The organism is Pedococcus sp. P2_D7 (assembly GCF_056404295.1).
In genome coordinates, this window is sequence record NZ_JBFUEH010000004.1 from 507,280 (window position 1) to 563,988 (window position 56,709).

The following is a 56,709-nucleotide window of genomic DNA, read 5'->3' on the forward strand; positions in this document are numbered from 1 at the left end:
CGACGCCTGCCGGGGCCCGCAAGTGGTGGACCGGTGAGCTGGCCCGCCGCGCGAACGTCGAGGGCAAGGGCGTCGAGGACTTCGGCGTCACGCCGGCCCACATCGCCGAGCTCGACGGTCTGGTCCGGGACGGTCGGCTCAACGACTCGATGGCCCGTCAGGTGCTCGACGGCGTGATCGCCGGCGAAGGTACACCGACCGAGGTGGCGGACGCCCGCGGCCTGGAGCTGGTCCAGGACGACGGCGCGCTCGAGGCCGCCGTCGACAAGATCATCGAGGCCAATGCCGAGGTCGCCCAGAAGGTGCGGGACGGCAAGGTCCAGGCAGCTGGTGCGCTCATCGGACAGGTGATGAAGGAGATGAAGGGTCAGGCCGATGCCGGCAAGGCCCGCGAGCTGATCCTCGCCAAGCTGGCCTGAGCGAGTCAGCGGCGGCCTGCGCCCAGCAGGCCGCCGAGCACGTCGGTGATGATCGACCCGGTGTCGACCCCGCCTGACTGGGTGCCCTTGGTCGCCCCGCCGAGGACCTGGCCGAGGATGTCGCCGAGCCCGCCGCCGCCGGCGCTCGCGGAGGGCGACCGGGAGGCGTCAGCCGCGCCCCCGAGGACCTTCTTCGCCAGCCAGGACAGCACGATGGGCGCCAGGATCGGGATCAGCTTGGCGATGATCCCCTTGCCTGCTGACCCGCCGACGCCCCCGAGCTGGCTCACCACCTGGTCGCGGTTGGCACCGAAGATGTGCTGCGCGATCTTGTCGCCCTCGGCCGCGTCGACCTGGTTGAGGTCGACGCCGCCCTCGACCAGCGCCGGGTCGTGCTGGCCCAGGGCCTCCGCGAGCGAGGCCGCGCCTGCGGGGTCGGCGGCGTTGGCGTCGAGTCCACCGAGCAGGGCCGGTAGTGCGGTCCTGGCAGCCTGCTCGACCTCCGCGGGGTCGGCCCCCACCTGTTGCGCGAGCTGCTCGAGGTCGACCTGCGACAGGATCTCGTCCACTGCTGACATGGGTGCCCCCTTCGGGTGGTGGTCGGCCGCCGTGGCCGCGCCTGGCGTCAACGTACCGCCCAGCCGCCCGCGGGGCAGGCCTAGAAGTCGTCGAGCGACAACGCGACGACGCGGTCGTCGTCCGCGGCGGGGGTGCCGCGGAAGGTGTTGCTCGTCAGCACCCACAGCCGACCGTCGGGTGCGGCCACCGCATCGCGCAGCCGGCCGTACTCGCCCTGGAGCAGCCGCTGGGGTGCGCCGACACCGTTGGTGGTCAACGGGATCCGCCACAGCGACTCGCCCCTCAGTGCCGCCATCCAGACGGCTCCGTCGGCCACGGCGATCCCGCTCGGCGAGGCGTCGGAGGTCGCCCACTGGACGAGGGGGTCGGTGAAACCCGAGCGTCCGGCCTTGCCCTCGACGACGGGCCAGCCGTAGTTGCGCCCAGGCTGGATGAGGTTGAGCTCGTCCCACCGGTTCTGGCCGAACTCGCTGGCGAACATCCGCCCGTCGGGTGCCCACGCGATGCCCTGCACGTTGCGGTGGCCGTAGCTCCAGACCGGCGAGCCACCGAACGGGTTGCCGGGCGCGGGCTTCCCGTCCTGGGTGATCCTGAGGATCTTGCCCCCGAGGGCCCGCTTGTCCTGCGACCGGTCTGACTTCCCTGCGTCACCGGTCGTGACGTAGAGATAGCCGTCGGGACCGAACGCGAGTCGCCCGCCGTTGTGGTTCCCCGCCTTGGGTATGCCGCGCAGCACCACGGTGGACCGGGTCGCCGCCCCGTCCGCAAAGGTCAGTCGCACCACCCGGTTGTCGTCTGCCGCGGTGAAGTACACGAAGATGCTCTGGTCGCTGGCGACGTCGGGCGAGACCGCGACTCCGAGCAACCCGCCCTCACCGTCCGGACTGACCCCGGGGATCGCGCCGAGTGCCGTCGGGGCCTGGCCCGCACGGACCTGGAGGAGCCGTCCCTCGTCGCGCAACGTCACCAGGGCCGAGCCGTCGGGCAGGAACGCCAGGCCCCACGGGACGTCGAGGTCCTTCGCGATGGTCGCGGTGGCGGGAGCGCTCCTCGGGGCCGTGGTCGTCGTCGGACTCGTGCTCGTCGAGGTGCTCGTCGAGGTGCTGATGACCGGCGCGGAGACCGTGCCGGTCGTCCCGGGGCCGTCACCGGAGCACCCGCTGACGAGCAGCGCACCGACCAGCACGGAGGTGGCCGCGGCCCCTGCGCAGGTGCGCCCTGGACCCTTGGGCCGTGGATGGACTGGTGCGCGCGGCATACCCCATTGTGGGTGATGGGCTCCCTGCGAACGCCGATCGCGACGGCGCTACCGTGCTGGACATGACTCTCGTGACCCTGCCCGGACAGGAGTGGGTCGCGGCCGTGGGCCCCGTCTCCGGCATCGAGCTGGCGGTCTGGGACCTCGACGGGGTGCCCGACCGTGCCGACGAGATCCGGATCGTGGTGCCGCCCTACATCGGCGGCGGCGAACGGCTCGCGGCCCTGACCCGACTGCCGCACCTCGAGCTGGTGCAGCTGCTCACCGCCGGCTACGACAACGTCCTCGCCGTGCTGCCCGACGGCGTGCGCCTGGCCAACGCCACCGGCGTCCACGACGCTTCGACCGCCGAGCTCGCGGTCGCTCTGACTCTGGCGAGCCTGCGGGACTTTCCGGACTTCGTTGCGGCGCAACGTGATCGGACCTGGCTTCCGTCGGTGTTCCACGAGTCCTTGGCTGACAAGCGGGTGCTCGTGCTGGGGTACGGCTCGATCGGGCGCGCGGTCGCGGCCCGGCTCACGCCGTTCGAGGTGCAGGTGACCGCGGTCGCCAGCCGGGCCAGGGCGGGCGACGAGCTGGTGCGATCGGTGCACGGGGTCGACGAGCTCCCGGCGCTGCTGCCGCACCACGACGTCGTCATCATCATCGTGCCCCTGAGCGAGCAGACGGCCGGGCTGGTCGACGACGAGTTCCTCGCGGCGATGCCCGACGGCTCGTTGCTCGTCAACGTCGCGCGCGGTGGGGTCGTGGACACCGACGCGCTCGTGCGGCATGCCGCGGCCGGCCGGATCCGGGCAGCCCTCGATGTGACCGACCCCGAGCCGCTGCCGGCCGACCACCCGTTGTGGGGGCTGCCGGGGGTGCTCATCACGCCCCACGTGGGAGGTGCGTCGACGGCGTTCATGCCGCGGGCCGCCCGCCTGCTCCAGGAGCAGCTCGGCGCCTTTGCGGCAGGGCGACCACTGCGCAACCTCGTGGCGCGCGACTGACGTCAGCGTGAGCGGGTCTGGTCCTGCACGGCTCCGATGCGGTCGACGACCAGGGTGGGCACGTGAGAGGCCTGCGCCGCATCGCTCGGGTCGGCGCGGTCGGGGAAGTCGAAGACCGCGACCATCGACTGCATCGGGTAGTCGGGGACGAGGTCGACCGTCCGGATGACCGTGCCGTCGACCGCGAACCGCGCACCGTCGGGCATCCAGTCGACGCTGTAGGTGTGGAAGTCGCTGACGTCGATGGGCACGCGTGGAGCAGCGAAGTCGTCGACGAGCCGCGGGTCGCGGAAGGGGTGCACCCCCGCGCCCACCGCGGCTCCCTCCGCGGTGCTCGCGTCGCCGAAGACCTCCACGACACAGAGCTCACCACACCGGTCGGGCTGGTCCTCGAGGCCGACCAGCCACCAGGCGGCCATCGACCGCGACGTGAGGTCCATCCGGGCCCGCATCTCGAGGCGGCCGTAGCGTGGCGTCCAGCCCCACATCGTCGGCTGGGCCTCACGGACCAGGGCGCCCTCCCGCACCGGCTGCTGGCCGATGGTGCTCCCGACCGGGCCCGAGAAGACGCCGGACTGCACGCCGGACACGCGGAGCGGACCGTGGTCGTCGGGGCACCAGAGGCCGTGCTCGGCCGGGATGGTGAGGTGCAGGCACGAGTCGCGGACGGCATAGGTCGCAGCGCTGGCGGCACGCGAGCTCCACTGGGGGAGGTAGGACGGGACCCACACCGCGGGGTCGAGGTCGGCGCCCGCGAAGTCGTCGACGAAGCCCTGGTGGTGGGGGTCGTCCTGGGCGCGCTCGGCGGTCATGAACCCATCGTGACGGGTGCCACTGTCAGTCGTCAGTGCCATATTGGGAGCCATGGGACAGACGGCTGAGACCACTGCTGGTGAGAGCACTGCTGGTGAGACGACTGCTGGTGAGACGATCGTCGGGATCGGGACGCGCAAGGGGCTGTGGCTGGCCCGCAGCACGGACCGACGCACCTGGACGGTCGAGGGGCCGCACTTCCTGATGAGTGAGGTGCTGTCCCTGCTGTTCGACACGAGGCGAGACACCCCGAGGCTGCTGGTGGGCTTCCGGTCGTCGCACTGGGGGCCCTCGCTCCAGCACTCCGACGACGTCGGCGCCACCTGGGTGGAGCATCCCGAGGGCTCGATCCGCTTCCCGGAGGACACCGACACCGCGCTCAAGGCCACCTGGCAGCTGGTCGCCGACCCGCACGACCCCGAGGTGGTCTGGGCGGGCACGGAGCCCCAGGGCCTGTGGCGCAGCGGCGACGGTGGCGAGACCTTCGAGCTCAACCGGGGGCTGTGGGAGCACCCGCACCGGCCGGAGTGGGGCGAGGGGTTCGGTGGCGGTGCGATCCACACCGTCCTGCCGAGCCCGGCCAGCCCTGACCACATGCTCGTCGCGATGAGCACCGGGGGTGTCTACAACACCCGCGACGGCGGACGGTCCTGGACGCCGGGCAACACCGGTATCCACGCCTACTTCCAGCCCCACGACGAGTGGCCCGAGTTCGGTCAGTGCGTGCACAAGGTGGTCCGCGACGGCGCCACTCCGACCCGCCTCTATGCGCAGAACCACCGCGGCGTCTACCGCTCGGACGACGACGGGGTCACCTGGACCTCGATCGAGGCGGGGCTTCCCACCAACTTCGGCATGACCGCACTGGCCCACCCGACCCAGGGCGACACGGTGTGGCTCGTGCCGATCGCGTCGGACGGCGAGCGGATCCCGCCTGCGGCCGAGCTGCAGGTGCAGCGCAGTGACGACGCCGGGTCGACCTGGCGCACCCAGCACGCGGGCCTGCCGTCGCCGTCCTACACGAACGTCCTGCGCGACGCGGCTGGTCTCGACACCCACGACGAGCCCGGGCTCTACCTGGGCACCCGCAACGGCGAGGTCTACGCCTCGGTCGACGGCGGCGAGTCCTTCGACCGGATCGTCGAGCAGCTCCCCGACGTCCTCTGCGTCCGGGCGGTCACGCTCCGATGACCGCGCGAGTCGTCCTGCCGGGTCTGTTGCGCGACCTGGCCGAGGGGGCAGCCGAGCTCCCCGTCGAGCTGGCGTCCGCCGCCCCGCTGGCGGAGGTGCTCGACCGCGCCTTCGAGCCGTGGCCGATCCTCGCCTCCCGCGTCCGCGACGAGCGCGGCCAGATCCGACGCCACGTCAACGTGTTCATCGACGGCGAGGACGCCAAGCGGGCCGACGGCGTCCAGACGCCCGTGTCGCCGACCTCGACGGTCCACGTGATCAACGCCGTCTCCGGCGGCTGACCGGCCTGTCCGTCAGGAGGCAAGCGGTCAGGAGGCAGGCGGTCAGGAGGCAGGCGCTCAGGCGGTCCAGGTCCCGCGGTCCCACGCCGCCTCCAGCACGCCACGGTGCGGGCTGAGGTCCCACCCACGCTCGGTGAGCCAGTCGTCGTTGCGGTAGGTGCCGGCATACCGCTCCGACCCGTCGCACAATAGCGACACGATGCTCCCCGCCTGTCCGCGCTCGGCCATCTCGCAGGCCAGCCGCAGTGCCCCGAAGAGGTTGGTGCCGGTCGAGGCGCCGGCGCGCAGGCCGGTGCGCTCGGTGAGGAACCGCATCGCCGCGACCGACGCGGCGTCGGGCACCAGCAGCATGCGGTCGACGACGCTCGGGATGAAGCTGGGCTCCACTCGCGGTCGACCGATGCCCTCGATCCGCGACCCGCACGCTGCGGTGACGCCCTCGTCGTCACCGCAGAAGCCGGGGAAGAAGGCCGAACGCTCCGGGTCGACGACACAGACCTCGCTGGCCAGTCCCCGGTAGCGCACGAACCGTCCGATCGTGGCGCTCGTGCCGCCGGTCCCGGCCCCGACGACGACCCACCGCGGCACGGGGTGCCGCTCCCGCGCCATCTGCTCGAAGATCGACTCCGCGATGTTGTTGTTGCCCCGCCAGTCCGTCGCGCGCTCGGCATAGGTGAACTGGTCGAGGTAGTGGCCGCCCCGCTCGTCGGCCAGCCGGCGCGCCTCGTCGTAGACCTCCGAGGCGTCCTCGACGAGGTGGCACTGGCCGCCCTCACGCTCGATGAGGGCGATCTTCTCTGGGCTCGTCGTGCTGACCATGACAGCGATGAACGGCAGCCCGAGCATGCGCGCGAAGTACGCCTCGGACACGGCGGTCGAGCCGCTCGAGGCCTCGATGACGGTGGTGCCTTCGTGCAGCTCGCCGTTGCAGAGCGCGTAGAGGAACAGCGACCGGGCGAGCCGGTGCTTGAGGCTGCCCGTCGGGTGCGTCGACTCGTCCTTGAGGTAGAGGTCGACGTCGGGCAGGCCGGGGACGGGCACGTGCACGAGGTGGGTGTCGGCGCTGCGGTTGGCGTCGGCCTGGATGCGCCGGACGGCCTCGTCGAGCCAGGCCCGGTCGGTCGGGTTGGACGTCGCGGCGTCGATCAGGGTGGGCGCCTGTTCCATCGGTCATTCCTCACTGCGCAGCGAGGTATGCCGTGGCCGCTCGTGCGCTGCCCCGGGTCACCTCGTCGTGTGGGACGAGGCTAGCGGCCGGGCTGGGCTGCCGGACCCGCAGGGCTGGCTGTCTGCGGCCATCAGGGCCATGCTCGGGGTATGACCCTCGCCAGTGATGACAAGGTGCTCATCCTCTTCCGCCACGCCAAGGCGGAACAGGTCTTCGGCAAGCCCGACCACGAGCGCGAGCTGACCGGTCGCGGCGTGCGGGACGCCCGCGCGGCGGGGGCTTGGCTGCACGAGCACGAGCTCGGTCCCGAGCTCGTGCTGTGCTCGTCGGCGACCCGCACCCGCCAGACCTGGGCCGCCGCCGAGGAGGGCGGGGCGTGCGGCGAGACGGTCGAGTTCTCCGACAGCATCTACACCGGGGGTGCCGGGACGGTGCTGGGGTCGCTGCGTGACGCACCGGGGGAGGTCCAGGTCGTGATGGTGGTCGGCCACAACCCGACGATGGCGATGCTGGCCAGCGGGCTGTCCGAGGGCGACGGCTCGAGCGCCGCCCACGAGTGCCTCGCTGATGGCTTCCCGACATCCGCGATCGCGGTGCTGCGCTACGCGGGACCGTGGTCGGGCCTCGAGTTCGGCACTGCGGCGCTCGAACGCTGCCACGTGTCGCGCGGGTGACCACGCGGCATACCCGGGCAGCCTGGTCCGGGCGCTCGTCTGGGCGCTGGTCGGCCTGTGAGACCCGCGTCCCACTCTGTGGACCTGAGTTCTAGACTGCGGACATGACGACCACCGAGCCCACTTCGGGGGCAACCCCTTCCGGCGTCGACATCAAGCCGCGCAGCCGCGACGTCACCGATGGCATCGAGAAGACCGCGGCCCGCGGGATGCTCCGCGCGGTGGGCATGGGCGACGACGACTGGGTCAAGCCGCAGATCGGGGTGGCCAGCTCGTGGAACGAGATCACGCCCTGCAACCTCTCGCTCGACCGGCTCGCGAAGGCGGTCAAGGACGGCGTGCACTCGGCCGGTGGCTACCCCCTCGAGTTCGGCACGATCTCCGTCAGTGACGGCATCTCGATGGGCCACGAGGGCATGCACTTCTCGCTGGTGAGTCGCGAGATCATCGCCGACTCCGTCGAGACCGTGATGAACGCCGAGCGGCTCGACGGCTCGGTGCTCCTCGCCGGGTGCGACAAGTCGCTGCCGGGCATGTTGATGGCCGCCGCGCGCCTCGACCTCAGCTCGGTCTTCCTCTACGCAGGGTCGATCCTGCCGGGCATCGCCAAGCTGTCCGACGGCTCGGAGCGGACGGTGACGATCATCGACGCGTTCGAGGCCGTGGGGGCGTGCGCCGCCGGGCTGATGTCGCGCGCCGACGTCGACGCGATCGAGCGCGCGATCTGTCCGGGGGAGGGCGCGTGCGGCGGGATGTACACCGCCAACACCATGGCCTCCGTGGCCGAGGCGATGGGGATGTCGCTGCCCGGCTCGGCTGCCCCGCCCGCGACCGACCGTCGACGTGACGGGTTCGCGCGCAAGTCCGGTGAGGCCGTCGTCGAGCTGCTGCGTCGCGGCATCACCGCGCGCGACATCATGACGAAGGAGGCGTTCGAGAACGCCATCGCCGTCGTGATGGCCTTCGGTGGCTCCACCAACGCCGTCCTGCACCTGCTCGCCATCGCCAACGAGGCGGAGGTCGACCTGACCCTCGACGACTTCGTCCGCGTCGGAGCCAAGGTCCCGCACCTGGCCGACGTGAAGCCGTTCGGTCAGTACGTCATGACCGACATCGACCGCGTCGGGGGAGTGCCGGTCGTCATGCGGGCGCTGCTCGATGCCGGGTTGCTGCACGGCGACTGCCTGACCGTCACCGGTCGGACCATGGCCGAGAACCTCGCCGACATCGCCCCGCCCGACGTCGACGGCAAGGTCGTCCGCGCGATGACCCAGCCGATCCACAAGACGGGTGGCATCACCATCCTCAAGGGCACGCTGGCCCCGGAGGGAGCTGTCGTGAAGTCGGCCGGCTTCGACTCCGACGTCTTCGAGGGCACGGCCCGGGTGTTCGACGGCGAGCGCGCCGCGATGGACGCCGTCGAGGACGGCTCGCTCAAGGCCGGCGACGTCGTCGTCATCCGCTACGAGGGCCCCAAGGGTGGTCCGGGCATGCGCGAGATGCTGGCCGTCACCGGTGCCATCAAGGGAGCGGGCCTCGGCAAGGAGGTGCTGCTCCTGACCGACGGACGGTTCTCCGGGGGGACGACCGGCCTGTGTGTCGGGCACGTCGCCCCCGAGGCCGTCGACGGTGGGCCGATCGCGTTCGTGCAGGACGGCGACCGGATCACGCTCGACGTCGCGAACGGCCTGCTCGACGTCCACGTCGACGAGGCCGAGCTGGCCCGACGGGCGGAGGGCTTCGAGCCGCCGGCGTCGAAGTACCCGCGCGGCGTCCTGGCCAAGTACCGCAAGCTGGTCGGCAGCGCGAGCGGCGGAGCCGTCTGCGGCTGAAGGTCGCCCTTCGCGCGCGGGTCGAGGTATTCGGCGACCGGAATCCGGTCGCCGAATACCTCGAACCGGGGTTGTGACTGAGACGATTGGTCCGGATCGTGGGACCGGTTGTCTCGTACGTTGACACCACCAGTGGACGGCGGGAGAGTTCTCGTGTGGCACGAATTCTCGTACTTCATTAGCGCGCAGGCTCCTCGAGCCAGCGCGCTGCCCTCCGTCGTCCTCACCTGAGGACTGGAGGGCTTTTTCATGAGCACATCCAGCCTGAGCAGTTCGAGCGAGAACCGAAAGCGGTAGTGACGTGAGCGACGCGAAACCGGCACCGAGCCCCACCTCGAGCCCGGCCTTCAGTCCGGCCGGCAGTCCAGCCCCCAGCCCGTCCCGGCTGGCCGAGCAGGCGAAGGCGAAGGTGCCCGCTACGGTGACCGGCGCCCAGAGCCTGGTGCTCTCGCTCGAGGCGATGGAGGTCGACACCGTCTTCGGCATCCCCGGTGGGGCGATCCTCCCCGCCTACGACCCCCTGCTCGACTCGGTCAAGGTCCGCCACATCCTGGTCCGCCACGAGCAGGGTGCGGGGCACGCGGCCGAGGGCTACGCCAGCGCCACCGGCAAGGTCGGGGTCTGCATGGCGACCTCCGGGCCGGGCGCGACCAACCTGGTCACCGCGATCGCCGACGCCTACATGGACTCGGTGCCGATCGTCGCCATCACCGGCCAGGTCGCGTCGGCCGCCATCGGCACGGATGCCTTCCAGGAGGCCGACATCCGCGGCATCACGATGCCGATCACCAAGCACAACTACCTCGTGACCGATGCCGACCAGATCCCGCGCGTCATCGCCGAGGCGTTCCACATCGCCTCCACCGGACGTCCCGGCCCGGTGCTCGTCGACATCTCCAAGGACGCACTGCAGGCCAAGACGACCTTCGCCTGGCCGCCGAAGTACGACCTGCCCGGCTACCGGCCCGTCGCGCGTCCGCACAACAAGCAGATCCGGGAGGCCGCCCGCCTCATCGCGGCGGCCAAGCGCCCGGTCTTCTACGTCGGTGGTGGCGTCGTCCGCGGTCGCGCCTCGGACGCCCTGCGGGAGTTCGTCGAGCTGACCCAGATCCCCGTCGTGACCACCCTGATGGCGCGCGGTGCGGTGCCGGACAGCCACCCGCTCCACCTGGGCATGCCGGGCATGCACGGGTCGGTCGCGGCGGTCACCGCCCTGCAGAAGTCCGACCTGCTCATCACCCTCGGTGCACGGTTCGACGACCGGGTGACCGGCCAGCTGTCGACGTTCGCCCCCGAGGCCAAGGTCATCCACGCCGACATCGACCCGGCCGAGATCTCCAAGAACCGCACTGCTGACGTCCCGATCGTCGGTGACGTGCTCGAGGTGATCGGCGAGCTGGTCAAGGCCGTCGCCGCCGACCACGCGGCCGGGACCAAGGGCGACTACTCCGCCTGGCGAGACCAGACCGCCGGCTGGAAGGCGACCTTCCCCCTCGGCTACACCACGCCCGAGGGCGAGGAGAACGCCGTGTCGCCGCAGCAGGTCATCGAGCGGATCGGAGCCATCAGCGGTCCCGAGTCGATCTACGTCGCAGGCGTCGGCCAGCACCAGATGTGGGCCGCCCAGTTCGTCCAGTACGAGCGCCCCAACGCCTGGCTGAACTCCGGTGGCCTCGGCACGATGGGGTATGCCGTGCCGGCCGCCATGGGTGCCAAGGTCGCCGAGCCGGACCGCGTGGTCTGGGCGATCGACGGCGACGGCTGTTTCCAGATGACCAACCAGGAGCTCGCGACCTGCGTCATCAACAACATCCCGATCAAGGTCGCGATCATCAACAACAGCAGCCTCGGCATGGTGCGCCAGTGGCAGTCGCTCTTCTATGACAAGCGCTACTCCAACACCGACCTGCACACGTCGGTCGGCAACCGCATCCCCGACTTCGTCAAGCTCGCGGAGGCGTACGGGTGCGTGGGCCTGCGCTGTGAGCGGCCGGAGGACATCGACGCGACGATCAAGAAGGCCATGGAGATCAACGACGTCCCGGTCATCGTCGACTTCGTGGTCCACCGCGACGCGATGGTCTGGCCGATGGTGCCGGCCGGCGTGAGCAACGACGCCATCCAGGTCGCCAAGGACACGGCTCCCCAGTGGGACCGCGAAGAGGACGAGGCCACCGAGCAGCCCGAGGACGCGGACAAGGACGGGAAGTGATGGCGATGAGCAAGCACACCCTGTCGGTCCTCGTCGAGAACAAGCCCGGCGTCCTGGCCCGCATCGCGGCGCTCTTCTCGCGGCGCGGCTTCAACATCGACTCGCTCGCGGTGGGTCCGACCGAGCACCCCGAGATCTCCCGGATGACGGTCGTGGTCGACGTCGACGCGCTCCCTTTGGAGCAGGTGACCAAGCAGCTCAACAAGCTCATCGAGGTGCTCAAGGTCGTCGAGCTCGAGCCCACGGCGTCGGTGCAGCGGGAGATCCTCCTGGTCAAGGTCCGCACCGACATCCACAGCCGGAGCCACGTGCTGGAGACGGTGCAGCTCTTCCGTGCCAAGGTGGTCGACGTCGCCAGCGACACCCTGACCATCGAGGTCACCGGCAACCGCGACAAGCTCGCCGCCTTCCTCGAGGTCATCGAGCCGTTCGGGGTCAAGGAGCTCGTCCAGTCCGGGATGGTCGCCATCGGACGCGGCACCCGCTCCATCACCGACCGCGCCATGCGGTCCGCCTGATTTCCAATGCACCCCCCTGAGTGACCAAACACCCGACGACAGACAACCTAAGGAGTGGCCACCGTGGCCGAGATGTTCTACGACGACGATGCTGACCTGAGCGTGATCCAGGGCAAGAAGGTGGCCGTGATCGGCTACGGCAGCCAGGGCCACGCGCACGCGCTCAACCTGCGCGACTCGGGGGTCGACGTCCGCGTCGGTCTCGCCGAGGGGAGCAAGAGCCGCGCCAAGGCGGAGGCCGAGGGATTGACCGTGAAGTCGGTCGCGGAGGCCGTCAAGGAGGCCGACCTGGTCGTCATCCTCACGCCCGACCAGGTGCAGCGGACCGTCTACGCCAACGACATCGCGCCCAACCTCAAGGAGGGTGCCGGCCTGCTGTTCGGCCACGGCTTCAACATCCGCTTCGACTACATCAAGCCCGAGGCCGGGTCCGACGTGGTCATGGTCGCCCCCAAGGGCCCCGGTCACCTCGTCCGTCGCGAGTACGTCGACGGTCGCGGTGTGCCGGTGCTGCTGGCGGTCGAGCAGGACGCCTCCGGTGACGCCTGGGCGCTGACCCAGTCCTACGCCAAGGCCATCGGCGGACTGCGCGCCGGCGGCATCAGGACGACCTTCACCGAGGAGTGCGAGACCGACCTCTTCGGCGAGCAGGCCGTGCTCTGCGGCGGCGCCTCCCAGCTGGTTCAGTACGGCTTCGAGACCCTGGTCGAGGCCGGCTACCAGCCCGAGGTGGCGTACTTCGAGTGCCTCCACGAGCTCAAGCTCATCGTCGACCTCATGGTCGAGGGCGGCATCGCCAAGCAGCGCTGGTCGGTTTCCGACACGGCCGAGTACGGCGACTACGTCTCGGGGCCGCGCGTCATCGACCCGAGCGTCAAGGAGAACATGCAGGCCGTCCTCGCCGACATCAAGAACGGCGTCTTCGCGAAGCGGTTCATCGACGACCAGGACGCCGGTGCGCCGGAGTTCAAGGCATTGCGCGAGAAGGGTGCCCAGCACCCGATCGAGGGCACCGGCAAGGAGCTGCGCAAGCTGATGAGCTGGATCAAGGAGACGGACTCCGACTACGTCGAGGGGTCCGCCGCGCGCTGACGCGAAAGACCGCAGCGCCGCCCAGGCGTCCACGACCCGTATGCCGGTCGGTCCCCACGAGGGGGCCGGCCGGCTTCGTCGTCCAGCTAGCCGGTGTCGACACGGGTGGTGCACGACGAGCTCGGTGGTCGGGGGCAGGTGTGATCTCTGTGTCACATGTCGAGCCACGGCATCCACATGCTGAGCCGGGTCGTATGCTGTGCGCCGGGCACAGCGTGGTGCCGGAACCCCCATTGACCATCGTGACCCACCGAAGGACTGACACGTGAGCAAGCCGATCGTGCTGATCGCCGAGGAACTCTCGCCCGCCACCATCGACGCCCTCGGGCCGGACTTCGAGGTGCGTCACGTCGACGGTGCCTCCCGCGAGGCGCTGCTGCCGGCGCTGGCCGAGGTGGACGCCGTCCTCATCCGGTCCGCGACCAAGATGGACACCGAGGCCATCGCCGCCGCGAAGAACCTCAAGGTCATCGCCCGCGCGGGGGTCGGCCTCGACAACGTCGACGTCGCCGCGGCCACCCGCGCGGGGGTCATGGTCGTCAATGCCCCGACCTCCAACATCACCTCCGCGGCCGAGCTGGCCGTCGGCCTCCTGCTGGCGACCGCGCGCAACATCGCCCCCGCCAACCAGGCCCTCAAGGCCGGGGCGTGGAAGCGCAGCAAGTACGGCGGGGTCGAGCTGCTCGACAAGAAGGTCGGCGTCGTCGGTTTCGGCCGGATCGGCCAGCTGGTCGCCGAGCGACTCAAGGGCTTCGGCATGGAGATCCTCGCCTACGACCCCTACGTCTCGGCGCAGCGTGCAGGCCAGCTCGGGGCGCAGCTCGTCACCCTCGACGAGCTGCTCGAGCAGAGCGACTTCATCACGGTGCACCTGCCGAAGAACCCCGAGACGGTGGGGCTCATCGGCAAGGAGGCGCTGACCAAGGTCAAGCCGACCGTCCGCATCATCAACGCCGCCCGGGGCGGGATCGTCGACGAGGAGGCCCTGGCCGAGGCGTTGCGCGAGGGTCGTGTGGCCGGCGCGGGCATCGACGTCTTCGCCACCGAGCCCACGACGGAGAGCCCCCTGTTCGAGCACGAGTCGGTCGTCGTGACGCCCCACCTCGGCGCGTCCACGGACGAGGCCCAGGAGAAGGCCGGCGTCTCGGTCGCCAGGTCGGTGCGGCTCGCCCTGGGCGGCGACCTCGTCCCCGACGCGGTCAACGTCTCCAGCGGTGTCGTGCCCGAGGAGGTCCGTCCGGGGATCGCCCTGGTCGAGAAGCTCGGACGCATCTTCACCTCGCTCGCCGGCTCGGTGCCGGTGCAGCTCGACGTCGACGTGAAGGGTGAGATCACCGCGCACGACGTGTCGATCTGGAAGCTCGCCGCGCTCAAGGGCCTGTTCACCGACGTGACCGAGGACCCGGTGACCTACGTCAACGCGCCGCTGCTCGCCGAGCAGCGTGGCTGCGAGGTGCGTCTGCTCACCGACCCGACCATGCAGGACTTCCGCAACGTCACCACCCTGCGCGGCACGCTCGCCGACGGTGCGACCATCAGCGTCGCTGGCACGCTGACCGGACCGCGGCTGATCGAGAAGATCGTCGGGGTGAACGGGTTCGACATCGAGGTGCCGCTCACCGAGCACCTCGCCTTCTTCACGTACGTCGACCGGCCCGGCGTCATCGGCACGGTCGGGCGGCTGCTCGGCGACGCCGACATCAACATCGCGGGCATGCAGGTGGCGCGCAACGAGAAGGGCGGCCAGGCACTGGTGGCCCTCACCGTCGACAGCCGCATCCCGGCCGACGTCCTCGCTGCGATCGTCACCGAGGTCGGGGCCGACGTGAGCGTCGTCGACCTCGCCGACTGACCCGGAGGTATCCCATGCAAAAGGCGAGTTAGCGCCGCCCGCCCGGCGCTAACTCGCCTTTTGCATGAGTGAGCGGCGCTTCGTGGTGGGGGGTGGGACGTGGCCGACGGCTCAGCTGCGGGGCGGGCCGTCGTGGAGGACCAGGTTGAACAGGATGCTCTCGCGCCAGTCACCGTCGAGGTAGAGGAACGACGGGATCCGCCCGATCTCCTCGAACCCGCAGCGGTGCAGCACCGACTGCGACGGCAGGTTCGCCACCATGGTGCTCGCACCGAGGCGGTGCAGGCCGAGGTCGTGCCCACGATGGACGAGGTGCTGGAGCAAGGTCACGGCCAGGCCGCGTCGCAGGTGGGCATGGTCGACCCAGTAGCCCACGTCGGCCCCGAGCATCGCGCCGCGGACGATGTTCTGGAGGTTGGCGGCCCCGACGACCTGGGTGCCATGCCACAGCACCCAGGAGTCGAAGAGCCCGAGGTCGACCTGGCGCAGCCGGCCCTCGACGACCTCGCGCTGGCCGTCCTCGGTGAAGAACGACTCGGGCCGCGCGGGCTCCCATGGACGGAGGTGCGCACGGTTGCGCTCAGCCGCATCGGCCAACGGGCCGGCATCGTCGGTCGAGAGGGGACGCAGGGCGTAGCCGTCGGGGAGCACCTCGCCACCCTAGACACTGACGCCGCGACCCCTGCCAGAGCGGTCCAGGGGGACCGGTGCACCATGAGAGGCGGGTCACGTCCAGCCATGTCTCACTGCGTGGGAAACGGGTGTCAATTAGTTGGACGTCCACGTAACCTCGAAGACATGACGCGGCAGGTCGTAATTCTTATTTGCCGCGGCGAGTTCCGGTAGTCAGCCCACTCGCCGCGGAGATCCCGCGTGCGTGGCTGGCAGTGGCACCCCGTTAACCGGCGAGTGCCCAGTGCGATCACCGAGAACCACCCGAAACCCAACCCTGTTGCGACACAGGGAGATGCGAAGAGGAATTGATCATCATGAGCGAAGAGGCCGAGAAGGCACGTCAGGCACTGCAGGAGTCGATGGACCTGCGCGAGCAGGGTCACTCCGACGACTGACCAGCGCGACGCACACCTGGGCACCTGCGTGGTGCGACGACGAACGGCTCCGGGCACCTGCTCGGGGCCGTTCGTCATGTGAGACGCCGGTATCAGATCGCAAGACCGTCCTTAGGCTGGTCACATGGCTTCCGAGAGCACCGGCAACGACACCGTCAACCTCGCCGTCATCGGCGGCGACGGGATCGGCCCGGAGGTCGTCGCCGAGGGCCTGAAGGTCCTCGAGACGGTCACCGCCGGCACCGGCACGAAGTTCCACGCCACCGAGTACGACCTCGGGGCGCGGCGCTGGCACGCCACCGGCGAGACCCTCCCCGACTCCGTCCTGGAGGAGCTGCGCGGCCACGACGCCATCCTGCTCGGCGCGATCGGTGACCCCACGGTGCCGAGCGGCGTCCTCGAGCGCGGGGTGCTCCTGCCCCTGCGGTTCGCCCTCGAGCAGTACGTCAACCTGCGCCCGGCCAAGCTCTATCCCGGGGTGCTGAGCCCCCTCGCGGTCGAGCGCGTCGCCCCGGACGGCATCGACTTCGTCGTCGTCCGCGAGGGCACCGAGGGGCCGTACGTCGGGAACGGCGGCGCGCTCCGGATCGGCACCCCGAACGAGATCGCCACCGAGGTCAGTGTCAACACGAGGTTCGGCGTCGAGCGGGTCGTCCGCGACGCCTTCGCCCGCGCCCAGGCCCGTCCCCGCAAGCACCTCACGCTGGTCCACAAGCACAACGTGCTCACCCACGCCGGGCACCTGTGGCGCCGCACCGTCGACGAGGTGGGTGCCGAGTTCCCCGAGGTCACGACGGCATACCAGCACGTCGACGCGGCCACGATCTTCCTGGCCACCGACCCCGGACGCTTCGACGTCATCGTCACCGACAACCTGTTCGGCGACATCATCACCGACATCGCGGCGGCGATCGTCGGCGGCATCGGGCTGGCCGCCAGCGCCAACATCAACCCCGAGCGCACTGCTCCCAGCATGTTCGAGCCGGTGCACGGCTCCGCCCCCGACATCGCCGGCCAGTCCAAGGCCGACCCGACCGCGACCATCCTCTCGGTCGGCATGCTCCTCGAGCACCTGGGTCGCACCGACGAGGCCGCCCGCGTCGAGCGTGCGGTTGAGGCCGACCTGGCCGCCCGGGGGAGTGCGGTACGCAGCACCTCCGAGGTGGGCGACGCCATCGCGTCCCTCCTCTAGACGACTGGCTACATCCGACGTCTCCTGCCCGGGTGGTTCGCCGGGCAGGTAATCTCGGCAGGAGGAACCCCGCCCCCACCGGGGGTGACCCACCAGGAGGACTCCATGAGCCAGACCACCGCCCCGCTGACCTTCGAGGTCGCCCGCCGCAGCGACCCGCGGCCGGACGCGGAGCGTGAGGCCGTACTGGCCAACCCGGGGTTCGGCACCACCTTCACCGACCACATGGTCACGGCGACGTGGCGCAAGGGACAGGGGTGGAGCGAGGGCAAGGTCGTCCCCTACGGGCCGATCACCCTGATGCCGTCGGCAGCGGTGCTGCACTACGCCCAGGAGATCTTCGAGGGCATGAAGGCCTATCGCCACGAGGACGGGTCGATCTGGACGTTCCGCCCCGAGGCCAACGCCCAGCGGCTGATCCGCAGCGCCCGCCGGATGACTCTCCCCGAGCTGCCCGAGGAGGACTTCATCGCCTCGCTGCGCGCGCTGGTGGAGGTCGACCAGGCCTGGGTGCCGTCCGGCGCCAGCGGTGAGTCGAGCCTCTACCTCCGCCCGTTCATGTACGCCTCCGAGGCGTTCCTCGGGGTGCGTCCGGCGTCGGAGGTCACCTACTCGGTCATCGCCTCGCCCGCGGGTGCCTACTTCAGCGGCGGCATCAAGCCGGTGACCCTGTGGCTGTCCACCGACTACGCACGGGCCGGCGAGGGTGGCACCGGCGCCGCAAAGTGTGGCGGCAACTACGCCTCCAGCCTCGCGGGCCAGCTCGAGGGCATCGAGAACGGCTGCGACCAGGCCGTCTTCCTCGACGCGTCGACGCACACCTACGTCGAGGAGCTCGGTGGCATGAACCTGTTCTTCGTCACGAAGGACAACAAGCTGGTCACGCCCGAGCTCACCGGGTCGATCCTCGAGGGCGTCACCCGCTCGTCGGTGCTGGCCCTCGCCAAGGAGATGGGCCTGGAGCCGGAGGAGCGGCGGGTCCCCATCCAGGAGTGGAAGGACGGCGCGGCCAGCGGCGACATCGTCGAGATCTTCGCGTGCGGCACCGCCGCGGTCATCACGCCCGTGGGCGAGCTGCGCTGGGCCGGCGGCTCGTGCGACCACCGCAACGGCGTCGACTACGGCGAGGTCACCCGATCGATCCGCGAGCGACTGCTCGACATCCAGTACGGCCGCACCGAGGACACGCACGGCTGGCTGACCCGTCTGGTCTGACCAGCACCGCTGCCCGAACGCCCGGCCGCGCCGCCCGCTCCCAGGAGCAGGCGGCGCGGCCTTTTGGTTTGTGTTCGGACCATTGACAGGCCCGGCCCGCTGGGTGAAGCATTCGCTCACCTTCGTTGCGTGGACTAGGAGCTTGCTGTGTCCGATGTGCGATCACTGTCCGACGACGAGCAACGGCTCGCCGAGCTCGGCTACAAGCAGGAGCTCAACCGCTCCTGGTCCGGGTTCTCGAACTTCGCGATCTCGTTCTCGATCATCTCGATCCTGGCCGGGTGCTTCACCACCTTCGGCCAGGGCTTCAACAACGGTGGACCCGTCGCGATCTCGTGGGGCTGGCCCATCGTGTCGGCGTTCATCCTCCTCATCGGCTTCACCATGTCCGAGCTGGTCTCGGCCTACCCGACCTCGGGTGGCATCTACTGGTGGGCGAGCAAGATGGGCGGGGCGCGCGCCGGCTTCTTCACCGGCTGGCTCAACCTGATCGGCCTCATCGCCGTGACGGCGTCGGTCGCCTACGGCTGCGCGACCTTCCTCGACCTGACGCTCAGCACGTTCTCGTCGGGCTACGCCGACGGCTACTCGCTCACCCGGGTGTTCTGGTTGTTCGTGGGCCTGCTCGCGCTGGCGTCGGTGCTCAACATCTTCAGCGGCCACCTCATGGCGATCATGAACAACGTGTCGGTGTGGTGGCACGTCGCGGGCGCGACGATCGTGGTCCTGATGCTCATCTTCATCCCCGACCACCACCAGAGCCTGTCCTACGTCTTCACCGAGCGGTTCAACAACTCCGGCTACAGCGGTGGCAGCAACAGCTCGCTCAAGTACTGGTTCCTCGTCCTCCCCTTCGGCCTGCTGCTCACGCAGTACACGATCACCGGCTTCGACGCCTCGGCCCACCTCTCCGAGGAGACGGCCTCCGCGTCGAAGGCCGCGGCCAAGGGCATCTGGCAGTCGATCTTCTACTCCGCCATCGGCGGCTGGATCCTGTTGCTGTGCTTCCTCTTCGCGGTCCCCGACAACGACAAGGGGCTGCCTGACAATGCCGGGGTCGGTGGCGGCGGCGTCGCGTACATCTTCACCCACGCCATGGACAGCAAGTGGGCTGGCACGATCTTGCTGATCTCGGCGGTGGGCCAGTTCTTCTGCACCACCTCGTGCATGACCAGCGCCTCCCGGATGACGTTCGCGTTCAGTCGTGACGGCGCGATCCCGGGCTCGCGGCTGTGGTCGTCGCTGTCCGGCGCCAAGGTGCCGGCCAACGCAGTGATGCTCGTGGCCGTGGTGGCCGCGCTGATCACCCTCCCCGCCCTGAAGGAGGTCAACATCGGCACGGAGGAGTCGCCGCTCGTCGTGCCGGTCGCCTTCTACGCGGTCGTCTCCGTAGCCGTGATCGGCCTCTATCTGGCGTTCCTCATCCCCATCTGGCTGCGCTGGCGGATGGGCGACGCCTTCCAGCCCGGCAGCTGGAACAACGGCGCGAAGTACAAGTGGATGAACATCATCGCCGTCATCGAGATCGCGATCATCTCGATCTACTTCATCCTGCCCTTCGTCCCGGCCGGCGTGCCGTTCAGCGACGGCTTCGACTGGAAGTTCGTCAACTACGCGCCCATCCTCACCATCGGCTCGCTGATCATCCTGTGGATCTGGTGGCAGGTCTCGGCGCGCAAGTGGTTCAAGGGACCGAAGCACACCATCGACCCGGCCGTGGTGGAGGCCTTCGGGGAGTGACCCCGGGCCTGACGCTCGACGAGGCTCTCCAGAGGCTGCCCCGGTTGGGGCAGCTTCTGGAAGTCACGGAGCTGCCCGGTGGGCTGACCAACCACAACTACCGGGTCCGGACGGCGACGCACGACGTCGTCGTCCGGATCTCACCGCCGGGCACCGAGCTGTTGGCGATCGACCGCGAGCACGAGTGGCACAACAGCGCCGTGGCTGCCTCGGTCGGGGTCGGCGCCCCGGTCGTCGACTACCTGCCCGGCGAGGGGGTGCTCGTGGTCGGCTTCCTCCCGGGACGCACCTACGGCGCGGACGACGTTGCTGTCAACCTCCCGCGCGTCGCCGCGGCCGCGCGCCGGCTCCACGGCGGGCCCGAGTTCGCCTCGCGTTTCGACATGTTCGAGGTGCAGCGCGGCTACCTGCGGATCGTCCGCGAGCGTGGGTATGCCGTGCCCGAGGGTTACGACGCGCTGGCGCCGGCCGCCGCACGCGTCGCGGCTGCGCTCGCCGCCCAGCCCGAGCCCCTCGTGCCGTGTCACAACGACCTGCTTGCTGCCAACGTCATCGACGACGGGGGAGACCTGCGGTTCATCGACTACGAGTACTCGGGGATGAACGAGGCGTCCTTCGAGCTCGGCAACCTGGTCAACGAGTCGCAGCTCGACCACGACCACCTCGTCGCCTTGGTGGAGGCGTACCACGGCACCGTCACCCCGCGGCTGCTCGCCCGCGCCGAGCTGTGGGGCCTGGCCGGGCGGTGGGCGTGGACGCTGTGGGGGGCGATCCAGCACGGGGTGTCCGACGTCGACCACGACTTCTGGGACTTCGCGATGGAGCGCCACGAACTCGCCCTGCCGCTGATGACGAGCGCCCGCCTGGATGACCTGCTCGACGCCGCCGGTGGTCCCGCATGAGCGGGATCCCCGAGCGTGCCCGCGTCGTCGTGGTCGGTGGTGGGGTGATCGGCTGCAGCGTGGCCTACCACCTGACCAAGCTCGGGTGGACCGACGTCGTGGTCCTCGAGCAGGGCACGCTGTCCTGCGGGACGACCTGGCACGCAGCGGGACTCGTCGGACAGCTCAGGGCCAGCGAGGCCGGCACGCGGCTCGTGCAGTACTCGACCGACCTCTACGCGAGACTCGAGGACGAGACCGGGCTGACCACCGGCTACCGCGTCTGCGGTGGCCTCACCGTCGCGCGGACGCCCGAGCGCATGGTGCAGCTGCGGCGCACCGTCGCCAGCGCCGCGGCATACGACCTCGACTGTGAGCTGCTCACCCCCGACCAGGCGCTCGACCGCTTTCCCCTCATCCAGGTCGATGACGTGCTGGGGGCCATCTGGCTCCCGGGTGACGGTCGCGCCAACCCCACCGACCTCACCCAGTCGCTGGCCAAGGGCGCCCGGATGGGGGGCGCCACGATCGTCGAGCGGGTCCGCGTCACCGGTGTCACCACCCGCGGTGGGCGGGTCGCGGGGGTGTCGACCGACCACGGCGACGTCGAGGCGGAGTTCGTCGTGAACTGCGCCGGCCAGTGGGCCAAGGCGGTCGGCGCGCTCGCCGGCGTGACGGTGCCCTTGCACTCCGCGGAGCACTTCTACGTCGTGACCGACCAGATCGCCGGGGTCCACCGCGACCTGCCGATCCTGCGTGACCCGGACGGCTACACCTACGTGAAGGAGGAGGTCGGGGGCCTGTTGGTCGGTGGCTTCGAGCCGGTGGCCAAGCCCTGGGTGTCGCCGGACGCGATTCCCTACCCCTTCGAGTTCGCGCTGCTCGACGAGGACTGGGAGCACTTCGAGGTGCTCATGGACAGTGCGGTGCACCGGATCCCGGCGCTCGCCGACACGGGGATCCGCAAGTTCTACAACGGTCCCGAGAGCTTCACGCCCGACAACCAGTTCCTCTTGGGCGAGGCGCCCGAGCTGCCCGGCTTCTTCGTGGGTGCCGGTTTCAACTCGGTCGGGATCGCGTCGGCCGGCGGTGCGGGTCGGGCTCTCGCCGAATGGATCGTCGAGGGCGAGCCCACCTCCGACCTGATCGGCGTGGACCTGCGCCGCTTCTCGCCGCTCGCGGGGAGCAACGCGTGGCTGCGGGCCCGGGTCGGTGAGGTGCTGGGGCTGCACTACGCCGTGCCCTGGCCGAACCGCGAGCTCGAGTCCGCGCGGCCGCAGCGGATCTCGCCGGTGCACGACCTCCTGGTCGCCCAAGGTGCCTGCCTCGGCAGCCGGAACGCCTGGGAGCGGGCCAACGTCTTCGCGCCACCGGGCGTGGCGCCCGTCCTCGACTACGCCTGGGAGCGACCGCGGTGGGTGGACTGGTCGGTGGCTGAGCAGCGGGCCACCCGCGAGGCCGTGGCGGTCTTCGACCAGACGTCCTTCTCCAAGTACGTCGTCACCGGGGCGGACGCCGTGCGGGCGCTGCAGTGGCTCTGCTCGGCCGACGTCGACGTCCCCGTCGGCAGGGCGGTCTACACGGCGATGCTCAACCAGCGTGGCACCTACGAGGCTGACCTCACCGTGACGCGCACCTCCGCGACCGACTTCTTCCTCGTCAGCAGCGCGGCGACGACGGTGCGCGACCTCGACTGGATCCGCCGACACGTGCCCGCCGACGCCCGCGTCGGCGTGGTCGACGTGACCGGCTCGTATGCCGTGTTCGGCGTCATGGGGCCACGCTCGCGTGAGCTGCTCGAGGCCTTGAGCGCCGACCCCTTCGACGACACGTCGTTCCCGTTCGGCACGAGTCGGGAGGTCGTGGTGGGGACGACTCTCGTGCGGGCCACCCGGATCACCTACGTGGGCGAGCTCGGGTGGGAGCTCTACGTCCCGACCGAGCTCGCGCGGTCGGTCTACGAGGACCTGTTCCGCGTCGGCGCCGACCTCGGCGTCGTCCCGGCCGGCTACTCCGCGATCGAGTCCATGCGGCTGGAGAAGGGCTACCGCGCCTTCGCCCGTGAGCTCACCACTGACACCGGTCCGGTCGCGGCCGGCCTCGCCTTCGCGTGCAAGCTGCGTGGCGACGTCGACTTCCTCGGCCGGTCGGCCGTGGAGGAGTCCCGCCTCGTCCCGCCGACCCGCCGGGTGGTGTCACTCGTGGTGGGTGACCCCGCGGCATACCTCTGGGGCGGCGAGCTGCTGCTGCGCGACGGTGAGCCCGCGGGCCAGGTCACCAGCGCGGCGTGGGGCGCGACGGTGGGGGCGTCGGTCGGCCTGGCCCTGGTGGGCGACCGGGCCTCCGGCACCGCGACGAAGGACTGGCTCGAGGGTGGGACGTGGACCGTCGACCTCGCAGGGGAGCGGTGGCCGGTGCAGGTGTCGCTGCGCGCCCCGTTCGACCCGGAGGGCCGCAAGCTCGGGCGCCAGGGGAGCGGCGCCACTCCATGAACCACACCACCACCTGAACAGCTAATGGTCCTATCCCAGACCATTGACGTGATCCGGCCGGGGGTATTGGATCGGACGGTGAGCGCCGCCCAGCCGAGGATGTCGCTGCCCCACGTCGTCCTCCGGCCGGCGTCTGGCAACGCCTTCGAGTCGACCGTCGAGCAGCTCGCGACGGCCATCCGGCTCGGCGTCTTCACCGACGGTGAGCAGCTCCCCCCGGAGCGCGAGCTCGCCGAGCGGCTGGGGGTCAGCCGCAGCACGCTGCGCGAGGCGATCGCGGCGCTGCGCGACTCGGGACTGGTCACGACGCGCCGTGGGCGAGGGGGCGGCAGCGTCGTGACCTACGCAGGGCTGGAGCCCGGCAGCCGCGCCGGGGCCGTGCCCGTGCGGACCGGCGCGGCACTCGCGGACGCCATCGACTTCCGCCGGGTCGTCGAGCCCGGCGCCGCCGCGCTCACCGCGACGCGGGCCCTCGCTGCCGACCAGCGGGCCTGGCTGGTCGAGAGCGCCAAGGCGGCTCGCGAGGCGCCGGACAACGCGGCCCACCGGCTCGCCGACAGCCGCTTCCACCTCGCCGTGGCCACGCTGTCGGGCTCGCCGATGCTCATCGAGGCCGTCACCCGCGCCCAGGCGGCCCTCAACGAGCTGCTGTCCGCGATCCCCGTGCTCCCCACCAACATCGCGCACTCCAACGACCAGCACGACGCCGTCGTGCGCGCCATCCTCGACGGCGACGACGCCCGCGCCCGCGCGGCGATGGAGGAGCACTGTGACGCCACGGCCGCCCTGCTGAGGGGCCTGATCGGATGACCAGGCGCACGCTGACCACCCGCACCGTGACTACCCGCACGCTGACCACACGAGACACGACGACCACGCGACAGACCAGGAGACCCGCATGACCGCTCCACCACAGCTCACCGTCGAGCAGCTCCGTGCCGACATCGCCGCCGGGGTGGTCGACACGGTCATCGTCGCGTTCACCGACATGCAGGGACGCTTGCAGGGCAAGCGGATCCACGCCCAGTTCTTCCTCGACTCCGTGCTGGGTCACGGCACCGAGGGGTGCAACTACCTGCTCGCGGTCGACGTCGACATGAACACCGTGGACGGCTACGCCATCAGCTCGTGGGAGCGCGGCTACGGCGACATGATGTTCGACCTCGATCTCGACACCCTGCGCCGCACTCCCGGGCAGCCCTACTCGGCCACCGTGCAGTGCGACCTTTCGTGGCTCGACGGCAGTGGTCTCGTCCGCGAGTCGCCACGCTCGGTCCTCAAGGCCCAGGTCGACGCGGCCGCCGAGCTGGGCTTCGCCGCGCTCACCGGCACCGAGCTCGAGTTCATCGTGTTCGAGGACTCCTTCGACCAGGCCTGGGACCGGCGCTACCAGGACCTCACGGGGGCCAACCGCTACAACGTCGACTACTCGATCCTCGGCGGCACCCGCGTGGAACCGCTGCTGCGCGACATCCGCAACGAGATGTATGCCGGCGGCGTCACCGTCGAGAGCGCCAAGGGCGAGTGCAACCTCGGCCAGCACGAGATCGCCTTCCTCTACGACCACGTCGTCCGCACCTGTGACAACCACGTGGTCTACAAGACCGCGGCCAAGGAGATTGCAGCCAACCACGGCAAGTCGCTGACCTTCATGGCGAAGTACGACGAGCGCGAGGGCAACTCGTGCCACATCCACCTGTCGCTGCGCGGCACCGACGGGGGGATCGTCTTCGCGGACGACGACAAGGAGGGCGGGCGCAGCGCCGTCTTCGAGCACTTCGTGGCGGGCATCCAGTCCAGGATGCGCGAGCTCACCCTCCTCTACGCCCCGAACGTCAACTCCTACAAGCGGTTCCAGCCGGGGTCGTTCGCCCCGACCGCGATCGCGTGGGGCACCGACAACCGCACGTGCGCACTGCGGGTCGTCGGCCACGGAGCCGGCCTGCGGGTCGAGAACCGCGTGCCCGGTGGTGACGTGAACCCCTACCTCGCGGTGGCGGGCATGCTCGCCGCGGGGCTGCACGGCATCCGCGAGGAGATCGCGCTCGAGCCGGCCTTCGAGGGCAACGCCTACGCGTCCGACAAGGACCGCGTGCCGTCGACCCTCTTGGAGGCGCGTGACCTGTTCGCAGCCTCGGAGTTCGCCCGGGGTGCGTTCGGCGACGACGTGGTCGACCACTACGCGCACGCCGCCGACGTCGAGCTGGCCGCCTTCAACGCAGCGGTGACCGACTGGGAGCTGGTCAGGGGGTTCGAGCGACTGTGAAGGTGCCGGGCGTAGCAGGAGATTCAATGCTGCACGAGGTCGTCAACCCCGCCACCGAGGTGGTCGTTGCGGAGGTCTCGCTGGCCGGCGTCGAGGAGACCGACGCGGCCATCGCAGCCGCCGAGGCTGCTGGTCCCGCCTGGCGTGCCGTGGCGCCCGCCGACCGCGGGCGCCTGCTGCGACGGTTCTCCGAGCAGGTCGACGCCCACAGCGAGGAGCTGGCCCAGCTCGAGGTGGCCAACTCCGGTCACACCATCGGTAACGCCCGCTGGGAGGCCGGCAACGTCCGCGACGTGCTGGCCTACTACTCCGCCGCCCCGGAGCGGTTGTTCGGCCGGCAGATCCCCGTGGCGGACGGACTGGACGTCACGTTCAAGGAGCCGCTCGGCACGGTGGGCATCATCGTCCCGTGGAACTTCCCCATGCCGATCGCCGGCTGGGGCTTCGCCCCCGCCCTGGCCGCGGGCAACACGGTGGTGCTCAAGCCTGCCGAGCTGACCCCGTTGACGGCGATCCGACTGGGTGAGCTGGCCCTGGAGGCCGGGATCCCCGAGGGTGTCTTCACGGTGATCCCGGGCAAGGGGTCAGTCGTGGGCGAGCGGTTCGTCACCCACCCAGCGGTGCGCAAGGTGTGCTTCACCGGGTCGACCGCCGTCGGCCAGCGGATCATGCGCGGCGCTGCCGACCAGGTCAAGCGGATCACCCTCGAGCTCGGCGGCAAGAGCGCCAACATCGTCTTCGACGACAGCGACCTCGAGACGGCGGCTGCCACGGCGCCCTACGGAGTCTTCGACAATGCGGGGCAGGACTGCTGTGCACGCAGTCGGATCCTCGTGCAGCGCAGCGTGTTCGACCGGTTCATGGAGCTGCTCGAGCCGGCCGTCAAGGGCGTCGTCGTGTCCGATCCCGGCGACGAGGGCACCGAGATGGGGCCGCTCATCAGCGCCGGCCAGCGCGAAACCGTGCGCTCCTACGTCGAGGAGGCGACCGAGGACGTCGACGTCGCGTTCCGCGGTGAGGCTCCGACCGGTGACGGGTACTGGTACCCCGCCACGGTGGTCCTGCCGAGGGCGACGACCGACCGGGTCTGGCAGGAGGAGGTCTTCGGACCGGTCGTGGCCGTCATGCCGTTCGACGACGAGGCCGACGCGGTCGCCAAGGCCAACGACACGGCATACGGGCTGTCGGGGTCGATCTGGACCCGCGACGTGGGGCGAGCCCTGCGCGTCGCCCGCGGTGTCGAGGCGGGCAACCTGTCGGTCAACTCGCACAGCAGCGTCCGCTACTCCACTCCGTTCGGCGGGTTCAAGCAGTCAGGGATCGGCCGCGAGCTCGGTCCCGACGCGCTGGATGCCTTCACCGACGTCAAGAACGTGTTCATTTCACACCACAGCAGCTCCACCACACCCTGAGAGGACATCACATGGCAGGCAGGCTCGAGGGCAAGGTGGCCGTCGTCACGGGCGGGTGCTCCGGCATCGGTCTGGCGACTGTCCGCCGGTTCGCCGAGGAGGGCGCCAAGGTCGTGGTCGGTGACCTCGACGACGCGGCGGGGGAGGCGCTGGCCGAGGAGATCGGGGGCGCCTACGTCCACTGCGACGTCGCCGCCAAGGACGACGTCGACCGCCTGTTCGCGACGGCGAAGGAGAAGTTCGGGCGGCTCGACATCGCGTTCAACAACGCCGGCATCAGTCCTCCCGAGGACGACTCGATCCTCGACACCGACCTCGATGCGTGGCGCCGTGTGCAGGAGGTCAACCTCACCAGCGTCTACCTGTGCTGCAAGGCGGCGCTGCCCTACATGCTGGAGCAGAAGTCCGGGTCGATCATCAACACGGCATCGTTCGTGGCGGTGATGGGCGCCGCCACGTCGCAGATCTCCTACAGCGCCAGCAAGGGCGGCGTGCTGTCCATGACGCGCGAGCTCGGGGTGCAGTTCGCCCGCGAGGGCATCCGGGTCAACGCCCTGTGTCCCGGGCCGGTCAACACCCCGCTGCTCAAGGAGCTCTTCGCCAAGGACGAGGAGCGCGCCGCCCGGCGCCTCGTCCACGTGCCCATGGGCCGGTTCGGGGAGCCCGAGGAGATGGCCAACGCCGTGCTCTTCCTGGCCTCCGACGAGTCGAGCTTCATGACCGCCTCCACGTTCCTGGTCGACGGGGGGATCTCCGGCGCCTATGTGACCCCGCTGTGAGGTCAGCGTGAGCCGCCCGCTGATCGGGATCACCTGCTACGTCGAGCCGGCGAGCCGGGGTGACTGGAAGGACGTGCCGAGCGTCGTCCTGCCGCACGACTACGTCAGGCAGGTCAAGGACGCCGGAGGCACGCCGATCGTCATCCCGCCGTGGACCGATGTCGACGACGCCGCGGCCCAGGAGATCGTGTCGCGGATCGACGGGCTGGTGATCGCCGGCGGGGCCGACGTCGACCCGAGCCTGTACGCCGGGCCCGAGCGCCACCCGGACGTCCAGGAGTCCCGGCCGGACCGGGACGCCACGGAGACCGCCCTGGCGCGGGCCGCGGCCTCCGCCGACCTCCCCCTCCTCGGGATCTGTCGCGGGATGCAGGTGATGGCCGTGGCGGCCGGCGGGGTCCTGGAGCAGCACCTGCCCGACCGCGTCGGCCACGTCGACCACTCACCGGGTGTCGCGGTCTACGGCCACCACGTGGTCACCACGGTCCCGGGCACCCGGGTCGCGACCCTGCTCGGCGAGGTGACCGACGTGCCCAGCTACCACCACCAGTCGGTCCTGACCCACCCCGGCTACGAGCCGTCGGCGTGGGCGCAGGACGGCACCCTGGAGGCGATGGAGGACCCTGCGGCGCGGTTCCGGCTCGGCGTCCAGTGGCATCCAGAGGTCGGCGACGACCCCAGGCTCTTCGAGGCGCTGGTGGCGGCGGCTCGTGCACGGCGGGAGGAGTCCGCGGCGGGCGGCACCCCTGAGGCCTGACCACCATGCGGACCCGGGGTTCAACCGGTGGACGCGACCTGTCACAGTGAGCGGGTGACCTCCTGGCACATGGCTACCACCATGGTGATTATCGACTAGCGCGACGAGACTTCCTCGTCGCGCAGACCTCCCACACCCGGGGGGTCTTTCGCTTTGTCTGGCCCTGTGCCGGACAGGACAGCGGACCACTGCCAGCACACCCCGACGGGCAGAGGGCGCGACAGCGGGGAGAATGACCACCAGGACACCGAAGACGACTCGGCGAGGAATGACCACGATGAGCGACCTGCACGTCTACGACACCACCCTGCGCGATGGCGCGCAGCAGGAGGGGCTCAACCTCTCCGTGTCGGACAAGCTCGCCATCGCCATGCACCTCGATGAGCTCGGAGTCGGATTCATCGAGGGTGGCTGGCCGGGCGCGAACCCGAAGGACACCGAGTTCTTCGCCCGCGCCCAGACCGAGCTGCGGCTGCGCAACGCGACGCTCGCAGCATTCGGCGCGACCAGGCGGGTCGGTGGCCAGGCGGCCACCGACCCCCTGGTGCGCGCCCTGCTCGACAGCCAGGCCCCCGTGGTGACCCTCGTGGCGAAGTCCCATGTGCGCCATGTGGAGTCGGCACTGCGGACCACCCTGGAGGAGAACCTCGCCATGGTGCGCGACACCGTGTCGTTCCTGTCGGGGGAGGGGCGGCGGGTCTTCCTCGACGCGGAGCACTTCTTCGACGGGTATGCCGCGAACCGCGACTACGCGCTCGAGGTCGTGCGGGCCGCGATGGAGTCCGGTGCGGAGGTCGTCGCCCTCTGTGACACCAACGGCGGCATGCTGCCCGACCAGGTCGCGCAGGTGGTGGCCGACGCGGTCGCCGCGACCTCGGCAAGGGTCGGCATCCACTGCCACAACGACACCGGCTGTGCGGTGGCCAACTCGATGGCGGCCGTGGACGCCGGGGCGACGCACGTGCAGGGCACCATCAACGGCTACGGCGAGCGCACCGGCAATGCCGACCTCCTCACCGTCGTCAGCAACCTGCAGATCAAGCGCGGGCTGCCGCTGCTCGAGACCGAGCGGCTGCGCGAGGCGACCCGCATCGCCCACTCGATCAGCGAGATCACCAACGTCCCGCCCTACTCCCGCCAGCCCTACGTCGGCGCCAGCGCGTTCGCCCACAAGGCCGGCCTGCATGCCAGCGCGATCAAGGTCGACCCCGATCTCTACCAGCACACCGACCCCCAGCACGTCGGCAACGACATGCGGATGCTGGTGTCCGACATGGCCGGTCGCGCCAGCATCGAGCTCAAGGGCCGCGAGCTCGGCTACGACCTGTCGGACGACAACGACCTGCTCATCCGGGTCCTGGCCAGGGTCAAGGCGCTCGAGCTGCGTGGTTACACCTTCGACGCGGCGGACGCCTCGTTCGAGCTGCTGCTCCGACGTGAGGTCGAGGGCGGCGGCTACGACTTCTTCGAGGTCGAGTCGTGGCGGGTCATCACCGACGCGCGGGGCGACGAGGACGCGCTGTCCGAGGCGACCGTGAAGGTCGTCGCGGGCGGCGAGCGGGTCGTGGCCACCGGCGAGGGCAACGGTCCGGTCAACGCCCTCGACCACGCCCTGCGCAGAGCGCTGGCGCCGGCCTACCCCGAGCTCGACAAGCTCGAGCTGATCGACTTCCGCGTGCGCATCCTCGATGCCGCCCACGGCACCGACGCGGTGACCCGCGTGCTCATCGAGACCTCCGACGGCTCGACGTCGTGGGAGACGATCGGTGTGGCCGGCAACATCATCGAGGCGTCCTGGCAGGCCCTGGTCGACGGGGTCACCTACGGCCTGGTGCGCGCCGGGGTGCCGGTCCGCTAGCCGTCAGCTGCCTGTCGACGAGGTCGTCGCGGCACGGGTCGTCAGTCGGTGCCGGACTCCATGGCTGCCCGGTCGAGGGCGTCGTCCTCGCCGTCGTTGGCCCGCGGGTTCGAGGAGATCGCCTTGGCGCCGCCGGGCTCGAGGTCTCCCACGAGGTCCTGGTGACGCGCGACGAGCTGGCCCTGCGCGGCATACAGCTCGAGCTTGGCTCGGGAGTCGGCGATGTCGAGGTTGCGCATGGTCAGCTGACCGATCCGGTCGACCGGGCCGAAGGCCGCGCCCTCGGTGCGTTCCATCGAGAGCTTCTCGGGGTGGTAGCTGAAGGCGGGGCCGGTCGTGTCGATGATCGAGTAGTCGTCGCCGCGACGCAGGCGCACGGTGACCTCGCCGGTGACGACGGAGGCCACCCAGCGCTGGAGCGACTCGCGCAGCATCAGCGACTGGGGGTCGAGCCAGCGGCCTTCGTAGAGCAGGCGGCCGAGCCGCCGGCCCTCCGCGTGGTAGTTGGCGATGGTGTCCTCGTTGTGGATCGCGTTCAGCAGTCGCTCGTAGGCGATCCACAGCAGGGCCAGGCCGGGGGCCTCGTAGATGCCGCGGCTCTTGGCCTCGATGATGCGGTTCTCGATCTGGTCCGACATGCCGAGACCGTGGCGACCGCCGACCGTGTTGGCCTCGTCGACGAGGGCGACCGCGTCGGGGAAGACCTGGCCGTTGATGGCCACCGGTCGGCCTTGCTCGAAGCGGATGGTCACGTCCTCGGTGGGGATCGCCACGGACTCGTCCCAGAACGGGACGCCCATGATCGGGTCGACGATCTCCATGCTCTCGTTGAGGAACTCGAGGGTCTTCGCCTCGTGGGTCGCGCCCCAGATGTTGGCGTCGGTCGAGTAGGCCTTCTCGGTGCTGGAGCGGTAGGGCAGGTTGCGCGCCTGCAGCCACTCCGACATCTCCGTGCGGCCGCCGAGCTCGGTGACGAAGTCGGCGTCGAGCCACGGCTTGTAGATGCGCAGGGACGGGTTGGCCAGGAGTCCGTAGCGGTAGAAGCGCTCGATGTCGTTGCCCTTGAAGGTGGACCCGTCGCCCCAGATGTCGACGCCGTCGTCCTTCATGGCCCGCACCAGCAGGGTGCCCGTGACCGCGCGGCCCAGGGGAGTGGTGTTGAAGTAGGTCTTGCCGCCGCTGCGGATGTGGAAGGCGCCGCAGGCGATCGCTGACAGGCCCTCCTCCACCAGGGCGGAGCGGCAGTCGACGAGCCGGGCGAGCTCTGCGCCGTAGGCGCCGGCCCGGTCGGGGACCGTCTCGATCTCGGGCTCGTCGTACTGGCCCAGGTTTGCGGTGTAGGTGCAGGGGATCGCCCCCTTCTCCCGCATCCAGGCAACAGCGACAGAGGTGTCCAGACCGCCCGAGAAGGCGATCCCGACACGCTCACCAACAGGCAGGGACGTCAGAACCTTCGACACGGTAGGTCAGCCTACGGGCCGCCGCACCGACGCGTGCACGGGTCCGGTCCGTGACCGGTCGACCGCCCCCGCACTTCTGGCCACTGGTGTGGCACGCGGGGCTGTTTCGGGCGGTTGGTGCGACATCCGTGGCCAGAAGTGGAGATGGGGACTTGACATCGATATATCGATAGGCCACCATTCGATATATCGACAACACACTGTCGACCGTGCGAGAGAGAGCCGCCCGACCAGAGTGACGGCCCCCGCACCACCACACTTCGTAGGAGTGACCCCATGAACCGCATGAACCTGAACAGCCAGATGTCCCACCCCCGTCGAGGTGGCCACGCCGGCCGGGGCCGGTCCATCGACGGCCAGCCCGGTCGCACCCGCGGCCAGGACGGCCAGCCCGGCCACGGCCACCACGGCGGGCCCCGTCGCGGTCGCGGCGAGTTCGCAGGCTTCGGACCCGCAGCGGGCTTCGGGCCCGGCGCCGGGCGCGGTGGCGGCTTCGGCGAGGGCCGTGGTCCCCGCGGACGCGGTCCGCGTCGGGGCCGTCGAGGTGACGTCCGCAGGGCGATCCTCGCCCTGCTCGCCGAGGAGCCGATGAACGGCTACGGCATCATCACCGCCATCGCCGAGCGCTCCGACGGCTCGTGGCAGCCCGGTCCCGGATCGGTCTACCCCGCGCTGCGCCTGCTCGAGGAGGAGGGCCTGATCGCCCCCGACGAGTCCGACGACGACCCGCGGCGCAAGGTCTTCGCCCTGACCGACGACGGTCGGGCCCATGCCGAGACCCACGGTGACGAGCTCGCCCAGGCCTTCGCCGACGCGACGACGCCGCAGCGGGGCTTCCGCGAGATGCGCCGCGAGATCGGTCAGCTCGTCGTCGCTGTCGAACAGGTCGTCGTGGCCGGCCAGCCGACCCAGATCGAGGCGGCCCAGCGGGTGCTCGCCGACGCGCGTCGCTCGCTCTACCGCATCCTGGCGGAGGACGAGACGGGCACGGAGAGCTCGGCCGACCCGGTGGAGTGACCACCGTCGACCGCGTCCAGGGCCTGCAGGAGTCGCTCCCGCAGGCCCTGTCCGCGGGTCGCGAAGTCGCGCTGCGCGGCGGCATACTCGGCCCGCCCCTGGGGCGTCTCGATGGTGACGGGCGAGTAGCCGAGGGCGCTGAGGTCGTAGGGGGAGGCCCGCATGTCGAGCTCGCGGATCTCGCGGGCGAGCTCGAAGCACTTGAGGGTCAACGCACTCGGCACGGCAGGCGCGAGCTTCATGCACCACTTGTAGAGGTCCATGCTGGCGTGGAGGCAGCCCGGCTGCTCGAGTGCGACCTGGTCCTCGCGGGTCGGCTGCAGGAGGTTCAGCGACCGGGCGGGCGGGGTGTAGAAGCGGAAGGCGTCGAAGTGGGTGCACCTGATCTGCAGCCCGTCGACGACCTCGTCGGTGCCGGTCGGCCCGAGCCGCAGCGGCCAGGCGGCATGGCGCACCTCGACGGGTGACTGGCGGTAGACCATCGCCCACTCGTGCAGCCCGAAGCAGCCGAGCTGCGCCGGCCGCGAGTGCGTCGCGGACACGAGCCGGCGCACGAACTCGACCGTGGCGCCGCGCGCCTCGAGGTATGCCGCGCCGTCCAGGACGCTGGCGCCGTTCACGTCGCGGTAGAACCGCCACGACCCCCGGTCCAGCTGTGCGGCGCCCTCGAGGACCACGTCGGGACCCGGGTGCCAGCGACGCAGCTGCGACGGCTTGAACGGGTAGTAGGTGAAGAGGAAGTCCTCGACCGGATGGGGAGTGCCGGTCTGGCGACGCTCCCGGTGGCCGGCGGTGAGGGCGTCGACCCGGTCGGCGTGGTCAGCCTCGAGGGCCTGCCACGCCGCCTGCTCGAGCACCCTGGCGACCATGGGCACCAAGGCTAGCCGCGCGGCACGCCCGGCCCGGACCACCTGTGGGCACCCTCGACCGCCATGGACAACGGCCACTGCTCGGCTGCCCGGGCGCCAGGGCTCCCGGTCGACCGAGCAACGGCCGTTCGTGGTGGCTGGTGGGTGTGGCGGTCACGACCTGGCACTGGCGTCGTGGAGGACGCGGTCCCAGTCGTGGTCGAGGTCGCTGAAGGCGATCGTCGAGTCGGCTCCGTGCGGTGCGTGGGGGAGCGACCAGGTGCGGCGGTGGTGACGCTCGAGGGCGAACACCAACGCAGTGACAAGGGCGATGAGAACAATGATTTCCATGACTGAAATCATGCGCTCAACCGATTCCAGACACGAGTGGCAGAACTGTCGCTGAGGGCAGTTTTTCTGCCATACTGCTTCGCATGGCCCTGTCCACCATTGCAGCGCTCATCACCGACCCCGTCGCCATGTTCGAGACCGCCATCGCGTGCGAGGTCTTCGGGCTCGACCGCACCGACGACGGAGTGCCGCCGTTCACCTTCATGATGTGCGGCGAGACCGCCGGCGTCGCCGTCCCGACGACGAGCGGCGGCGCCCTGACGCCGACGCACCAGTGGCAGGACGCCCTGGACGCCGACCTCGTGGTGATGCCTGCCGGCGGGATCCGCGACACGTATCCGGAGGAGCTGCTCGACGCGATCCGCGGCGCGCACGCCCGCGGCGCCACCATCCTGTCGATCTGCACCGGGGCGTTCATCCTCGGCGAGACCGGGCTGCTCGACGGACTGACCGCGGTGACGCACTGGCGCTACGCCGAGTCGTTCGCCCGCCGGTTCCCCAAGACCACGGTCTCCATGGACGTGCTCTACCTCGACCACGGCCAGATCGTCACCGGGGCCGGGACTGCCGCAGGCATCGACGCCGTGCTCCACCTGGTCCGTCGCGAGCTGGGGTCGACGGTGGCCACCCGCATCGCCCGCCGCATGGTCGTCCCTCCGCAGCGCGACGGCGGCCAGCGCCAGTACGTCGAGGCGCCGTTGCCCGAGGTCGACTGCGAGAGCATGCAGCCGGTGCTCAACCACATCACCGAGAACCTCGACGCCCCCCACACCGTTCCGGACCTGGCACGCCTCGCGATGATGTCCGAGCGCACCTTCGCCCGGCGCTTCGTCGCCGAGACCGGCACGACGCCGCACAAGTGGCTCGTCCAGCAACGGGTGCTACGCGCTCGAGAGCTGCTCGAGTCGACCGACCTCCCCGTGGAGTCGGTCGCATCGCACAGCGGGTTCGGGTCGGCTGCGTTGCTGCGCACCCACTTCCAGACCGTCGTGGGCACCTCGCCCCAGCGCTACCGTCGCGAGTTCTCGCGGCGCTGAGCCGCACCTCCTCGACCTCTCCCGCGACCGGGACGACCACGTCGCCCCGATAGGCTCCGCAGGTGCGCATCGCGAGATACACCACTGGTGAAGACCCCTCCTACGGCATCGTCGAGGGGGAGCCGGGCCGCGAGTTCATCGCCCAGGTCCAGGGCGACCCCCTCTACCAGTCGCTCGTGCTGACGGGGGAGACCGTGCCCCTCGAGGACGCACGGCTCCTCGCGCCGGTCATCCCGCGCAGCAAGGTGATCGGCATCGGTCGCAACTACGCCGACCACGCCAAGGAGATGGGCGGCGAACCCCCGGCGCAGCCGCTGATGTTCCTCGTCCCCAACACCGCGGTCGTCGGTCCCGGCGACCCCATCGTCATGCCGGCCGGGGCGCAGGAGATCTCCTACGAGGGCGAGCTCGCCGTCGTCATCGGGCGGATCGCCAAGGACGTGCCGCGGGAGCGCGTCTCCGAGGTCGTCTACGGCTACACGTGCGCCAACGACGTCACCGCCCGCGACTGGCAGCGGGGCGACGGGCAGTGGGCCAGGGCCAAGGGTTTCGACACGTCCACGCCGCTCGGACCCTGGATCGCCACCGACCTCGACGTCTCCGACCTGCGCATCCAGAGCCGGATCGACGGCGAGACCCGCCAGGACGGCCGGACCGCCGACATGATCTTCGACGTGGAGACCCTGGTGTCCTACGTCAGTGCCGCGTTCACCCTCCTCCCCGGTGATGTCATCCTCACCGGCACCCCCGCCGGCGTCGGCCTCGTCGAGCCGGGCCAGCGGGTCGATGTCGAGATCGAGGGCATCGGCACGCTCAGCAACACCTTCGTGCGCCGCTGAGGGAGGTATGCCGCGTGGCAAGCCACGCGGCATACCCGAGGCCTGCTGCGTCAGCCTTGTGACGCGGTACCCGGGGGCGCGACCGTCGTGGACGCGTTGAAGGCGCGGTCCCTCAGCTCGGTGATCGACGGGGCCGGTCCGGCCACCGGTCCGGGTGGCGCGACGGGGAGTCCAGCGGCCAGGTCCTGCAGCTCCACCGGGACGGCCGACTCGCCCAACCCCGCCCTGGCGGCCGCTCTCGAGACGTCGTGGAACAGCGCCTGGGCTTCGGTGTCCGGACCTTCAACCAGCGTGGCGATGGCCATGGCGGCGATCGTCTCCAACTGCCAACCGAGGTCGCTCGGGTCGTAGTGCTGGATGGACTCGGCGAGGACGCCACGGCCGCTTGCCGTCTGGCCGTCACGCACGAGGGCGAAGCCGAGGATCTGAAGTGCGTTGCTGAGCGCATATCCGGTGCTCATACGCCGGCTGCGCCGCACTGCGTCCTGGGCGATCGAGATGGCCAGCGCCGGTGCGTCGGCCATGAGGTGACCTCGAGCCAGGTCCACCAGCGCCGAGATCGCCTCGGTGTCGTCCAGAGCGAGCTCGAGCCCCATCTGCCCATGGTGGACGACTTGCTCCGGGTCAAGCCGCTGGGCCGCCACCCAGGCTGCGGCGCTGTGGGCGCGGTGCCTCATCCCGCGGTGACCCGCCGCCGTGGCCACCGCGATGGCAAGGTCGCCCTCGGCCCGCGCCACATCGTGGTCGTCGAGCTCCGAGGCGATCACGGCACGGAAGCAGTGGGCGAGCACCCGGTGCACCGTGTCCGAGACCTCGAGCTGGTCGACTGCCGCGAGCAGGGGAGCTGCCAGCTCGGGCCCCTCGACGACGTAGGACGCACTTCCCGCGATGATCTGCGCCTTCGGTAGCCACGGGCCCGGATCCGGGGACCCGAGGACAGTCGTCATGAGGTCGAGCAGGACGTCCTGGCGCCCGAGCAGGGCGAGCGCGCGACGTCGGTTCACCAGGAGTGAGGTCGCTCGGTCCGGTCGTCCGGTCGCGACCAGTTCGGCGACCACCTGACGCAGGATGGGTAGGTCATCCTTGGTCGCTGCCACGAACTCCTCGGGCACGAGGTCCTCGAAGTCGACCCGCTGCGCCTCCTCGAGCCACTGGTCGGCCACCGCCATCAGGACGGCCTGGCGTCGGACGGTCGCGCGGTCGACACCGCCCGCCGCGCCCTGGTCCCTCGCGTCAGCCTCCGTCTGCTCGGCAGCGGCCAGGCACACCGCGCGAACGGTGTGCAGGAGTCCGAACCTCCGTCCGGACGGTGACTCGAGCGGTTGGACCAGTGCGTGGCGGACCAGCGCCTCGATGGCCAGAAGGGGATCCTCGGGCGGTGTCCCCTCGGGACCGGCGGCCCCGACTGCCACGGCGGCCACGGCGGCCACGGCGGCCACGGCCGCAGACGCGGTGCCCCTGTCGGGGGAGCCGTCCAGCACCGCGAGGGCGGCGAGCGCGCCCCGCTCGGCAGGCCGCAGCAGGTCGAGGCTCCAGCGGACAAGCGCCGTGAGGGACGACTGACGCCCACCGGCCTCGACCGCGCTGACGTCCCCGACGAGTGGGAGACGAGTGAGGAGGTCGGCAGGAGGAAGCGTCGCGACCCGCGCTGCAGCCAGCTCGATGGCGAGGGGGAGTCCGTCGAGGCGCTCGCACAGACGCACTACTGACTCGCCGTCGGACGCGCCCGTGTACCCGGGGACGACCGCTGCCGCGCGCTCGACGAAAAGCTGCCGGGCCGTGGTTCGGGGGTCGAGGAACGGCACGGGGACGACGTGCTCGCCCGGAATGCCCAACGGCCCGCGTGACGTGGCCAGCACGCGGGTCGAGCGGTGGTGCTCGAGCAGCTCACGGATCTCACGGGGCGCGTCCACGAGGTGTTCCAGGTTGTCGAGGGCGAGCACGGTCGGCTCGTCGTCGAGCACGTCGCCGAGGGCGGCGGGCGTGACGCCCAGGGAGCGCGCGACCGTGTCGATCACCGAGGCACCTCCGGGCTCGGTGGCGAAGGACACCCACCGCACCGTGGGCGCGTGACGCAGGGCGAGAGCCTCCTGGGCGGTGCGGGTCTTGCCGACCCCGCCCGGCCCGGTCAGCACGACCAGGCGGTGCGAGTCCAGTGCCTGCGCCGTCGCGGCGATCACCTCGTCCCGCCCGACCGATGGCGCCAGGGGGACGGGGACCGGCTCGGCGCGGATCGCCGGGGGCCGTGCGCCCAGCAGCGTCGGGTCCTGGTGCAGGACGCGGTCGGCGAGCACCGCCAGGGCTGGTCCGGGGTCGAGCCCCAGCTCACGGGACAGGTGACGCCGAGCGCGGCGCACGGCGTCGAGGGCATCAGCCTGCCGACCCGCTCGCGCCAGCGCGGTCACCAGCATCTCCCAGAGGTGCTCACGGTCCGGGTGCTGCTCGGTCAGCTCCTCGAGGTCGGGCAGCGCCACCTGGTGCTGGGCCAGCGCGAGGTGGGCCTCGGCGAGGAGCTCACGTCCGAGCATCCGCTCACGGTGCAGGGGTTCGAGCCAGTCGGCGGCGAACGGCAGTCCCACGAGGTCGGCCAAGGGGTCACCACGCCACTCCCGCAGGGCCAGCGAGCAGAGCTCGGCCGCTGCCTTCGGGCGACCGGCAGCGAGGGCGTCGCCACCCCCGGCGAGGCTTGCCCTAAACCGAGACACGTCGACCTCGTCGGAGGACGCGGTGAGCTCATACCCCTCGCCGTGCCCGACCAGGCGGCTCGGTGACCCTGCGGGCCGGTCCGGTTCGAGGGCCCGGCGCAGGGTCGACACGTAGACCTGGAGGTTCTGCCGGTGGTGGGGCGGCACCCGTTCTCCCCAGACGCCTTCGGCGAGGCGGTCGACCGACACGGTGTGGTTCGGCTCGAGGGCGAGCTGGGCCAGCACGGCCCGCTGCTTGGGCCCCCCGCACTCGACGGGGGAGCCGTCGTCCGCGAGGACCTGCATGCTGCCCAGGAGCTTGACCTCCACCGACCCTCCGGCTGCTCAGCCGCCCGGCCCGCGCCGGAGCCCTTCAAGCGTGGCACTGCCACCGGGGCCGGGACACCACCAAACAGCGGACGGCACCGACAGGGGTTGACCCTGTCGGCGCCGTCCGCTCGGCCGCTAGAGGACGCGGCACCAGGTGGGGGAGGTGGAGACCCAGGCACCGGCGGTGGAGTGGATCTCGGACTGGTACTGGTAGCCCTGGTAGACGCCGTTGTAGTACCAGTACATCTCGATGCTCGCGTTGTAGGCGTAGCCGGACCGGGCCGCGAAGGTGAAGACGTCGTTGCCCATGCCCCAGCCGCTACGGGTGGTGAGGTAGCCGCTGGAGGGGTAGACCTGCCGGAGGACCCAGCCGGAGGTGTTGTACTCGAAGATCTTGAACCGGTAGGAGACGGCCCAGCCGGGAGCCGTCCAGTGCAGGTCGGGGGCCTGGGCGGAGATCGAGCGGTAGTTGCAGGTCGCCGCGAGCGTGCCGCCGGGAACCGTCGCGGCCGACGCGGAGGTGGCGGTGGCGGTGCCGAGCCCGACGACGCCCGCGAGGACGAGGACGAGGGCGGCGAGGCGACGCTGCAGGCGACGGGGGGTCCGGTGGCTGGTTGCCGCGGTCGAGCTGTGCTGGGGGCTGTGGGTGGTGGTCGTGGTGGTCATCGTTCTCTCCTCCTCGGAGTAGGTCTTGGTGGTTGTGCTGACAGGTGAACCGTCCCAAGACCCGCTTCAGGACCACTTCAGCCCGATCGCCCGTTCCCTGAAGTGAGGTATGCCGCGGGGCCGGCGACGCGGCATACGGCACCTCGGCTGGGGTCCCTAGAATCGGGGCACCATGACTGAGAAGCCCTCCTCCGCACCCCGCCTCCGTGTCGCGCCGTCGCCCACCGGCGACCCGCACGTCGGCACCGCCTACATGTCGCTGTTCAACCTGGCCTTCGCGCGCCAGCAGGGCGGGTCGTTCGTGCTGCGCATCGAGGACACCGACCGCGCGCGGTTCCGGGAGGACAGCGAGCAGCAGGTCTTCGAGACGCTGCACTGGCTGGGGCTGCAGTGGGACGAGGGGCCCGACGTGGGTGGGCCCTTCGCGCCGTACCGACAGTCCGAGCGGCTGGACACCTACCGCCCGTACGTCGAGCGGCTGCTGGCCGACGGTCGCGCCTACCACTGCTGGTGCTCGACCGAGCGCCTCGCACAGATGCGTGACATGCAGCAGAAGGTCAAGCAGCCCACCGGGTACGACCGCCTCTGCCACGGCAAGACCCGCGAGGAGCGGGCCGAGCTGCCGGGCTTCAACGAGACGCCGGTCGTGCGGATGCTCATCCCCGACGACGTCGACCTGACCTTCGACGACCTCATCCGTGGGCGCGTGTCCGCACCGCGTCCCGACGACCAGGTGATCCTCAAGGGCGACGGGTTCCCGACCTACCACCTCGCCGTCGTCGTCGACGACCACGAGATGGGGATCACCCACGTCGTGCGCGGTGAGGAGTGGATCTCCAGCACCCCCAAGCACATCCAGCTCTACAAGGACCTCGGGCTGGAGCCGCCGAAGTTCGCCCACATGCCGCTGCTGCGCAACACCGACAAGTCCAAGATCTCCAAGCGCAAGAACCCCGCCGCCCGCCTGACCTGGTTCAAGGAGCAGGGCTACCTCCCCGAGGCCCTGGTGAACTTCCTTGCGCTGCTTGCCTATCCGCCAAAGCAGGGCGCCGAGGGGGAGGACGTCGAGGTCTTCACGTTCGAGGAGTTCAGCCAGGACTTCGACTGGAAGAAGGTCAACCCGGTCGGCCCCATCTTCGACCTCAAGAAGCTCGACTGGCTCAACGGCGTCTACATCCGTGGGCTCGAGGTCGGGCAGCTCGCGTCGCGACTGCTGCCGTTCCTCGAGGCCGACGGGGTGCTCGGTGACAACCCGAGCCTCGGCCAACTCGCCCGCCTGGGCAAGGTCACCGAGCTGATCCAGACCCGCATGGTCCTGCTCACCGAGGCGAGTGCCCTGGTGCGACCGTTCTTCGTCGGCGACGACGAGATCGAGATCGCCGAGGACGCGCGCGCCCAGCTCAAGGACGACTCGGGCGAGGTCCTCGCGGCTGCCATCAAGGCACTCGAGGACGTCGACGACACCCGTTCCGGGGTGCTCGGCTCCGAGAGCGGCTGGAGCGCCCCCGTCATCGAGGCGGCCCTGCGTGCGGCGATCGTCGAGGAGATGGGCATCAAGCCCAAGTTCGCGTTCGGTCCGCTGCGCACTGCCGTCTCCGGCCAGCGCATCAGCCCGCCGTTGTTCGAGTCGATGGAGATCCTCGGCAAGACCTCGACCCTGGCCCGCCTGCACCGGCTGCACGACGACCTCGCCTGACCGCGAGGGAGCGTCGGACCGGGCGTCGGGGCCCACCCGACGTGACGTGGCAGGGGCTACGCCCAGCCGATTTGGGAACGCGACCGAGGGGCCGGTAGTATCGCGTCTCGGTTCACTCCCATGAAGGCCTCCGGGCGCGCTGGAAGTGATACCCCCTTGGGGTATGGTGTAATTGGCAACACTACGGTTTCTGGTACCGTCATTCTAGGTTCGAGTCCTGGTACCCCAGCTCAGGCGCAAGCCCTTGTGGCACACGCCGATTCGGAGAAATCCACTTCCTGCCGGTATGGTTCTCTCCGCTGCCCGCGCACTGCAGAGTGCACGGGCAACCAGCTAGGGCCCCGTTGTGTAGCGGCCTAGCACGCCGCCCTCTCAAGGCGGTAGCGCGGGTTCGAATCCCGTCGGGGCTACCAGTATAAGCCTCCGTCCACGGACGGGGGCTTCTCGCATGTCCGCGTCCGAATGAGCTCCGAACGCGCTCCGAACGAGCGTGGCCGGCCCTAGGTGGTTCGGCTGCTGACGTGCTCCTGGGCGAGCCGGCGCAGCGCCGCCAGGACGGGGTCGACCAGGACGGTACCGGCCACCACCCGGTGCAGGGCCGCGGCGAGGTCGTCGCGTGGCACAGCCGCCACGTCGACCGCGGCCACGCCCTCGGTGGCCCGCGCGTAGCCGGTCAGCGAGTCGGTCTCGAGCGGCACGCCGGCCGACCTCGCCGCTGCGATCGCGCCGGTCAAGGAGCGGAGTGCGGGTGAGTCGGGTGAGACGCGCCAGCCGAGCCCGGCCACGAGCTCGGTCACCTCGTCACTGACGGCGATGTCGGGGTGGGTGGCGGGAAGCGCGTACTGCGCCTTGCCGAGGAGGTCGTGCCGCGAGGTCGGGGGAGAGTCGAGGGTCTGGACCACCCGCCTGCTCTGCGCGACGGAGACGCCCGCGTCGATCAGCGCGCGGACGAGCCGCACCCGCTGGAGGTGCGCCTCGGAGTAGTCGGCCCTGGTGGCGCCGAGGCTCTCCCCGGCCGGGACGAGTCCCTCCCGCAGGTAGTACTTGAGCGTCGCCACCGTCGTGCCGCTGCGCTCCGACAGCTCCGACATCCTCATGGATAGTCACACTACCCACGGCCAACGCCACGAGGTATGCCGCGCGGCCGGCTCGGCCGCACGGCATACCTCGTCGTCGTGCAGGCGTGCCACGTCGTCGTGCGGGCGGGCCGAAGCGCGGGTCAGGCGTGGTTCTGCTGCTGTTGCTGCGCGTGGTGGCGCGCGAGCACCTCGGTGAGCTTGTTGGCGCCGGCGATCACGGTCGCGGCGTGCAGGCGGCCGGGCTGGCGGGAGAGCCGCTCGATCGGGCCCGAGATGGACACCGCGGCGACGACGCGGCCGGACGGGCCGCGCACCGGCGCCGACACCGACGCGACGCCGGCCTCGCGCTCGCCCACGCTCTGCGCCCACCCGCGGCGGCGGACGCCGGAGAGGGTGGTCGCGGTGAACTTGGCGCCGTGCAGCCCGCGGTGGAGGCGGTCGGGCTCCTCCCAGGCGAGCAGCACCTGGGCCGCGGAGCCGGCCAGCATCGACAGGGTCGCGCCGATCGGGATCGAGTCGCGCAGGCCGACCGGGCGCTCGGCCGCGGACACGCAGATGCGGTGGTCGCCCTGGCGCCGGAAGAGCTGCGCGCTCTCGTTGGTGTGGTCGCGCAGGGCGCCGAGCACCGGGCCGGCAGCGGCCAGGAGTCGGTCCTCGCCGGCGGCGGCGGCGAGCTCGGCCAGGCGCGGACCGAGCACGAAACGGCCCTGGAGATCGCGCGTGACGAGGCGGTGGTGTTCGAGGGCGACGGCCAGCCGGTGAGCCGTGGGGCGGGCCAGACCGGTCGCGGTGACCAGCTGGGCGAGGGTCGACGGACCGGCCTCGAGGGCGCCGAGGACGATGGCTGCCTTGTCGAGAACGCCGACTCCACTGGTTGTGTCCATGGCTTGATATTGACGTCTCATTCGCTGAGACGCAAATCCGTGGGCGTGTCTCGCGTGCGAACCTCGGATTGCAGCACAGTGCCGTGCTCACGACGGGGCACGGCCAGGCCGTGCCCGCGATGGGCCGCAATCAGGACAAGAGGGTGGAAGACGTGTCAGGAACGCTGGCCGAGAAGGTCTGGGAAGCGCATGTGGTTCGGCGCGCCGAGGGCGAGCCGGACCTGCTCTACATCGACCTCCACCTGATCCACGAAGTCACCTCGCCGCAGGCCTTCGACGGGCTCCGGCTCGCGGGCCGTCCCGTCCGCCGTCCCGACCTCACGCTCGCGACCGAGGACCACAACGTCCCGACCACGCCCGGCCCGATCACCGACCTCGTGAGCAAGACGCAGGTCGACACGTTGCGCCGCAACTGTGAGGAGTTCGGGGTCCGGCTCTTCCCCATGGGTCACGCCGAGCAGGGCATCGTCCACGTGGTCGGTCCGCAGCGTGGCCTCACCCAGCCGGGCATGACGATCGTCTGCGGCGACTCGCACACGTCGACGCACGGTGCGTTCGGCGCGCTGGCCTTCGGCATCGGCACGTCCGAGGTCGAGCACGTGCTGGCGACGCAGACCTTGCCGCTCAAGCCGTTCCGGACCATGGCGGTCAACGTCGAGGGCGAGCTCCAGCCCGGGGTGACGGCCAAGGACATCACGCTGGCGGTGATCGCGAAGATCGGCACCGGCGGGGGCCAGGGCTACGTCCTGGAGTACCGGGGGAGTGCGATCCGGGCGCTGTCCATGGAAGCCCGCATGACGGTGTGCAACATGTCGATCGAGGCCGGCGCCCGCGCGGGCATGATCGCCCCCGACCAGACCACCTTCGACTACCTCCAGGGCCGCGAGCACGCCCCGACCGGGGCCGACTGGGATGCCGCCGTCGCCGACTGGAGCACCCTGCGCAGCGACGACGACGCGGTCTTCGACGCGGAGGTCGACCTCGACGCCACCACGCTCACGCCGTTCGTCACCTGGGGCACCAACCCCGGCCAGGGACTGCCGCTCGGCGAGTCGGTCCCCGACCCCGAGACGATGGGCGACGACAACGAGAAGGCCGCCGCCCAGCACGCCCTCGACTACATGGGCCTGACCGCCGGCACGCCGTTGCGCGAGATCCGCGTCGACACGGTGTTCGTCGGCTCCTGCACCAACGGCCGGATCGAGGACCTGCGCGCCGCCGCCGAGGTGGTCAAGGGTCGCAGGGTCGCCGAGGGCGTCCGCATGCTCGTCGTGCCCGGGTCTGCGCGGGTGCGGCTGCAGGCCGAGGAGGAGGGGCTGGACCGGGTCTTCACCGAGGCCGGCGCCGAGTGGCGGTTGCCAGGCTGTTCGATGTGTCTTGGCATGAACCCCGACCAGCTCGCCCCGGGCGAGCGCAGCGCCTCCACGTCGAACCGCAACTTCGAGGGCCGGCAGGGCAAGGGTGGCCGCACCCACCTGGTCAGCCCGCTCGTCGCCGCCGCCACCGCCCTGCGTGGCACGTTGTCCAGCCCGGCCGACCTCGTCGACGCCACCTCCGAGGGGAGCAAGTGATGGATGCCTTCACGACGCACACCGGGATCGGGGTGCCGCTGCGCCGCAGCAACGTCGACACCGACCAGATCATCCCCGCCGTCTACCTCAAGCGGGTGACCCGCACCGGCTTCGAGGACGGCCTGTTCGCGGCGTGGCGCAAGGACGAGACGTTCATCCTCAACCACCCCTCGTATGCCGCGGGGTCGGTCCTCGTCGCGGGTTCCGACTTCGGGACGGGCTCCTCACGCGAGCACGCCGTCTGGGCGTTGCTGAACTACGGGTTCCGCGTCGTCCTGTCGTCTCGGTTCGCCGACATCTTCCGCGGCAACAGCGGCAAGCAGGGGCTGCTCACCGCGCAGCTCGCCCAGGACGACATCGAGCTGATCTGGAAGTACCTCGAGAACGAGCCGGGTGCCTCCGTCACGGTCGACCTCGTGTCGCGCACCGTCACCGCCGGTGACATCGTCGCGCCGTTCGAGGTCGACGACTACACGCGCTGGCGGCTCCTCGAGGGCCTCGACGACATCAGCCTGACCCTGCGCCACGAGCAGGACGTGACCGAGTTCGAGACGCGCCGACCGGCATACAAGCCCTCCACGACGGTGGCCTGAGGCGCGCGGCGCGCCGACGAGCACAAATTCCCCGAAAGTCGCCTTCTGGCGCCAGCTGGACAGACCCCCGACGCAGTGCGTCGGGGGTCTCATGGCTTCCAGGACGGCGGCTGCGCGGTCAGGACCGTGCGAAAATCATTGACCTGCAACACTTTCCGGCCATCGAGCCGAGCGAGCTGCCAACTGCACGGACCAGCGTCGATAGCTCCCGTTCGCCGCACCCGGCGTCTCGGAGCGTGCCGCAATCCGTTGCGACACAACAGATCGGGCGCCGAGATGGTGGACTCACGCGCGCAACCGCCCTAACGTCGGACCCAAGTCGGGCACTGGCTCGGCCGCTCACCCTCGTCGGGCTAAGGGGTCCGGCGTCACCAACCCTATGAAGGGGAAAACGTGAACAAGGCAGAACTGATCAAGGAGCTGGAGAGTCGCCTCGGCAGCCGGAAGGCAGCCAGCGACGCACTGACGGCCGTCGTGGACGTGATCATCCGCGAGGTGGCCAAGGGCGGCAGCGTCGCCATCACCGGCTTCGGAACGTTCGAGCAGGCCGCCCGGGCAGCGCGCACCGGCCGCAACCCGCGCACCGGTGCCAGCGTGAAGATCAAGAAGACCGTGGTGCCGAAGTTCCGCGCCGGCTCGGCCTTCAAGGATGTCGTCAAGAACCCGCGCTCGCTGCCCAAGGCAGCTGTCGCCGGTGCCCGCGCCGCTGCAGGGACGGCCACCAAGGCCGCCGCGGCCGGTGCCAAGAAGGCTGCGCCTGCGAAGAAGGCGGTCGTGAAGAAGGCCGCTCCGGCCAAGAAGGCGGCTCCCGCGAAGAAGGCGGCACCGGCCAAGAAGGCTGCGCCTGCGAAGAAGGCGGTCGTGAAGAAGGCTGCTCCGGCCAAGAAGGCGGCTCCCGCGAAGAAGGCGGCACCGGCCAAGAAGGCCGCGCCCGCGAAGAAGGCGGTCGTGAAGAAGGCTGCTCCGGCCAAGAAGGCGGCTCCCGCGAAGAAGGCGGCACCGGCCAAGAAGGCCGCGCCCGCGAAGAAGGCGGTCGTGAAGAAGGCCGCTCCGGCCAAGAAGGCGGCTCCCGCGAAGAAGGCGGCACCGGCCAAGAAGGCCGCGACGAAGCGCGCGGCGAAGAAGGCCTGAGCCACACCAGCCCCATCACGGAGGCCGGCACCCAGATGGGTGTCGGCCTCCGTCGCATCGTGGGACGGCGGGGTGGGATGCTTGGGCCATGGCAGACATCCTCACCGTGAATGGCGGCGTACCGCTGGTCGGCGACCTCGAGGTCCGGGGTGCCAAGAACCTGGTCTCCAAGGCGATGGTCGCCGCGTTGCTCGCGGAGGGGCCATGTCGGCTCCGGGGGGTCCCCGAGATCTCCGACGTGAAGATCGTGTCGGGGCTGCTCGAGCTCCACGGCGTCAAGATCGACTCCACCGACCGGGACGGCGAGCTGCTGCTCGACCCGACCAACGTCGAGCAGGCGCACGTGGCCGACATCGACGCCCACGCCGGCTCCTCGCGCGTGCCTGTGCTGCTCTGCGGCCCCCTGCTGCACCGCCTCGGCGAGGCCTTCATCCCCGACCTCGGTGGGTGCCGCATCGGTGAGCGCCCGATCAACTACCACCTCGACGTCCTGCGCCAGTTCGGCGCCGACGTCCAGAAGCGCCCCGAGGGGTTGCGCCTGACCGCGCCCGACGGCCTGCGTGGCACCCGGATCAAGCTTCCCTACCCGAGCGTCGGTGCCACGGAGCAGGTGCTCCTGACCGCCGTGCGCGCCCAGGGCGTCACCGAGCTGCGCAACGCCGCCGTCGAGCCGGAGATCCTCGACCTCATCGCCGTGCTCCAGAAGATGGGGGCGATCATCAGCGTCGAGACCGACCGGGTCATCAAGATCGAGGGCGTCGACCGACTCGGTGGCTACGACCACCTCGCGATCCCCGACCGGATCGAGGCCGGCTCGTGGGCCTGTGCCGCGTTGGCGACCAGGGGCGACATCTACGTCCGGGGCGCTCAGCAGCTGGCGATGATGCCGTTCCTCAACGTCTTCCGGAAGATCGGCGGTGACTTCGACATCGATGACGAGGGCATCCGCTTCTGGCACGCGGGCAAGCCGCTCAACTCCCTGGTGCTCGAGACCGACGTGCACCCCGGCTTCATGACCGACTGGCAGCAGCCGCTCGTGGTGGCCCTGACCCAGACCACCGGCCTGTCCATCGTCCACGAGACGGTCTACGAGAACCGGCTCGGCTTCACCGAGGCGCTGGGGGAGATGGGGGCCCACATCCAGATCTACCGCGAGTGCCTCGGTGGGTCACCGTGTCGGTTCGGTCGCGCCAACTTCCAGCACAGTGCGGTCATCTCCGGTCCGACGCCCCTCAAGGGTGCCGAGATCACCGTCCCAGACCTGCGGGGCGGCTTCAGCTACCTGATCGCCGCACTGGCCGCCGAGGGCCAGTCCAAGGTGCACGGCATCGAGCTGATCTACCGGGGCTACGAGCGGTTCTCCGAGAAGCTCGACGGCCTCGGGGCCGACTACGAGGTCGGCTGAGCCCGCCTCACAGGCGTCAGCGCGTTCCGCCCCACGGCGTCGTCCGCGACCGTCAGCCGATCGTCTGGTCGTCGCCGATCCCGACGATCCACAATCGCTCGATCGTCGTGCCCTCGCCGAGGTCGATGCTGAGGCGCTGGCCGACCCGCAGGTGGCGCAGCGCGCTGGTCGCGAACACCGCTGGGCTGAACCTGACCTCGCGCCCGTCGTCGAGCAGGGCCGAGCCGGCGCCGGTCGACTCGTCGAAGGTGTGCACGCTCGCCTGCATGGGCGGCAGCGTATCCGGCCACGCGCCGAGCACGCTCGCGGTGGCGGCCCCGACCCCGAGCGCGCGGGCGGCCCGCAGGGCCCGGTCGTCGTCGACGTCGGTGCGCAGCCGGGGGAGGTCGAGCGAGAGCCGATGGTGCCCCGCGGCCTCGTGCCTGGCGGCCGAGCCGACGCCGAACGACGGGACGAGGGAGTCACCGTCGAGCGCCGTCAGCAGGACCGTGCCGGCGCCCGATGCGTCCGGGACCACCGCGCGGGGGTGCTCGGCGGCGGCGGCGAGCGCGGCCACCAGGTCGGCCGCGAGCAGCGACGGCAGGTCGCCGAGCAGGACCCCCACGGGGGCATGCGCAGACCTCGCGAGGGCTGCGTCGCGGCCGGCCCGGACGGCGGCGTCGAGGCCCCCGCCTGGGTCCCCCACGACCACCGCGCCGAGCGCGCGGGCGACCCCTCGCACCCGGTCGTCGGAGGTCACGACGAGGACCCGGCCCGGCGGCATACCGGCGCAGCAGGCGGTGAGGCAGTCGGTCGCCAGGGCGAGGGCGAGATCCTCGCGTCCGACCCCGGCCGGAGGGTGCAGGCGCGACTTCGCGGTCGCCCCGCCCTTGACGGGGACGACGAGGTGCCAGTCGACGCGAGAGGTCATCGAGACGATCGTCGCAGTGCTGGCGCGCTTGCTCGACACCGACCCCGGGAGCAGCGAGGATGCTCACTCACACGCTCCCGTCGATATGGAGGACACGTGACCGCCCGCGGCGCACGAGCTCTGCCCTTCGCCTACCGGTTCGTGGTGGCGATCCTGCGTCCCGTGCTGATGGTGGTCACCAAGCGCGACTGGAGAGGCGTGGAAAACCTGCCGACCTCCGGCGGGTTCGTCGTGGCGCCCAACCACCTGTCCTATGTCGACCCGCTGGCCTTCGCGCACTTCCTCGTCGACAACGACCACCCGCCCTTCTTCCTCGGCAAGGAGGGCGTCTTCCGCGTCCCCGTCGTGGGCGCGATCCTGCGCGGTGCCGAACAGATCCCGGTCTACCGCAACACCGGGCACGCAGCCGATGCGTTCCGCGCGGCCGTCGCCGCGGTCGAGAGCGGCAAGTGCGTTGCGGTCTACCCCGAGGGCACCCTGACGCGTGACCCCGACATCTGGCCGATGGTCGGCAAGACCGGAGCGGCGCGGATCGCGCTGGCGACCCGATGCCCGGTCGTGCCCGTGGCCCAGTGGGGACCGCAGGAGCTGCTCGCGCCCTACGGCAAGCGGCTGCGGCTCTTCCCCCGCAAGACGATGCGCGTCAGCGCCGGGCCGCCCGTCGACCTCAGCGACCTCTACGACCAGCCCGTCACCGGAGCCCTGCTCCGTCAGGCGACCGACCGCATCATGGCAGCCATCACGGCCGAGCTCGAGGCGATCCGTGGCGCCAAGGCGCCGACCGAGAGGTTCGACTCCCGCAAGCACGGACTGCCCGAGACCGGTAACTTCCACCGCACGCAAGGAGAAGGCGCATGACGACGGCTGCGGTGTTCGGGACGGGCAGCTGGGGCACGGCGTATGCCGCGGTGCTGGCTGACAGCGGCACGACCGTGCGCATGTGGGGACGCCGACAGGCGGTGGTGGACCAGATCAACGCGGGGAGCAACGAGGACTACCTGCCCGGCATACCGCTGCCGGCAGGCATCTCGGCCACCACCGACCCGGCCGAGGCGGCCGAGGGCGCCGACATCATCGTCCTCGCCGTGCCCTCGCAGACGTTGCGGGCCAACCTCGCGGACTGGGGCGGGGTGCTGCCCCGCAACGCCGCGATCGTGTCGCTGATGAAGGGCGTCGAGCTCGGCACCACGAAGCGGATGAGCGAGGTGATCGCGGAGGCGGGGGGCGTCGAGCCACGTCGCATCGTCGTCGTCTCCGGGCCCAACCTGGCCAAGGAGATCGCCCTCAAGCAGCCGGCCGCCAGCGTGGTCGCCTGCATCGACGAGGCCGTTGCAGGCATGGTCGCCGAGGCCTCGAACCCGCCCTACTTCCGCCCGTACACCACGACCGACGTCGTCGGCGCGGAGCTGAGCGGGGCGGTGAAGAACGTCATCGCGCTCGCGGTGGGCATGGCCGAGGGCCTGGGCATGGGCGACAACTCCAAGGCGTCGATCATCACCCGTGGTCTCGCCGAGACGTCGCGCCTGGGCATGGCGCTGGGAGCCGACCCGGTGACGTTCTCGGGACTGGCCGGGGTCGGCGACCTCATCGCCACCTGCATGTCGCCGCTCTCGCGCAACCGCACCTTCGGGCTCAACCTCGGTCGCGGGATGGATGTGGAGGAGGTCGTGGCGGTGACCAAGCAGACGGCCGAGGGCGTGAAGTCCTGCGAGTCGATCCTGCAGCTCGCGCACGACCACGGGGTGGACGTGCCGATCATCGAGCAGGTCGCGGCGGTGGTGCACGACGGTCGGCGGGCGGAAGACGTCGTCGGCGCGCTCATGGGACGTGCGCTGAAGAACGAGGCGAAGTAGGCCGGAGGGGGCGAGGTGAAGCTGCTTCTCACGTCGGGGGGCGTCACGAACCCGAGCATCCGCGCTGCGCTGGTCGACCTGTTGGGCAAGCCGATCGCCGACTCCGCTGCCCTCTGCATCCCCACGGCACAGTGGGGCCACCCGATGTGCGGCCCGACCTCCGTGCGTGGCTTCGTCAGCGGTCTGCCGCCGTGGGGCGGCCTGTCGACGTTGGGGTGGAAGTCACTGGGCGTCCTCGAGCTCACCGCCCTGCCCAGCATCGGCGAGGAGCGCTGGGTCCCGTGGGTCCGCGAGGCCGACGTCCTGCTGGTGGACGGCGGCGATGCGACCTACCTGTGTCACTGGATGCGGCAGTCGGGCCTGGCCGACCTCCTGCCGTCTCTGCCCGAGCTGGTCTGGGTGGGCGTGAGCGCCGGCAGCATGGTGATGACTCCCCGGATCGGTGACTACTTCGTGGAGTGGCCGTCCGCGCCCGACGACCGGACGCTCGGGGTCGTCGACTTCTCGATCTTCCCGCACCTGGACGTCTTCCCGGGCAACACCCTGGCCGAGGCCGAGCCGTGGGCCGCCGACATCGCCGGTCCGTCCTACGCCATCGACGACCAGACGGCGATCAAGGTGGCCACCGGCACGGTGGAGGTCGTGAGCGAGGGCCAGTGGAAGCGGCTCTCCTAGGGACTGCTGCAGCAGCGAGCGTTGTGCAGACGACCACCGTTGCAGGACCGCCACGACGTGGCCGTCTGCGGACTGCAGCTGAGACGTCAGGTGGGGTCCGTGCCGTCCCTGAGGGCGCGGTCGAGATCGTGCCAGAGGTCCTCCACGTCCTCGATGCCGACCGACAGGCGCAGCAGGGCTTCCGGGACGGTGGCGGGCTCCGCGGGGTGGCGGCGTCGTCGTTCGATCTGTGACTCGACCCCACCGAGGCTCGTCGAGTGCGTCCAGAGCTCGGTGGCCGAGGCGACGCGCTCGGCGGCCTCCGCTCCTCCAGGGACCTCGATCGCGATGACGGCCCCGAAGCCGGGGTAGCGAGTCGTCTGCACGGCAGGGTGGGCCGCCAGGCGCTCGGCGAGCTCCCGGGCGTTGGCGGTGGCGCGCTCGATGCGCAGGTGCAGGGTGCGCAGCCCGCGCAGCGCCAGCCACGTCTCCATCGGCCCCGCGATGGCACCGTGGAGCAGGCGGGCGGTGGCCAACCGTCCGGCGAGCTCGCGACCGGAGTCGGTCGACGCGGTGACGAGGGCGCCGAGGATGACGTCGGAGTGGCCGGAGAGGTACTTGGTCACGGAGTGCAGCACCACGTCGACGCCGTCGCTGAGGGGCTGCTGGACCAAGGGCGTGGCGAAGGTGTTGTCGCACACCGTCAGCGCCCCGGCTTCGCGCGCCATGACCGCAAGGGCGCGGATGTCGGAGACCTCGAGCATCGGGTTGGTGGGCGACTCGATCCAGAGCATCGCCGCCCCCTGCACCGCCTCGCGGACCTGCTGCTGGTCGGTCGGGTCGACGCGACGAACGACCACCGCGCCCGTGGACGCGAGCTGGTCGAGCAGGGCCGTGGTGCCGTTGTAGGCGTGCGACGGGACCACGACCGCGCCGCCGTGCGGCGCCAGTGTGAGGGCTGCCGACACGGCGGCCATCCCCGATGAGAAGACCTGGGCGTCGCCGCCCTCGAGACCGCCGAGCGCCTCCTCGAACGCCGTCCAGGTGGGGTTGCCCCCCCGCGCGTAGTTGACCGGGCCGTCGGCGAGGTAGGTCGAGGTGAACTCGAGGGGCGCGTTCACTCCGGCACCCGGCATACGGGGCTGGCGCCCGAGGGCGACGACGCGGGAGGCGGGGGACAGGTGCTCGTGACTCACGTCGCCAGCGTAGGCGGGCGCCGTGCGTGCCGTGCGAGGTGCCCGACGGATGGGCGGGATACGCTCGGCGGCGATGAGCACTGACCAGCCCGCGCCCTCCAAGCCTCGCGTCGCCATCGTGTTCGGCGGCCGCTCCTCGGAGCACGCCGTGTCGTGCGCCACCGCAGCAGGGGTGATGCGGGCCATCGACCGCGAGGCCTACGACGTGATCCCGATCGGGATCTCGCGTGACGGCCACTGGGTGCTCGCCGACGGCGACCCGCGCTCGCTCGAGCTGACGTCCGACAGCACCCCCGAGGTCGCCCCCGGAGGGGCTGCCGTGGTGGTGCCGCTGGCCACCACCGACCGCACGCTCACGACGCTCGAGCCGCAGCAGATCCCCGAGTCGCTCGGGGAGGTCGACGTCGTGTTTCCGTTGCTGCACGGGCCTTTCGGCGAGGACGGCACCATCCAGGGCATGTTCGAGATGGCCGACATCCGCTACGTGGGGTCAGGGGTCTTCGCGTCGGCTGCCGGCATGGACAAGCACTACATGAAGGTCCTGTTCGCCGGGGCCGGACTCCCGGTCGGTCCGTATGTCGTGATCACCGACTCCCAGTGGCGGCGCGACAAGGCGGCCGCGATGGACCCCGTCGGCGCGCTCGACTACCCGGTGTTCGTCAAGCCGTCACGGGCCGGCTCGAGCATGGGGATCTCGCGCGTGTCGTCTCCCGAGGCGCTCGAGGCGGCGATCGAGTTTGCCCGCGAGCACGACCGCAAGGTCATCGTGGAGCAGGGCATCGTCGGTCGCGAGATCGAGTGCGCCGTCCTCCAGGGCCGCGGCACCGATGCACCCCGCGTCTCGCACGTCGGCGAGATCGAGGTGACGGCCGAGGGTGGACACGAGTTCTACGACTTCGAGGCCAAGTACCTCGACGACGGAGCGGTCCTGTCCTGTCCCGCCAAAGTGCCTGACTCGATCTCGGCCGAGGTGCAGCGGCTGGCCGGGGCGGCCTTCGAGGCGCTCGGCTGTGAGGGGCTGGCTCGGGTCGACTGCTTCTACACGGACACCGGAGACGTGGTCATCAACGAGATCAACACCATGCCCGGCTTCACCCCGCACTCGATGTACCCCCAGATGTGGGAGGCGACCGGGCTGCCCTACCCCCAGCTGATCGACGAGCTGATCCAGCTCGCCCTCACCCGGCCCGTCGGCCTGCGCTGAGGAACGTGGCGGCCGACGTGAGTCGGCCGCGCCGAGGCACACCCGGCCCACTGCCTGCCCCGCGCTCACTCGGGGAGTGAGCGCGGGATCAGGCACTGACCAACGAGTCTCGCTACGGTGCGGGACGAAGACGCTCCTGCCGTGGACCGGGACGGTTGCCTGCGATGTCACGCCATCTCGGGAAGGGTCACGCCATCTCGGAAGGTCACGCCATCTCGGGAAGGTGGAGGTGAGCGAGCACTACCTCCATCTCCATGACGTCGTCGACGGTTGCGCCGAGGTCCCTGCTGGCGGCCTCGCGGATGCGGGCAGCAGCCTCGCGGCTGGCATCGAGGTGCTCGCGGCGCTCGAAGGTGATGGTGCCCACTGCACGACCGGTCTCGCGGCTGATGAGCAGGCTGCCGCTGCAGAAGCCTTCGAGCTCCTGGGCCTTGGGGAGAACGGCCATCCTGAAGACGTCGGCGGCGCGGTCGGCGTGGTCAGCCATCCCGCTCAGCCAGGTGACGCGAGCGCAGGCGCCGTCCGGCATGGCGTGGTCGCGGTGGACGACAGCGACTTCCCAGGTCTCGACGGTGCTGCGGCTGGCGCCGAAGGCCTGCTCCGCCGCATCGCGCAGCGGGCGCACCTTGTCGGCGCTGTCCCGCATCGAAGCCTCTGACTCCCAGGACGACGTGGCGATGCAACGGCTGGACCCGCGGTCCGCGAGCAGCGACATCCCGACACAGCCATCCATTCCGGTGATGACAGGGGTCACGTCGTCACGGACGGAGGCGATGCCGGCGTCGATCTTGGAGGGGTCTGCCTGGACGGTTGTGGTGCGTGCATACACGACGAAACTCCTCTGTTCGGGGCAGCACCCCGACGGCGCCACCGTCACCGACAACAGTCCTCCGGACTCCGATCAGGGGCAAGAGTGATCGGTGCGCCGTCGGGCCGGGCCGCTGTGGCAGCGAGGAGCGACCGGACGCCGAACGTCCGCAATCGGGGGTATTTTGCCGGCATGTCTGACTTCACGACCAAGGCGCTCACGCCGGCGACGTTCGACGACTTCGCCGCTCTCGTCGAGCGGAACAAGGGCATGTTCGCCAACTGCTGGTGCACGTGGTTCCACCCCGAGGACCGTGATCCGGACAGCACCATCGAGGACAACCGGGCGTTCAAGAAGCGCCGCGTGGACGAGGGGATCGCGCACGCCGCCCTGGTCTACGACGGCGACCTCGCCATCGCCTGGGCGGAGTACGGCACACCGGAGGAGCTGCCCGGCATCCACCACCGCAAGGAGTACCTCGCCACGGCCGAGCGGCTGCCCGACTACCGGGTCACCTGCATCCAGGTCGAGAAGGTCCATCGTGGCAAGGGCCTGGCGTCGGTCGCACTGCGGGGAGCCGTCGAGCTCATCGCGCAGGCCGGCGGAGGCGTGGTCGAGGGATACCCGCACGACACCGGCGGGGTGCGGAAGAAGAACTCGTCGTTCCTCTACAACGGGACCCGGACGATGTACGAGCGGGAGGGCTTCACCTACGACCGGCCCAAGGGTCTGGGCAACTGCGTGATGGTGCGCGAGGTGACCCCCAGCCCCCGCGACTGAGGGGTCAGAGCTCCACGAGCCGCGTCATGACCGCACTCCGCCGCTGCACCCCGCGAGTGGAGGTCAGGGGCCTTCTCCAGTCGTCGACGCACCACCCGCCGACGCAGGGTGGGCGAGGCCACGACCTCGTAACCGGCCTCGAGGAATATCTGCACCAGCCCGACCGACGCCTCGTCCCAGATCACGGTCTTGCCCGGTGGTGGCTCGATCGGGTAGCCCTCCAGGATGCGGGCGCCGACCTGCTCGCCGTACTCGACGGTGGCTGCGGCGAGCTCGTAGGTGAGCCCCGACTGGCGCCAGCCCTTGCGAACGACGAAACAGGTGACCGACCACACGCCCCCGAGCTCGGGGTCCATCCGCATCCACGGCTGCTTTCGGCTCCACAGCCTGGGGTAGTTCTCTCGCGGCTCGACGGCGACCCAGCTGGCTGCCTCGCCGTCGACGTACCCGATCAGCCCGGACGTCGGTCCGGTGGTGCCGCACGCGGTCTGTTCCAGCAGGGCGGCATTCCTCTGCTCCTGCGTGGTGTCGCGCCAGATCCACCCTGGCACCTTCATCGCCTGGCAACGGCACTTGCTCGCGCCCCCTGAGCCGAACACCGCCTGGACGTCATCGCTCGTCGCCTGGTTGGCCGGCAGCCACGTGAAGTCGGGCATGACCTTCTCCTCTCAAGCCGCAAGCGTTGTCGATCGGACTCTTTCAGTCTCGTCGAGCCAGCTGCAGGTTCCCAGTCATGGCCAGTGCGGACCTGGTCAGGTAACCCGTCCCGCACTCAGGAACCCGTTTGTCCGGAAGGCCGGAACTTGCCGGATATTCAATGCCTCCAACGAGGTTCGTGGCCGTTGACGCCCGGGGCACGCAGCGGGAGACTCCTTGGTGAGGGGCAATGGGAGGACCGATGTCCTGGAATCTGGCTGGAAGCTATGTCGAGACGTGTTCGTGCGAGCTCATGTGCCCGTGCAACCTGTCTCTCGATCACGGAGCCACCTACGACTTCTGTCGCGTGACGCTCGTGTTCAACATCCGCGAGGGAGCCGTCGATGGCACCGACATCTCGGGATGCAAGGTCGCGCTGATCGCCGACACCCCCAAGGTGATGACCGAGGGCAACTGGCGCGTGGGCGTCTTCGTCGACGACAGCGCGACCGACGCGCAGTTCGACCAGCTCGTGCA

Annotated in this window: 52 protein-coding genes and 2 tRNA genes (2 of these 54 cut by a window edge); 38 read left to right on the forward strand and 16 right to left on the reverse strand. The window is 70.4% G+C overall.

The genetic code is table 11. The features are described from left to right. Nucleotides 1-419, forward strand: partial view of an Asp-tRNA(Asn)/Glu-tRNA(Gln) amidotransferase subunit GatB gene (gene gatB / locus AC1DWJ_RS11610; protein ID WP_477620841.1) — the final stretch only. 1,117 nt of this gene lie to the left of the window's left edge; only the last 419 of its 1,536 coding nucleotides appear in the window; the start codon falls outside the window, past its left edge; it ends in the stop codon at nt 417-419. Nucleotides 420-424: 5 nt separating this feature from the next. Here the strand turns inward: gatB and AC1DWJ_RS11615 are convergent, their stop codons facing one another. Further along, the gene (locus AC1DWJ_RS11615) at nt 425-997 is read right to left on the reverse strand and encodes a DUF937 domain-containing protein (protein WP_457253454.1); all 573 of its coding nucleotides are present in this window, start codon (nt 995-997) and stop codon (nt 425-427) included. A gap of 80 nt (nt 998-1,077) precedes the next feature. Continuing rightward, nucleotides 1,078-2,256, reverse strand: a complete 1,179-nt coding sequence (locus AC1DWJ_RS11620; protein WP_477620842.1) for a PQQ-dependent sugar dehydrogenase — start codon at nt 2,254-2,256, stop codon at nt 1,078-1,080. A 62-nt stretch (nt 2,257-2,318) separates the two neighbouring features. Between AC1DWJ_RS11620 and AC1DWJ_RS11625 the strand changes: the two genes are divergently transcribed. Further along, a complete protein-coding gene (locus AC1DWJ_RS11625) occupies nt 2,319-3,245 on the forward strand; it encodes a 2-hydroxyacid dehydrogenase (RefSeq protein WP_457253450.1) in 927 nt (308 codons plus the stop codon). A 2-nt stretch (nt 3,246-3,247) separates the two neighbouring features. On the opposite strand, the gene AC1DWJ_RS11630 is transcribed toward AC1DWJ_RS11625, so the two are convergent. After that, nucleotides 3,248-4,057, reverse strand: coding sequence for a glycoside hydrolase family 16 protein (locus AC1DWJ_RS11630; RefSeq protein WP_477620843.1), 810 nt, complete (start codon nt 4,055-4,057; stop codon nt 3,248-3,250). 52 nt (nt 4,058-4,109) lie between these two features. Between AC1DWJ_RS11630 and AC1DWJ_RS11635 the strand changes: the two genes are divergently transcribed. Both AC1DWJ_RS11635 and AC1DWJ_RS11640 read left to right on the forward strand, forming a co-directional pair. Then, on the forward strand, nt 4,110-5,249 hold the full coding sequence (locus AC1DWJ_RS11635) for a WD40/YVTN/BNR-like repeat-containing protein (RefSeq protein ID WP_477620844.1): 1,140 nt from the start codon (nt 4,110-4,112) through the stop codon (nt 5,247-5,249). Continuing rightward, nucleotides 5,246-5,530 (forward strand): MoaD/ThiS family protein, encoded by a 285-nt coding sequence (locus tag AC1DWJ_RS11640; protein ID WP_457253444.1) that lies wholly within the window; start codon nt 5,246-5,248, stop codon nt 5,528-5,530. Before AC1DWJ_RS11635 ends, AC1DWJ_RS11640 begins: the two co-directional genes overlap by 4 nt. Before the next feature lie 57 nt (nt 5,531-5,587). Here AC1DWJ_RS11640 and AC1DWJ_RS11645 read toward each other — a convergent pair whose 3' ends face one another. Continuing rightward, a complete protein-coding gene (locus AC1DWJ_RS11645) occupies nt 5,588-6,697 on the reverse strand; it encodes a PLP-dependent cysteine synthase family protein (protein WP_457253442.1) in 1,110 nt (369 codons plus the stop codon). A gap of 150 nt (nt 6,698-6,847) precedes the next feature. Between AC1DWJ_RS11645 and AC1DWJ_RS11650 the strand changes: the two genes are divergently transcribed. The 6 genes from AC1DWJ_RS11650 to serA all read left to right on the forward strand — a co-directional run bounded on the left by AC1DWJ_RS11650 (nt 6,848) and on the right by serA (nt 14,878). Next, nucleotides 6,848-7,372 carry a SixA phosphatase family protein gene (locus AC1DWJ_RS11650; RefSeq protein WP_457253440.1) on the forward strand — a complete coding sequence of 175 codons (525 nt, stop codon included), beginning with the start codon at nt 6,848-6,850 and terminating at the stop codon, nt 7,370-7,372. Between the two features lie 104 nt (nt 7,373-7,476). Next, entirely contained in the window at nt 7,477-9,204 is a 1,728-nt protein-coding gene (ilvD, locus tag AC1DWJ_RS11655) for a dihydroxy-acid dehydratase (RefSeq protein WP_477620845.1), read from the forward strand. Between the two features lie 409 nt (nt 9,205-9,613). After that, nucleotides 9,614-11,416, forward strand: a complete 1,803-nt coding sequence (locus tag AC1DWJ_RS11660) for an acetolactate synthase large subunit (protein WP_457254160.1) — start codon at nt 9,614-9,616, stop codon at nt 11,414-11,416. Between the two features lie 5 nt (nt 11,417-11,421). After that, entirely contained in the window at nt 11,422-11,934 is a 513-nt protein-coding gene (gene ilvN / locus AC1DWJ_RS11665) for an acetolactate synthase small subunit (protein ID WP_056922718.1), read from the forward strand. 63 nt (nt 11,935-11,997) lie between these two features. Next, nucleotides 11,998-13,026, forward strand: coding sequence for a ketol-acid reductoisomerase (gene ilvC, locus AC1DWJ_RS11670; protein WP_457253436.1), 1,029 nt, complete (start codon nt 11,998-12,000; stop codon nt 13,024-13,026). A 265-nt stretch (nt 13,027-13,291) separates the two neighbouring features. Further along, entirely contained in the window at nt 13,292-14,878 is a 1,587-nt protein-coding gene (gene serA, locus AC1DWJ_RS11675; RefSeq protein ID WP_457253434.1) for a phosphoglycerate dehydrogenase, read from the forward strand. A gap of 111 nt (nt 14,879-14,989) precedes the next feature. Here the strand turns inward: serA and AC1DWJ_RS11680 are convergent, their stop codons facing one another. Next, entirely contained in the window at nt 14,990-15,529 is a 540-nt protein-coding gene (locus AC1DWJ_RS11680) for a GNAT family N-acetyltransferase (protein ID WP_477620846.1), read from the reverse strand. A 338-nt stretch (nt 15,530-15,867) separates the two neighbouring features. On the opposite strand from AC1DWJ_RS11680, the gene AC1DWJ_RS11685 reads away from it, so the two are divergent. From AC1DWJ_RS11685 to cimA, 12 genes are all read left to right on the forward strand, one after another. Then, nucleotides 15,868-15,948: a 3-isopropylmalate dehydrogenase gene (locus tag AC1DWJ_RS11685; protein WP_157582483.1), complete on the forward strand. Its 81-nt coding sequence runs from the start codon at nt 15,868-15,870 to the stop codon at nt 15,946-15,948. Between the two features lie 124 nt (nt 15,949-16,072). Further along, a complete protein-coding gene (locus tag AC1DWJ_RS11690; protein WP_477620847.1) occupies nt 16,073-17,140 on the forward strand; it encodes a 3-isopropylmalate dehydrogenase in 1,068 nt (355 codons plus the stop codon). Nucleotides 17,141-17,245: 105 nt separating this feature from the next. Next, nucleotides 17,246-18,355 (forward strand): branched-chain amino acid aminotransferase, encoded by a 1,110-nt coding sequence (locus AC1DWJ_RS11695; RefSeq protein WP_477620848.1) that lies wholly within the window; start codon nt 17,246-17,248, stop codon nt 18,353-18,355. 147 nt (nt 18,356-18,502) lie between these two features. Beyond that, nucleotides 18,503-20,095, forward strand: a complete 1,593-nt coding sequence (locus AC1DWJ_RS11700; RefSeq protein WP_477620849.1) for an amino acid permease — start codon at nt 18,503-18,505, stop codon at nt 20,093-20,095. Nucleotides 20,096-20,139: 44 nt separating this feature from the next. Next, complete coding sequence (locus AC1DWJ_RS11705) at nt 20,140-20,997, forward strand: phosphotransferase (protein ID WP_477620850.1); 858 nt, start codon at nt 20,140-20,142, stop codon at nt 20,995-20,997. Beyond that, nucleotides 20,994-23,468, forward strand: a complete 2,475-nt coding sequence (locus AC1DWJ_RS11710; protein WP_477620851.1) for a GcvT family protein — start codon at nt 20,994-20,996, stop codon at nt 23,466-23,468. Before AC1DWJ_RS11705 ends, AC1DWJ_RS11710 begins: the two co-directional genes overlap by 4 nt. Before the next feature lie 78 nt (nt 23,469-23,546). Next, nucleotides 23,547-24,278 carry a FadR/GntR family transcriptional regulator gene (locus AC1DWJ_RS11715; protein WP_477620852.1) on the forward strand — a complete coding sequence of 244 codons (732 nt, stop codon included), beginning with the start codon at nt 23,547-23,549 and terminating at the stop codon, nt 24,276-24,278. Between the two features lie 88 nt (nt 24,279-24,366). Next, entirely contained in the window at nt 24,367-25,734 is a 1,368-nt protein-coding gene (locus tag AC1DWJ_RS11720) for a glutamine synthetase family protein (protein ID WP_477620853.1), read from the forward strand. A gap of 26 nt (nt 25,735-25,760) precedes the next feature. After that, the gene (locus AC1DWJ_RS11725) at nt 25,761-27,146 is read left to right on the forward strand and encodes an aldehyde dehydrogenase family protein (protein WP_477620854.1); all 1,386 of its coding nucleotides are present in this window, start codon (nt 25,761-25,763) and stop codon (nt 27,144-27,146) included. An 11-nt stretch (nt 27,147-27,157) separates the two neighbouring features. Continuing rightward, entirely contained in the window at nt 27,158-27,925 is a 768-nt protein-coding gene (locus AC1DWJ_RS11730) for a 3-oxoacyl-ACP reductase (RefSeq protein WP_457253416.1), read from the forward strand. 7 nt (nt 27,926-27,932) lie between these two features. Further along, entirely contained in the window at nt 27,933-28,682 is a 750-nt protein-coding gene (locus tag AC1DWJ_RS11735; protein ID WP_457253414.1) for a gamma-glutamyl-gamma-aminobutyrate hydrolase family protein, read from the forward strand. 277 nt (nt 28,683-28,959) lie between these two features. After that, nucleotides 28,960-30,540, forward strand: coding sequence for a citramalate synthase (gene cimA, locus AC1DWJ_RS11740; RefSeq protein ID WP_457253412.1), 1,581 nt, complete (start codon nt 28,960-28,962; stop codon nt 30,538-30,540). Between the two features lie 41 nt (nt 30,541-30,581). On the opposite strand, the gene argG is transcribed toward cimA, so the two are convergent. After that, nucleotides 30,582-32,000, reverse strand: a complete 1,419-nt coding sequence (gene argG, locus AC1DWJ_RS11745) for an argininosuccinate synthase (RefSeq protein ID WP_457253410.1) — start codon at nt 31,998-32,000, stop codon at nt 30,582-30,584. Between the two features lie 276 nt (nt 32,001-32,276). Here argG and AC1DWJ_RS11750 point away from each other — a divergent pair, with 276 nt between their 5' ends. Further along, entirely contained in the window at nt 32,277-33,017 is a 741-nt protein-coding gene (locus AC1DWJ_RS11750) for a PadR family transcriptional regulator (protein ID WP_477620855.1), read from the forward strand. Here AC1DWJ_RS11750 and AC1DWJ_RS11755 read toward each other — a convergent pair. Both AC1DWJ_RS11755 and AC1DWJ_RS11760 read right to left on the reverse strand, forming a co-directional pair. Then, nucleotides 32,957-33,886: a 3-methyladenine DNA glycosylase gene (locus tag AC1DWJ_RS11755; protein ID WP_477620856.1), complete on the reverse strand. Its 930-nt coding sequence runs from the start codon at nt 33,884-33,886 to the stop codon at nt 32,957-32,959. The two genes, AC1DWJ_RS11750 and AC1DWJ_RS11755, sit on opposite strands and share 61 nt — an antisense overlap. A gap of 153 nt (nt 33,887-34,039) precedes the next feature. Further along, a complete protein-coding gene (locus AC1DWJ_RS11760; protein ID WP_457253406.1) occupies nt 34,040-34,216 on the reverse strand; it encodes a hypothetical protein in 177 nt (58 codons plus the stop codon). Nucleotides 34,217-34,299: 83 nt separating this feature from the next. On the opposite strand from AC1DWJ_RS11760, the gene AC1DWJ_RS11765 reads away from it, so the two are divergent. Both AC1DWJ_RS11765 and AC1DWJ_RS11770 read left to right on the forward strand, forming a co-directional pair. Continuing rightward, on the forward strand, nt 34,300-35,253 hold the full coding sequence (locus tag AC1DWJ_RS11765) for a GlxA family transcriptional regulator (RefSeq protein WP_457253405.1): 954 nt from the start codon (nt 34,300-34,302) through the stop codon (nt 35,251-35,253). Nucleotides 35,254-35,315: 62 nt separating this feature from the next. Beyond that, nucleotides 35,316-36,092: a fumarylacetoacetate hydrolase family protein gene (locus AC1DWJ_RS11770; RefSeq protein ID WP_477620857.1), complete on the forward strand. Its 777-nt coding sequence runs from the start codon at nt 35,316-35,318 to the stop codon at nt 36,090-36,092. A gap of 50 nt (nt 36,093-36,142) precedes the next feature. Here the strand turns inward: AC1DWJ_RS11770 and AC1DWJ_RS11775 are convergent, their stop codons facing one another. Beyond that, nucleotides 36,143-39,106, reverse strand: coding sequence for an AfsR/SARP family transcriptional regulator (locus AC1DWJ_RS11775; protein ID WP_477620858.1), 2,964 nt, complete (start codon nt 39,104-39,106; stop codon nt 36,143-36,145). A gap of 135 nt (nt 39,107-39,241) precedes the next feature. Further along, nucleotides 39,242-39,772: a hypothetical protein gene (locus AC1DWJ_RS11780; RefSeq protein WP_457253402.1), complete on the reverse strand. Its 531-nt coding sequence runs from the start codon at nt 39,770-39,772 to the stop codon at nt 39,242-39,244. Between the two features lie 172 nt (nt 39,773-39,944). Here AC1DWJ_RS11780 and gltX point away from each other — a divergent pair, with 172 nt between their 5' ends. The 3 genes from gltX to AC1DWJ_RS11795 all read left to right on the forward strand — a co-directional run bounded on the left by gltX (nt 39,945) and on the right by AC1DWJ_RS11795 (nt 41,881). Further along, nucleotides 39,945-41,468 (forward strand): glutamate--tRNA ligase, encoded by a 1,524-nt coding sequence (gltX, locus tag AC1DWJ_RS11785; protein WP_477620859.1) that lies wholly within the window; start codon nt 39,945-39,947, stop codon nt 41,466-41,468. 157 nt (nt 41,469-41,625) lie between these two features. Further along, a tRNA-Gln gene (locus AC1DWJ_RS11790) sits at nt 41,626-41,697 on the forward strand. A 108-nt stretch (nt 41,698-41,805) separates the two neighbouring features. Next, nucleotides 41,806-41,881: transfer RNA gene (locus AC1DWJ_RS11795), tRNA-Glu, on the forward strand. Between the two features lie 87 nt (nt 41,882-41,968). On the opposite strand, the gene AC1DWJ_RS11800 is transcribed toward AC1DWJ_RS11795, so the two are convergent. Beyond that, the gene (locus AC1DWJ_RS11800; RefSeq protein WP_477620860.1) at nt 41,969-42,565 is read right to left on the reverse strand and encodes a MerR family transcriptional regulator; all 597 of its coding nucleotides are present in this window, start codon (nt 42,563-42,565) and stop codon (nt 41,969-41,971) included. A 122-nt stretch (nt 42,566-42,687) separates the two neighbouring features. Further along, on the reverse strand, nt 42,688-43,431 hold the full coding sequence (locus AC1DWJ_RS11805) for an IclR family transcriptional regulator (protein WP_056922488.1): 744 nt from the start codon (nt 43,429-43,431) through the stop codon (nt 42,688-42,690). Between the two features lie 152 nt (nt 43,432-43,583). Here AC1DWJ_RS11805 and leuC point away from each other — a divergent pair, with 152 nt between their 5' ends. The 4 genes from leuC (at nt 43,584) to murA (ending at nt 48,131) form a co-directional block, all read left to right on the forward strand. Then, a complete protein-coding gene (gene leuC / locus AC1DWJ_RS11810) occupies nt 43,584-45,002 on the forward strand; it encodes a 3-isopropylmalate dehydratase large subunit (protein WP_457253399.1) in 1,419 nt (472 codons plus the stop codon). Beyond that, the gene (gene leuD, locus AC1DWJ_RS11815; RefSeq protein ID WP_457253398.1) at nt 45,002-45,595 is read left to right on the forward strand and encodes a 3-isopropylmalate dehydratase small subunit; all 594 of its coding nucleotides are present in this window, start codon (nt 45,002-45,004) and stop codon (nt 45,593-45,595) included. Before leuC ends, leuD begins: the two co-directional genes overlap by 1 nt. A 393-nt stretch (nt 45,596-45,988) precedes the next feature. Then, a complete protein-coding gene (locus AC1DWJ_RS11820) occupies nt 45,989-46,726 on the forward strand; it encodes an HU family DNA-binding protein (protein WP_477620861.1) in 738 nt (245 codons plus the stop codon). 88 nt (nt 46,727-46,814) lie between these two features. Then, on the forward strand, nt 46,815-48,131 hold the full coding sequence (gene murA / locus AC1DWJ_RS11825) for a UDP-N-acetylglucosamine 1-carboxyvinyltransferase (RefSeq protein ID WP_457253396.1): 1,317 nt from the start codon (nt 46,815-46,817) through the stop codon (nt 48,129-48,131). A 52-nt stretch (nt 48,132-48,183) separates the two neighbouring features. Here murA and cofC read toward each other — a convergent pair whose 3' ends face one another. Next, nucleotides 48,184-49,041: a 2-phospho-L-lactate guanylyltransferase gene (cofC, locus tag AC1DWJ_RS11830; RefSeq protein WP_477620862.1), complete on the reverse strand. Its 858-nt coding sequence runs from the start codon at nt 49,039-49,041 to the stop codon at nt 48,184-48,186. Between the two features lie 96 nt (nt 49,042-49,137). Between cofC and AC1DWJ_RS11835 the strand changes: the two genes are divergently transcribed. The 3 genes from AC1DWJ_RS11835 to AC1DWJ_RS11845 are packed head-to-tail and all read left to right on the forward strand — an operon-like array spanning nt 49,138 to nt 51,569. After that, nucleotides 49,138-49,899 (forward strand): lysophospholipid acyltransferase family protein, encoded by a 762-nt coding sequence (locus AC1DWJ_RS11835; RefSeq protein WP_457253394.1) that lies wholly within the window; start codon nt 49,138-49,140, stop codon nt 49,897-49,899. Beyond that, a complete protein-coding gene (locus AC1DWJ_RS11840) occupies nt 49,896-50,894 on the forward strand; it encodes an NAD(P)H-dependent glycerol-3-phosphate dehydrogenase (protein ID WP_457253393.1) in 999 nt (332 codons plus the stop codon). Before AC1DWJ_RS11835 ends, AC1DWJ_RS11840 begins: the two co-directional genes overlap by 4 nt. Nucleotides 50,895-50,909: 15 nt before the next feature. Next, the gene (locus AC1DWJ_RS11845; protein ID WP_477620863.1) at nt 50,910-51,569 is read left to right on the forward strand and encodes a Type 1 glutamine amidotransferase-like domain-containing protein; all 660 of its coding nucleotides are present in this window, start codon (nt 50,910-50,912) and stop codon (nt 51,567-51,569) included. Between the two features lie 86 nt (nt 51,570-51,655). Here AC1DWJ_RS11845 and AC1DWJ_RS11850 read toward each other — a convergent pair whose 3' ends face one another. Then, nucleotides 51,656-52,744: a trans-sulfuration enzyme family protein gene (locus AC1DWJ_RS11850; RefSeq protein WP_477620864.1), complete on the reverse strand. Its 1,089-nt coding sequence runs from the start codon at nt 52,742-52,744 to the stop codon at nt 51,656-51,658. 73 nt (nt 52,745-52,817) lie between these two features. On the opposite strand from AC1DWJ_RS11850, the gene AC1DWJ_RS11855 reads away from it, so the two are divergent. Continuing rightward, a complete protein-coding gene (locus AC1DWJ_RS11855) occupies nt 52,818-53,948 on the forward strand; it encodes a D-alanine--D-alanine ligase family protein (protein WP_477620865.1) in 1,131 nt (376 codons plus the stop codon). Between the two features lie 205 nt (nt 53,949-54,153). Here the strand turns inward: AC1DWJ_RS11855 and AC1DWJ_RS11860 are convergent, their stop codons facing one another. After that, nucleotides 54,154-54,777 (reverse strand): antibiotic biosynthesis monooxygenase, encoded by a 624-nt coding sequence (locus AC1DWJ_RS11860; RefSeq protein ID WP_457253388.1) that lies wholly within the window; start codon nt 54,775-54,777, stop codon nt 54,154-54,156. 171 nt (nt 54,778-54,948) lie between these two features. Between AC1DWJ_RS11860 and AC1DWJ_RS11865 the strand changes: the two genes are divergently transcribed. Further along, nucleotides 54,949-55,536 carry a GNAT family N-acetyltransferase gene (locus tag AC1DWJ_RS11865; protein WP_477620866.1) on the forward strand — a complete coding sequence of 196 codons (588 nt, stop codon included), beginning with the start codon at nt 54,949-54,951 and terminating at the stop codon, nt 55,534-55,536. Here AC1DWJ_RS11865 and AC1DWJ_RS11870 read toward each other — a convergent pair. Next, complete coding sequence (locus AC1DWJ_RS11870) at nt 55,467-56,192, reverse strand: GNAT family N-acetyltransferase (RefSeq protein ID WP_477620867.1); 726 nt, start codon at nt 56,190-56,192, stop codon at nt 55,467-55,469. The genes AC1DWJ_RS11865 and AC1DWJ_RS11870 overlap by 70 nt on opposite strands. A 242-nt stretch (nt 56,193-56,434) precedes the next feature. On the opposite strand from AC1DWJ_RS11870, the gene AC1DWJ_RS11875 reads away from it, so the two are divergent. Next, a protein-coding gene (locus AC1DWJ_RS11875) for a DUF1326 domain-containing protein (RefSeq protein ID WP_477620868.1) crosses the window boundary here: on the forward strand, nt 56,435-56,709 show its 5' end (the start). Its footprint extends 328 nt past the window's final position; only the first 275 of its 603 coding nucleotides appear in the window; the start codon lies at nt 56,435-56,437; its stop codon lies off the right edge, out of view.

Excerpts from the sequence above, each read along its gene's own strand:
- AC1DWJ_RS11615 (WP_457253454.1), bottom strand. The coding sequence starts at position 997 with ATGTCAGCAGTGGACGAGATCCTGTCGCAGGTCGACCTCGAGCAGCTC.
- AC1DWJ_RS11620 (WP_477620842.1), bottom strand. The coding sequence starts at position 2,256 with ATGCCGCGCGCACCAGTCCATCCACGGCCCAAGGGTCCAGGGCGCACC.
- AC1DWJ_RS11625 (WP_457253450.1), top strand. The coding sequence starts at position 2,319 with ATGACTCTCGTGACCCTGCCCGGACAGGAGTGGGTCGCGGCCGTGGGC.
- AC1DWJ_RS11630 (WP_477620843.1), bottom strand. The coding sequence starts at position 4,057 with ATGACCGCCGAGCGCGCCCAGGACGACCCCCACCACCAGGGCTTCGTC.
- AC1DWJ_RS11635 (WP_477620844.1), top strand. The coding sequence starts at position 4,110 with ATGGGACAGACGGCTGAGACCACTGCTGGTGAGAGCACTGCTGGTGAG.
- AC1DWJ_RS11640 (WP_457253444.1), top strand. The coding sequence starts at position 5,246 with ATGACCGCGCGAGTCGTCCTGCCGGGTCTGTTGCGCGACCTGGCCGAG.
- AC1DWJ_RS11645 (WP_457253442.1), bottom strand. The coding sequence starts at position 6,697 with ATGGAACAGGCGCCCACCCTGATCGACGCCGCGACGTCCAACCCGACC.
- AC1DWJ_RS11650 (WP_457253440.1), top strand. The coding sequence starts at position 6,848 with ATGACCCTCGCCAGTGATGACAAGGTGCTCATCCTCTTCCGCCACGCC.
- ilvD (WP_477620845.1), top strand. The coding sequence starts at position 7,477 with ATGACGACCACCGAGCCCACTTCGGGGGCAACCCCTTCCGGCGTCGAC.
- ilvN (WP_056922718.1), top strand. The coding sequence starts at position 11,422 with ATGAGCAAGCACACCCTGTCGGTCCTCGTCGAGAACAAGCCCGGCGTC.
- AC1DWJ_RS11685 (WP_157582483.1), top strand. The coding sequence starts at position 15,868 with ATGAGCGAAGAGGCCGAGAAGGCACGTCAGGCACTGCAGGAGTCGATG.
- AC1DWJ_RS11690 (WP_477620847.1), top strand. The coding sequence starts at position 16,073 with ATGGCTTCCGAGAGCACCGGCAACGACACCGTCAACCTCGCCGTCATC.
- AC1DWJ_RS11695 (WP_477620848.1), top strand. The coding sequence starts at position 17,246 with ATGAGCCAGACCACCGCCCCGCTGACCTTCGAGGTCGCCCGCCGCAGC.
- AC1DWJ_RS11710 (WP_477620851.1), top strand. The coding sequence starts at position 20,994 with ATGAGCGGGATCCCCGAGCGTGCCCGCGTCGTCGTGGTCGGTGGTGGG.
- AC1DWJ_RS11720 (WP_477620853.1), top strand. The coding sequence starts at position 24,367 with ATGACCGCTCCACCACAGCTCACCGTCGAGCAGCTCCGTGCCGACATC.
- AC1DWJ_RS11725 (WP_477620854.1), top strand. The coding sequence starts at position 25,761 with ATGCTGCACGAGGTCGTCAACCCCGCCACCGAGGTGGTCGTTGCGGAG.
- AC1DWJ_RS11730 (WP_457253416.1), top strand. The coding sequence starts at position 27,158 with ATGGCAGGCAGGCTCGAGGGCAAGGTGGCCGTCGTCACGGGCGGGTGC.
- cimA (WP_457253412.1), top strand. The coding sequence starts at position 28,960 with ATGAGCGACCTGCACGTCTACGACACCACCCTGCGCGATGGCGCGCAG.
- AC1DWJ_RS11750 (WP_477620855.1), top strand. The coding sequence starts at position 32,277 with ATGAACCGCATGAACCTGAACAGCCAGATGTCCCACCCCCGTCGAGGT.
- AC1DWJ_RS11755 (WP_477620856.1), bottom strand. The coding sequence starts at position 33,886 with ATGGTCGCCAGGGTGCTCGAGCAGGCGGCGTGGCAGGCCCTCGAGGCT.
- AC1DWJ_RS11760 (WP_457253406.1), bottom strand. The coding sequence starts at position 34,216 with ATGGAAATCATTGTTCTCATCGCCCTTGTCACTGCGTTGGTGTTCGCC.
- AC1DWJ_RS11765 (WP_457253405.1), top strand. The coding sequence starts at position 34,300 with ATGGCCCTGTCCACCATTGCAGCGCTCATCACCGACCCCGTCGCCATG.
- AC1DWJ_RS11780 (WP_457253402.1), bottom strand. The coding sequence starts at position 39,772 with ATGACCACCACGACCACCACCCACAGCCCCCAGCACAGCTCGACCGCG.
- gltX (WP_477620859.1), top strand. The coding sequence starts at position 39,945 with ATGACTGAGAAGCCCTCCTCCGCACCCCGCCTCCGTGTCGCGCCGTCG.
- AC1DWJ_RS11800 (WP_477620860.1), bottom strand. The coding sequence starts at position 42,565 with ATGAGGATGTCGGAGCTGTCGGAGCGCAGCGGCACGACGGTGGCGACG.
- AC1DWJ_RS11805 (WP_056922488.1), bottom strand. The coding sequence starts at position 43,431 with ATGGACACAACCAGTGGAGTCGGCGTTCTCGACAAGGCAGCCATCGTC.
- leuD (WP_457253398.1), top strand. The coding sequence starts at position 45,002 with ATGGATGCCTTCACGACGCACACCGGGATCGGGGTGCCGCTGCGCCGC.
- murA (WP_457253396.1), top strand. The coding sequence starts at position 46,815 with ATGGCAGACATCCTCACCGTGAATGGCGGCGTACCGCTGGTCGGCGAC.
- cofC (WP_477620862.1), bottom strand. The coding sequence starts at position 49,041 with ATGACCTCTCGCGTCGACTGGCACCTCGTCGTCCCCGTCAAGGGCGGG.
- AC1DWJ_RS11840 (WP_457253393.1), top strand. The coding sequence starts at position 49,896 with ATGACGACGGCTGCGGTGTTCGGGACGGGCAGCTGGGGCACGGCGTAT.
- AC1DWJ_RS11855 (WP_477620865.1), top strand. The coding sequence starts at position 52,818 with ATGAGCACTGACCAGCCCGCGCCCTCCAAGCCTCGCGTCGCCATCGTG.
- AC1DWJ_RS11865 (WP_477620866.1), top strand. The coding sequence starts at position 54,949 with ATGTCTGACTTCACGACCAAGGCGCTCACGCCGGCGACGTTCGACGAC.
- AC1DWJ_RS11870 (WP_477620867.1), bottom strand. The coding sequence starts at position 56,192 with ATGCCCGACTTCACGTGGCTGCCGGCCAACCAGGCGACGAGCGATGAC.